Source organism: Phreatobacter sp., assembly GCF_016793595.1.
Classification (GTDB): Bacteria; Pseudomonadota; Alphaproteobacteria; order Rhizobiales; family Phreatobacteraceae; genus Phreatobacter.
In genome coordinates, this window is sequence record NZ_JAEULY010000019.1 from 56,508 (window position 1) to 111,885 (window position 55,378).

Consider the following 55,378-nt stretch of genomic DNA (forward strand, 5'->3'; position numbering starts at 1 on the left):
GACGACGAGGCAGGCGCCGAGCGCCAGCGTCAGGAACCAGGCGCGGCGCGCGCTGGCTCCCCGCCACCAGCCTATGGCGAGCGCGAAGAAATCCCGGAAGACCTTGCGGTCCAGCCCGTCCGAGGTGGGCACGCTTGCTGCGGGAGACGACATGAACGCTGGCGGACCCGCCTGACCTCACGAAACTGTGACCGTCACCATTTCAGAAGTGCCGGCCGGGCGCAATTCGCCTCCAGTGCCGCACGCGGGCGATGAACCCAGCCTGAACCGGCCGCCTCAGCCGATACCGAGCACCCTGAGCCAGATGATCGATGAGAAGACCGCCAGCAGGGTCGACAGCGCCACCGTCGTCGAGGCGATGCCGACGCCCTGCCCGTAGCGGGCGGCGAACAGATAGGCGTTGATGCCGGCCGGCATGGCCGCGAACAGAACGACGGTGCCGGTCCAGGCCGGCGGCAGCGCGAAGACGTGGTGGGCGATGGCATAGGCGATCGCGGGGTGAACGATCAGCCTGAGAAAGGTGATCATCAGCGCCACCGGCACGTCTGCCCGGACGCCATAGGTCTTCAGCGACAGGCCGAGGGCGATCAGCGATAGCGGGATCGTCGTGCCCGCCACCATGTCCAGCATGGTGCCGAGCGGTCCGGACGGCTTGATCCCGAGGAGCTGCGCGCCAATGCCGAAGGCCATGGCGATGATCAGCGGGTGGGTCGCAAGGCCGCGCACCAGCTTGCCGAACACGGCGCTGCCAGCCGCGCGCGTGCCCTCCAGCATCAGCGTCGCCGTGGTCATGGTGATCGGCAGGTTCACCGCCAGCAGCATGGCGATGGGAAAGGCGGCCTGCTCGCCATAGGCCTTGAGGATGATCGGGATGCCGATCAGCACCGTGTTGGCCTGCCCGGCCGCAAGCCCCGCGATGACGGCATCGCCGTGGCTGCGCTTGAACACCGTGGCCGTGAGAAGAGTGGCCGCGATCCAGATCGCCGCCATGCCGGCGTAATAGGCAATCCAGTAGCCCCACGGAAAAATCTCCGGGAAGACCGCCGACGTCAGCAGTTTCAGGATCAGCGCCGGGGCGCCAATGACGAACAGGTAGGAGGTCAGCCCCTCGTTCGCCTTCTCGCCGATCAGCCCGAGCAGCGCCGCCCCGTAGCCGAGCGCCACGAGGCCGAAGACCGGCACGACGAGGAGGATGAGTTCGAGCATGGAATGGCGGGAATCCGGAGCGAATTCACCGGCAGTAAACCATTTCTTCGTCATTCGGCGGTAGCCATGTCGCATGTCCGCCATGCCCGCAAAATCCCTGGGTTCCCCGCCGCTACGCGTGCTGGTCGCCGACGACCACGAATTCTCGCGCGAGGTGGTCGCCCGCATCGCCAGCGCCCTCGGCCATGACGTGACCGCGGTGGATGGCGGCCATGCCGCTCTGGAGGCGGTCGCCGGGCAGGCCTTCGACGTGGCGGTTATCGACCGGCGCATGCCCGACATGGATGGCGCGGCGGTCGCGATCGCCATGAAGGCCCATCCTGGCCACCCCCGCCTCGTGGCGCTGTCGGGCGACGATCCCGCCGACATGCTGCCCGGTCTGTTCGACGTCGTGCTGCAGAAGCCGGTCGAGGCCGCCGTGCTTGCGAGGGCCCTGGCGGGCTGAGCCTGCAAGACGTGACGGTTGTGCAACGCACACCTGCCAGTTGTTCAGGCATCTTTAACCAAGCCTGCCTCTTGATCACACTCAGGGTAGATTCACATTCTCCCGGGTGACTCGATCCATGACCGCGCGTTCTCTGGTACGCCCAGATTCAAGGATTTCCGGCACGGTCCGGCGCCGTTCCGCCGCGTGCGCCGTCCGACCCACCGACATCCTCGTCGTTCTCCATCAGGAGCATTCGACTCCCGGCCGCGTCGGCCGCCTGCTGCAGGAACGCGGCTTCCGGCTCGACATCCGCCGCCCCCGCTTCGGCGACCCGCTGCCGACCGACACGACCCACTTCGCCGGCGCGGTGATCTTCGGCGGCCCGATGAGCGCCAACGATCCCGACGATTTCGTCAAGGCGGAGACCGACTGGATCGGCCTAGCGCTGAAGGACGAGCTGCCCTTTCTCGGCATCTGCCTCGGCGCGCAGATGCTGGCGCGGCACCTTGGCGGGAAGGTCTATTTTCACCCGCAGGGCCATGTCGAGGTCGGCTATTACCCGCTCTACCCGACCGAAGCCGCCCTCAGTGAGCTGCCCTGGCCGGATCATGTCTATCAGTGGCACCGCGAGGGATTCGACGTGCCGGCCGGCGCCGAACTGCTGGCGACCGGTGACTGTTTCAGCAATCAGGCGATCCGTGTCGGGCGGGCGGCCTACGGCATCCAGTTCCACCCGGAAGTGACGCACTGGATGATGAACCGCTGGACCACGCGCGCGCACGAGCGCATGGCCTCGCCCAATGCCCGCTCCAGGCAGGAGCATTTCGACGGCCGGCTCATGCACGATCCGGCGGTGCGCGTCTGGCTCGACTCGTTCCTCGATCACTGGACCAGCCTGAAAGTCGCGTAAGCGCCGCTTGTTGCTGGCGTCATGGTGATGACATCGCGTTTGGCGAGCGTCACACTGGAAGGGAGGTCCTCGGCGATTCGCTTGGAACAGCGGTGCTGACGGCGAGCCCGTTCCGGCCCCGGCCCGCACGCTCAGGCGACATCTCCCGGACCCGCCCGCACGAGGCCCGTTCTGGCCTCGGCGCCGCATGGCAGGGAGGTCGGCATGCCCCGCATCTTCACCGGTCTGGAAGTTCCCGAGACCATGGCGGACGACCTCAGCAAGCTGCGCGGCGGCCTGATGAGTGCCCGCTGGATCGAGCCCGAGGACTATCACCTGACCCTGCGCTTCATCGGCGATGTCGACGAGCGCACCGCCAATGAGATTGCCGACCTGCTCTACGCCGTGAAGAAGCGCTCCATCGAGGTGACGCTGACCGGCCTCGGCGCCTTCGGCGGCGATCGGCCCCGTTCGCTCTACGTATCGGTGAAACAGACCCAGCCGCTGCTGGAATTGCAGGCCGAGCACGAGCGCATCATGCGGCGCGTCGGCTTGTCGCCGGAAACGCGCAAATTCGTGCCCCATGTGACGCTTGCGCGGCTCGGTCGCGACGCGACCGCACGCACGGTGGCAGACTGGCTGGCGCTGCGCGGCCTGTTCCTCAGCCGCACGTTCATCGTGCCGAGCTTCGTTCTGTTCTCGTCGAAGGAATCGGTCGGCGGCGGTCCCTATCTCGTCGAGGAGACCTATCCGCTGGCGGCGTGAGCGAAGCCACGCGCCCGCGCGGCCTGCCTATCGTGCTGCGACGACCGCTTACTGCTGCGCGGGAGGAGCGGCCGCCTGGCTCTGGGTCGGCTCCGACGTGCCGGTCCGGCCGATCATCCGCGTGAACCAGTTACCCTGCGCCTGCTGCGGCTGCGGCGAGACCGGCTCCACCGGCGCGAAAGCCGTGCCGGGAACGCCCGAAGGCATGACGCCGCCCACCTGACGCTGGGCGATCGTGGTGCGCAGCGGCGAGGGCTGAGGCACCGGTGCGAGAGCAAGGCTTGTCGGAACCGTCATGTTGCCTTGGGGCGCCGGCGTGGCGGCCTGAGCGGTCGCGGTCTGGCTCGCCGGGGCCGCCGCCGGCGGCGCGGACGGGGTGGCAGCGGCCGTCTGCGCCTGCGGCTGGGTCGCGGCAACCGGCGAGCGCGCCGAAACCAGCGTCACCGGCGTCGATTCCTGCGAAGCCAGCGAGAAGGTCTGCTCGCTCGAACCGACGCGGATCTGGCGATGGGCGAAACGGTCGGCGAAGCGGCGATGCGTGCCGCCGTCGATTCCGGAGCGCGCCGGCGCGGCTTCGACTTCGCGGGACAGCGATGCGACCTGCGCCATGTCGCGGGCGTTCTTGGCGGCCACCGCCTGCCGGATCGGCGCCGGCACGACATAGGTCGGGCAGCGGCCAGCGGCCTGGAAGTTCGGGCGCGGCGTTGCGTCCTCGCCGACCGCCGTGAAGCGGGCGCGAACTGAACGTGTCGGCGCGGCGCGCGTCACCGGCGCCATGGTGGTGACCGGCTGGTTGAGCGAGGTCGGAACCGGCGTCGCCGAGGTCGTGACGGCGGCACGCGCCGTTCCGGGCGAACGCTGGCCGGCCCAGGGATCGGCGGCGATCATCTCGCGGGTCTGGCCACCGCCGCCGCTGGCAAGCGGCGAATCCGGCGCGACGGCGTTGAACACATAGCGGCGCTCGCAGACATCGACCTGCGGCTCCTGGCGCGTGACCTCGAAGTGGTCGTGACCTTCCTTCAGGTTGCGCCAGAACGCCATATGCGGGCTGTTGCGGTGGCGGGCCATGTTCCGCGCGGTCATGCGGAACGGATAGGCCTGAACCTGGAAGCTCTCCTGCCCGCCCTGTAGCGCCTCGCGCGCGATCGCATAGACCTCGGCGATGGCCTCGTCAGTCATGGCGTAGCAGCCGCGCGACGAGCAGTCGCCGTGGACCATGAGATGCGAGCCGGTCCGCCCGTAGGAACGGTCGAACTGGTTCGGGAAGCCCATGTTGAAGGCGAGGTAGTAGGACGAGTTCGGGTTCATCAGGCTCATATTGATCTGATAGAAGCCCTCCGGCGACTGGCGGTCGCCCTCGCGGACCTTCGGGCCGAGATCGCCGGAATAGTTGCAGATCGGATAGGTCTTGAAGAGCGCGTAGCGGCCGGAGCCGTCGCGCTTCCACACTTCCAGCTCGGCTTCCTGCTTGAAGATGCGGATCAGCACGGGCGAGGTGCGCGTCATGCCGCGCACATTCAATTCCTCGGCGACAGCCTGGGAGATCGGCATATGGCCGCGGTTCGGATTCGAGCGGGACATGCCGCCTTCCTGGCAGCCGGCCAGCAGTAGCGCGCAGACGGTCGCCGTCGCAGCGAGCCGCCAGCCCTTCATCCGCGATGCGCGAGGGGAAACGCCCTCGGCGGCTCCTGCCGTTTGACGCAATGCTCTGCTCCCGAACCTCAGGCGCGAAGCGCCCTTTATTGCGGTCTCAGCTTGGCGCTGACGATCCTTAACGGACCCTTTCCGGCCGAGGGATAGCGTCAACCCGGGGTTACCGCAAGCAGCGGAAATTGACCTCGACGGTTAACGAAATGCCCATGCGCGTCACATCGTGGTGATCTGTGGGCAAGGAACGTGGCCACGGTGTGGCAGGCGGCCAGCCGACGATCAGATCGCGCGGCCGATGGCGAGGAACTTGTCGCGCCTCAGGCGGCGGATTTCCTCGGGCGCGAGACCGCGAAAGCCCTGCAACGACTGAGCAATGGCGTCGCCGACGCGGGAAACCGCGAGATCGGGGTCGCGGTGCGCGCCGCCGACCGGCTCCTGCACCATCTGGTCGATCACGCCGAAGCGCAGCAGGTCCTGCGCGGTGATCTTCATGTTGGTGGCGGCTTCCTGGGCCTTGGTCGTGTCGCGCCAGAGGATCGAGGCCGCGCCTTCCGGCGAGATCACGCTGTAGATGGCGTGTTCCAGCATCAGCACCTTGTTGGCGGTCGCAATCGCGATGGCGCCGCCCGAACCGCCCTCGCCGATGATGACGGCAACGTTCGGCACGCCCAGCGACAGGCTCTTGTCGGTGGAGCGGGCGATGGCCTCGGCCTGGCCGCGCTCCTCGGCGCCGATGCCGGGATAGGCGCCGGCGGTGTCGACCAGCGAGATCACCGGAATGTCGAAACGTTCGGCGGTCTCCATCAGGCGCACGGCCTTGCGGTAGCCCTCCGGTCGCGCCATGCCGAAATTGTGCCGGATGCGCGTTTCGGTCGTGTCGCCGCGCTCGTGCCCCATGATGCAGACGCTTTCGCCGCGGAATCGTCCGAAACCGCCGACAATGGCCTCATCCTCGCCGAAGACGCGGTCCCCCGCGAGCGGCGTGAAGTCCTCGATCAGCTGGCCGATATAATCAAGCGTGTGCGGCCGTCCCGGATGGCGCGCGACGAGCGTCTTCTGCCAAGGCGTCAGCCCGGCATAGAGCTCCCTCAGCGCCTGATCGGCCTTCTGCTCGAGCTTGGTCACTTCCTCGCTGATCGAGACGCCGCCGTCCCGCTGCGCGACTTCGCGCAGTTCCTCGACCTTGGATTCGAGTTCGGCAATCGGCTTTTCGAAGTCGAGATAGCTTCGCATCGGAAGGGTATGGCCCCGGGATGAGGGCGGCCCGAGGGCCGGCGAAGGGCGAGGACATGCCCGCCGGGTGGGGCCAAGTCAAGGGACGGCTGGGCCGTCACTCATCCTCGGCAAGCGGATGGAGGTCTCTGACGAGCCCTGCCAGCCGCTCGTCAAGCACATGGGTATAGATCTGTGTCGTGGCAATGTCGGCATGACCGAGCAACTGTTGCACGGAGCGCAAATCCGCTCCGTTCTGCAGGAGATGGCTGGCGAAGGCGTGGCGCAGGACGTGCGGCGAGACCTTCGCCGCCGGCAGCCCGGCGGCCCCGGCCACCGTCTTCAGTTCGCGCCCGACATGTTGCCGCGTCAGATGACCGCTCTCGCCCGACGAGGGGAAAAGCCATTTCGATGCGGCAAGACCGGCCTGTTCGCGCAAGGCCAGATAGGCGGCCATCGCCGCCTTGGCCGCATTGTTCAGCGGCACGATGCGCTCCTTGTTGCCCTTGCCGCGCACCACGAGGAAGCGTTCGTCACGTCGCGCGGCGGTCACGGGCAGCGCGATCAGCTCGGAAACGCGCAGGCCCGTGGCGTAGAGCAGTTCGAGAAGGCAGGCCATCCGGGCTACCCTCAGCCGCTCGCCGATCGGACGCGCCGCGTCGTCCAGCCCCTCCTTCGCGACCGCCAGCAGCCGGTCGACCTCCGATAGCGCCAGCGATTTCGGCAGCGGCCGGCCGCGCTTCGGCCCCTCGAGCACGGCGGCGGGATCCTCGGTTCCGAGCCCTTCCGTATAGATGAAGCGATGAAGCTGGCGCAGGGCCGAGAGCCGCCGCGCGACCGAAGCCGTCTTCAGCCCGCGCGACTGGCAGTCGGCGAGATAGGCGCGGATCGCGTCGGTTGTGGCCGTTTTCGGCGCAAGCGCCTCGCCCGCGAGGAATTCGGCGTAGTCGTCGAGGTCGCGGCGGTAGGCGTCGAGCGTGTTCTTCGCCGCCCCGCGCTCGGCGGCCATCATGTCGAGGAACAGGTCGATCTCGCCGGCCACGGCGCCTAGCGCCTGGGCTGGAGGCGGGCGGGCGGAATGGTCACGCTCATGTCGCGCGGCTCCGGCTCGACCAGATAGGCGAAAGCCAGCATCCCCGAGAAGATCACTCCGCCGATCAGAATGAGGACCGTCAGGAAGCGGACAAGCGTCGGCAAGGAGGGCGTCCCCCAAGGGATTTGCGGCCAGGAACCTGCTCCGAGACTGACCATGAATGCGGCTGCGCCGCAACCGCTGCGCGGTGGATGGCGGCGGCGGGCGACTTTCGGAGCGGGAAAGGCGCCTCTATGGTCGCGCGGCCCGATGAGGACCCCCATGCCCCTGACCGTCGCCACCTGGAACATCAATTCCGTGCGCCTGCGCATCGACACCGTCGCGCGTTTCGTCGACGCACACCGGCCGGACGTCCTATGTCTGCAGGAAACCAAGTGCATGGACGGCCAGTTTCCACTCTCGGACGTGAAACGGATGGGCTACGACCACGTCGCGATCCACGGCCAGAAGGGCTATCACGGCGTCGCGGTCTTCTCGCGCCACGCCCTGAAGGACGTCGAGCGGAAGCCCTTCTGCGGCAAGCAGGACGCCCGGCACATCGCGGTGACGCTGGCGGAAGGGCCTGCCGCCGGCACGCGCATCCACAATTTCTACGTTCCCGCCGGCGGCGACGAGCCGGACCCCGCGATCAACGACAAATTCGCGCACAAGCTCGGTTTCCTCGACGAGATGGAGGGCTGGGACGCGCTGAAGGTCGGCGATGGCAAGTCGAAGGCGATTCTCGTCGGCGACCTCAACATCGCGCCGCTGGAGCACGACGTCTGGAGTTCCAAGCAGCTCGCCAAGGTCGTCTCGCACACGCCGCTGGAGCGCCGCCGCCTGACCGAAGTGTCCGAGCGCGGCGGCTGGATCGACATGATGCGCTCGCTGACCCCCGAGCCGGAGAAACTCTATACGTGGTGGAGCTACCGTTCACCGGACTGGGCCGCCGCCAACAAGGGCCGCCGGCTCGATCACATCTGGCTCAGCCCGGCGCTGACGCCGGCCATGAAGAGTTTCGAGATCGTGCGCGAGGCGCGCGGCTGGGACCGCCCGTCCGACCACGTGCCGGTGATCGCTACCCTCGATTTCTGAGTGGCGCTCCGGGCAGGTTTGCCAACTCTCTTGTTGCATTGCATCACCCGAACGCCCTATGGCGGCGGCCGGGCGTTTCGTTGACACCCAACAGGGCCGCTTCTACGGTGCGCGCCCGGTCAATTTGACCTTGAAAATCGATTATCCGAGCGGAATTTTCCATTTCCCTCGGGGAGGGACACGATGAAGATCCTTGTGCCCGTGAAGCGGGTGGTCGACTACAACGTGAAGATCCGCGTGAAGCCCGACGGCTCGGGCGTGGAACTCGCCAACGTCAAGATGTCGATGAACCCCTTCGACGAAATTGCCGTCGAGGAGGCGATCCGCCTGAAAGAGAAGGGCGCGGCGACCGAAATCGTCGTCGTCTCCATCGGCCCGCAGGGCGCCGCCGAGACGATCCGCACCGCGCTCGCCATGGGCGCCGACCGCGGCATCCACGTGAAGACCGACGCCACCGTCGAGCCGCTCGCCGTCGCCAAGATCCTCAAGGGCGTTGTCGGTGAGGAGGCCCCGGGCCTCGTCATCCTCGGCAAGCAGGCCATCGACGACGATTCCAACCAGACCGGCCAGATGCTGGCGGCGCTGCTCGGCTGGCCGCAAGGCACTTTCGCCTCGAAGGTCGAACTCGCCGGCGATGCCGTCTCGGTGACGCGCGAAGTCGATGGCGGCCTCCAGACCGTGCAGCTGAAGACCCCCGCCATCGTCACGACGGACCTGCGTCTGAACGAGCCGCGCTACGCTTCGCTGCCGAACATCATGAAGGCGAAGAAGAAGCCGATCGACGAGAAGGCCCCGGACGCCTACGGCGTCGACGTCGCCCCGCGTCTCAAGGTCCTCAAGACCGCCGAGCCGGGCGGCCGCAAGGCTGGCGTCAAGGTCGCCTCCGTCGCCGAGCTCGTCGGCAAGCTGAAGAACGAAGCCGGGGTGCTCTGATGGCAACGCTTCTGATCGCCGAACACGACAACGCCTCCGTCAAGGATCCGACGCTGAAGGCGCTGACCGCTGCCGCCGCCCTCGGCGCTCCGGTGACCGTTCTCGTCGTCGGCCAGGGCTGCGGCCCGGCCGCCGAGGCCGCCGCCAAGCTCCAGGGTGTCGCCAAGGTGCTGGTCGCCGACAATGCGGCCTATGCCCATCAGCTCGCCGAGCCGACGGCGGCCCTCATCGTCTCGCTCGCCAGCGGCTTCGATGCGATCGTCGCGCCGTCCACGGCCAACGGCAAGAACGTCCTGCCCCGCGTCGCCGCCCTGCTCGACGTGATGCAGATCTCCGACATCACCAAGGTCGTCTCGCCCGACACGTTCGAGCGGCCGATCTATGCCGGCAACGCCATCCAGACGGTGCAGTCGACCGACGCCAAGAAGGTCATCACCGTCCGCACCGCCTCGTTCCAGGCGGCGGGCGCCGGCGGCTCGGCCCCGGTCGAGAACGCGGCGGCGGCGGCCGATCCCGGCATCTCGACCTTCGTCGGCGAGGAAATCGCCAAGTCCGACCGCCCGGAGCTCGGCGCGGCGAAGATCATCATCTCCGGCGGCCGCGCGCTCGGCTCCAAGGAGAACTTCACCAAGGTGATCGAGCCCGTCGCCGACAAGCTCGGCGCGGCCATGGGCGCCTCGCGCGCCGCGGTCGATGCGGGCTACGCCCCGAACGACTGGCAGGTCGGCCAGACCGGCAAGGTCGTGGCTCCCGAGCTCTACATCGCCGTTGGCATTTCGGGCGCTATCCAGCACCTCGCCGGCATGAAGGACTCCAAGGTGATCGTCGCCATCAACAAGGACGAGGAGGCGCCGATCTTCCAGGTGGCCGATTACGGCCTCGTGGGCGACCTCTTCACCATCCTTCCCGAGCTCGAAAAAGAGCTCGGCAAGTAAGCCTCTGGGGCGGGCGCGGCGTGACGTCGCGGCCGCCCTTGTCTTTTCAACGGTCAGGATGGCGCCGGCAGCGCCGCCGTCGTAGAGATAGCGGCGAGTTCGTTTTGATCGTGCCGCCGACCCGACGGGTCGGGCAGGCCTTCGGGTGAGACCATGGACATTCGCAAGATCGGCGTGATCGGCGCCGGCCAGATGGGCAACGGTATCGCGCATGTCGCCGCGCTGGCGGGCATCGACGTGGCGCTGCACGACCTCTCGGAGGACCGCATCAAGTCGGGCCTTGCGACCATCAACGGCAATCTCAGCCGCCAGCTCTCCAAGAACCTGATCTCGGAGGAAGAGCGGCAGAAGGCGCTGCTGCGGATCGAGCCCGCGCCTCAGGTCGACGGCCTTCGCGACTGCGACCTGATCATCGAGGCGGCGACCGAGAACGAGCAGGTCAAGGTCAAGATCTTCCAGTCGGTCTGCCCCATCGCCAAGCCGGAGGCGATTCTCGCCACCAACACCTCGTCGATCTCGATCACGCGCCTCGCCTCCACCACGGACCGGCCGGAGCGCTTCATCGGCATCCACTTCATGAACCCCGTGCCGGTGATGCAGCTCGTCGAGCTGATCCGCGGCATCGCCACCGAGGACGAGACCTTCGAGGCCTCGCGCGCCCTGTGCGCCAAGCTCGGCAAGACCGTCGCGGTCGCCGAGGATTTCCCGGCCTTCATCGTCAACCGCATCCTGCTGCCGATGATCAACGAGGCGATCTACACGCTCTACGAGGGCGTCGGCTCGGTCGAGGCGATCGACACCGCCATGCGACTCGGCGCCAACCATCCGATGGGTCCCCTGCAGCTCGCCGACTTCATCGGCCTCGACACCTGCCTGTCGGTCATGCAGGTGCTCTATGAAGGCCTCGCGGATTCCAAGTACCGCCCGTGCCCGCTGCTGGTGAAATATGTCGAGGCCGGCTGGCTCGGCCGGAAGTCCCAGCGCGGCTTCTACGACTATCGCGGCGAACGCCCGATCCCGACCCGCTGACACCCCTCGTCAGACATCGTTAAGGCTGATCGGCTACTTCTCGCGCCAGCGGGAAGGAATGGTTCGATGTCGACAGCCGCCATAGCCGGGGCCCTCGTGGGCATGTCCCAGGCCAAGACTCAGATGGGCATCCAGGCCGTGCTGGTGAAACAGCAGCTCGAGGCCGACCAGGGCGTCGTCGATCTCCTCGCCTCCGCCGTGCAGGCCGCGCCCGCTCCGGGCACGGGTCAGGTCGTCGACAAGACCGCGTGAGGCCGCGCGGCTTCAGCCCCGCACCAGATCCCCGAGCAGGCTCGCCGCCACCGTCGCCTTGGACACGGTCAAGCCGGAATTGGCGATCTCCGCGACCGCCGTGCGGATGCGCTCGGCGCGCGCTCCGTTCACAGCCATCCAGGCCGCGACCGCCGGCTCGCCCGCCGCCGTTCCGTTCATCATGTCGGCCGCGATCCGTCGCTCCGCCACGGCGATTGAGTCGAGCGCGCGGTCGAGTGCGAGCCGGTCGAAATAGTCGGTAACGACGATGCCGCGCGCGGCGTTCTTCACCTGATCCAGCCGGAACACGGCCGAGGCGGCGAAGGCCGTCGCCGCGACGTCGGAGACGGGGCGGCCGGTCTCGTCCGCCACCGCGACGATGTCGGGCGCCGCGGCCAGATGATTGAGGCTCGCCAGCACGCCCGCGAGCGGATCGGGAACGCCGGCCGCATGCAGCTCCGCCGTGCGTGCCACGCGCGCGGCAGCCGCATCCGGCGGCAGGGCGGTGTCGAGGCTCGCGGCAACGGCCTCGATCCCGGCGCGGTGATGGGCGATGACCTCGGCAAGCCCCCTGGTCAGGTCGACATTGCGGATGAACCAGACGACGCGATCGATCAGCAGGTCCTGGATCGCCGCATAGAGGTCGAGCTGAAGCGGCCCCGCCACGCGGTTGTCGAGACTGTCCAGTTCGGTGTTCAGCGCGGTCATGCCATAGGCGTCGCGCACGGCCGCGAAGGCCGAGGCGATGGTCGCGACATCGGCGCCGGTCTGGTCGACCAAGCGGGCGACGAAGGCCGGCCCGCCGCGATTGATCATCGAATTGGCCAGGCCCGTCGCGATGATCTCGCGGCGCAGGCGATGGTTCTCGATCGCATCGGGGAACCGCTCCTGCACCGGCCGCGGGAAATAGCGGACGAGCTCGCGTGCCAGATAGGGATCGTCCGGCACCGGCGAGGCGAGCAGATCGTCGTAGAGGTCGATCTTCGCATAGGCCAGCAGCACGGCGATCTCCGGCCGGGTCAGCGGATCGCCGCGCCGCCGGCGTTCGGCGATCTCGGCATCGTCGGGAAGGAACTCGACCGGGCGGTCGAGCTTGCCCTCGGCCTCCAGCCCATGCATCAGCCGCTGCTGGAAGCCGAGATCCTCCAGACCGCGCCGCTGGGACAGCGAGAGCGCCAGCGTCTGCAGGTAGTTGTTGCGCAGCACGAGCCGGCCAACCTCGTCGGTCATCTCGGCCAGCAGCGCGTTGCGCGCCTCTTCGCTGAGGCGGCCGTCCTTCTCGGGGATGGCGAGCGCCACCTTGATGTTGACCTCGACGTCCGAGGTGTTGACGCCGGCCGAATTGTCGATGGCATCGGTGTTGAGGCGCACGCCGCGCCGCCCGGCCTCGATACGACCCTTCTGCGTCATGCCGAGATTGGCGCCCTCGCCGATCACCTTCGCCCGGACATCCATCCCGGTGATGCGGATCGCATCGTTGGCCCGGTCGCCGACCTGATCGTCGGTCTCGGTCGTCGCGCGGATATAGGTTCCGATGCCCCCGAACCAGAGCAGGTCGACCTCGGCCCTGAGGATGGCGCTCATCACCTCCTGCGGCGTCGCCTCGGCCTTGTCGAGGTCGAGGATGGCCCGCACCGCCGGGGTCAGCGGCACCGACTTCGCGGAGCGCGAGAACACGCCGCCGCCCGCGGATATCAGGCTCTTGTCATAGTCCGCCCAGGACGAGCGCGGCAGCTCGAACAGCCGCTTGCGCTCGGCCCATGCCGCGCCGGGGTCCGGATCGGGGTCGAGGAAGATGTCCCGATGGTCGAAGGCCGCCACCAGCCTGATCGTCTTCTCCAGCAGCATGCCGTTGCCGAAGACGTCGCCGGACATGTCGCCGACGCCGGCCACCGTGAACTGCGTCACGCCGATATCGGCGCCGGTCTCGCGGAAATGGCGCTTCACGGCCTCCCAGGCGCCGCGCGCGGTAATGCCCATCTTCTTGTGGTCGTAGCCCTGGCTGCCGCCGGAGGCGAAGGCATCGCCCAGCCAGTGTCCCTGCTCGATGGAGAGCTGGTTGGCCGTGTCCGAGAAGGTGGCCGTTCCCTTGTCCGCCGCCACCACCAGATAGGGGTCGTCGCCGTCATGGCGCACGGTGTCGGCGGGCGGCACGATGTCCTGCCCGACGATATTGTCGGTGATCTGCAACAGCGAGCGCACGAAGATGCGATAGGATTCCGTGCCCTCTGCCATCCAGGCGTCGCGCTGCGAGGCCGGCGGCAGCCGCTTCGGCACGAAACCGCCCTTCGCGCCCACCGGCACGATGACCGCGTTCTTCACCTGCTGCGCCTTGACGAGGCCAAGCACCTCCGTCCGGAAGTCCTGCGGCCGGTCGGACCAGCGCAGCCCCCCGCGCGCCACCTTGCCGAAGCGCAGGTGCACGCCCTCGACCCTCGGCGAATAGACGAAGATCTCGTAGAGCGGCTTCGGCGCCGGCAGGCGGTCGATCTTCTTCGACTCGAACTTGATGGCAATGGTCGGCCGCAGCTTCCCGTCCTTGCCGAGCTGGTAGAAATTGGTGCGGACCGCCGACTGGATCAGATTGATGAACGACCGGAGCATGCGGTCTTCATCGAGCGAGGAGACCTGCGCCAGGCCTTCCTCCAGCCGGGCCACCAGCTCCGTCTGCTTCTGGTTGCGCTCCGCGACCGAAAGGCCAAGCCTCGGGTCGAAGCGCAGATGGAACATCAGCACCACGCCCTTGGTGATCGGCGCGTGTTTGCGCAGCGTCCCCCAGAGGTAGTCCTGGCTGAACGGCACGCGGATCTGCCGAAGCATGCGCGCCAGCGTGCGGATCACCGCGACGTCGCGCCAGGCGAGGCCCGCCTCCAGCGTCAGCGCGTTGAAGCCGTCGCTCTCGGCATCGCCGCGCATCACCGCCATCAGCGCGGCTTCCAGCTTCTCGTCGAGCGCCTCGAGGTCGATCACCTCACCGCCGGGACGGGCCAGCGACATGTCGTGCAGCCAGACGGTGGTCATGCCCGCGCCGGACGGCGTCACCTCGTAGGTGCGCTCGTCGACGACCGCGAAGCCCATGGCTTCGAGGATCGGCACCCGCTCCGACAGCGGGATCGGACGGCCGCGCGCGAAGACCTTGAGGCCGGCTTCCTTCCGGTCGGCCTGGCTTGGCCGGTAGAAGTCGATGGCGATGCGCCGCTCCTCGCTCAGTCCCTCGAGGATGCGGATATCGACGATGGCGTCTTCCGGCGTCACCGCCTCGCGATAGGCCGCCGAGAAGGCGTCGCGATAGCGGCTCGCCAGGAGGCCCGCTCGTGCTGGGTCGTGGATCAGCCCGATCGCCTCGCCGAGGCCGTCGCTCCAGGTTCTGACGATGCGCGAGACCGCCGTTTCCAGCTCGCTCTGGTCGATGCGCGGCGTTTCGCCGTCGCTGCGCCCGATGATGAAATGCACGCGGGTCAGCGGGCCGTCCGGGAAGAACGGATAGAAGGCCGAGACGCGGCCGCCATAGACCGAGGCGAGATAGCTGCCGACGGCCAGCCTGACCGTGGTGTCGAACCGGTCGCGCGGCACGTAAACCATTACGGACACGAAACGGTGGAAGCGGTCTATGCGCGCGAGCACGCGCACGCGCGGACGGTCGTCCAGCTGCATCACCGCCATGGCGTGATTGAACAGCGTGTCGTCGTCTATCTGGAACAGCTCGTCGCGCGGATAGCTCTCCAGCACATTGACCAGAGCCTTGCCGGAATGTCCGTCCGGATCGAAACCGGCGCGGCCGAGCACCCGATCCACCTTGCGGCGGAGATAGGGAATGGTCCGGGTCGAGCGCGTATAGGCGGTGGAGGTGAACAGGCCGACGATGCGCACCTCGCCGACCAGCTGCCCGGCCCGGTCGAAGCGCTTCACGCCGACATAGTCCATGTAGATGCGCCGGTGAACGCGCGAGCGCACATTCGCCTTGGTGATGATGAGCGGCACCGGCTGCATCAGGAATTCGCGCATTTCCGGCGTCATCGTCACCAGCTCGGTGCCGCGCCGGAGGATGCGCACGCCTTCATTGCGCAGGATGCCGAGGCCGGAAGTGAACTCCGGCTCCATCTGCCCCTCGGCAACGCCGCCGACATAGGAATAGTCGCGCACGCCGAGGAAGGTGAAATTGTTGCCGGCCAGCCATTCGAGAAACTGGATGCCTTCCGCCATCTCGGTGACAGGCAGGACCGGGTTCGACTTCAGGTCCTCGATGATCGTCTGCACGCGGGTGATCATCGGCTTCCAGTCGGCGACGCACTGGCGCACGTCGGCCAGCGTCGCTTCGAGTTCGGCGACGATGGCGGCGCGCCGGTCGGCATCGGCGATACGGTCGATGTGGATGTGGATCAGGCTTTCCCGCGCGATCACACCATCGCCGCCGTCGAGCCCGCGATAGGCGGCGAGCGTGCCATCGGGCTCACGCTCGACGCTCAGGATCGGGTGGGCGACGAGCCGCAGCGGCACCCCGAGTTCGGTGAGAACGCCAAGCACCGAATCGACCAGGAACGGCATGTTGTCGTTGACGACCTGGATCACCGTGATGCCGGCCAGTGGCGAGGCGGCCGATGTCGGCTCGGGATCGGTCAGGACGATTGCGGAGGTGCCGGGAACATGGCGCGAGAAATTCGCGAAAGCCGTCGCGGCGAGGCCTGCAAGATCCCGGGCTTCGTAGCTCACCACATCCTCGGCCGAGGCGCGCCCGAACAGATCGGCGGCGAAATCCGCCGGTACTCCGCCTTCCGTGCCTCTCAGGATGATGCCGGCCTGTTCGATGATGGCGGCCGCGCCGCGCGCGTCCTCAGCCCGGTTCGACATGCAGAGCTCCTTGGCGGCGCCTTGTCGTTCTTGTTCGCACCACGAATCCAGCATGGCCTCGGGGCCCCTCGGTCGTAAAGTCAATTTCGACCCTGCCGGCCCCGTGCTACGAGGCTGCGACGCGTTCGTGACGAAGCGATGAGGCCCGTTCGGCGCGATCCAATCGATTGACAGGCGAGAGGAAGCCCATGAGCCGCGCTGCCGCAAAAGCTGTGAAGACCGCCCCGGCCAAGCCGGCAAAGGCCGCGCCTGCCAAGGTCGCGTCTGCAAAGACTGCCTCGCCGAAGCCGGCGTCACCGCGCAAACCGGCCAAGGCCGAGCCGATCATCGCTCTCGACCTGCCGGCGGCCCCGCTCGATGCCGAGATCGAGGCCTATTTCCAGAAATGCCGCGACAAGATCGGCTATGTGCCGAACGTGCTGCTCGCCTACACCCATGATCTCGCCAAGCTCAAGGCCTTCGCGGCCATGTACAACGACCTGATGCTGGCGCCGTCGGGCCTGTCGAAGCTGGAGCGCGAGATGATCGCGGTCGCCGTCTCCTCGGTGAACCGCTGCTACTACTGTCTCACCGCTCACGGCGCCACGATCCGCCAGCTCTCCGGCGATCCCGAGCTTGGCGAGATGATCGTCATGAATTACCGGGCCGCGCAGCTCGACGCCCGTCAGCGCGCCATGCTGGATTTCGCGGTGAAGCTGACCGAGACACCGTGGTCCGTCGAGGACGGTGACCGCGACGCGCTCCGCAAGGTCGGCTTCTCCGAGCGCGACATCTGGGACATTTCGGCGACGGCCGCCTTCTACAACATGTCCAACCGCATGGCGACGGCGACGGACATGCGGCCGAACCACGAATATCACGCCTCCGCGCGCTGAACGCGCCGGCTGGCACTGGACTGCGCCGATGGCGCGCCTAAATGAGAACTTTCGGACAGGCGCGTCATCGCGGAGGCTGAATCCATGGCCACCAATTCTGTCTACCGGACAGCCTCCGATCTTCCGGGGGTGATACCGGTCTTCCCGCTGCCCGGAGCCTTGCTGCTGCCGCGCGGCCAATTGCCGCTCAACATCTTCGAGCCGCGCTATCTGGCGATGATCGACGATGCCTTCCTCTCGGGGCAGCGGATCATCGGCATGATCCAGCCGCTCCCCGGTCAGGAGGATGCGAAACGCCCGGCCCTGTCGGAAATCGGCTGCGCCGGCCGCATCACCCAGCTCGCCGAGACCGGCGACGGGCGCTACATGCTGAGCCTGACCGGCATTGCGCGGTTCCGCGTTGTCGAGGAAGTCACCGCGGCCACCGCCTATCGCCAGTGCAAGGTCGATTTCGCGCCCTACGAGACCGATTTCGAAGCGCGCGCGGGGGAGGAGGCGGTCGATCGCGACGGGCTGCTCAAGACGCTGCGCGAGTTCCTCGACACCAATGACATGGAGGCCGACTGGGACGGCATCCGGCGCGCCCCGACCGAGGTTCTGGTCAATGCGCTCTGCATGATGTCGCCCTGGGGCGTCAAGGAGAAGCAGGCCCTGCTGGAAGCCCCCGACCTGCGCACGCGCGCGGCCCTGCTCGTGGCAGTGGCCGAAGTCGCGCTCGCCAGGGACAAGCCCTCCGAGGTCAAGCCGCCGCTCAACTGACGAGGTGGCACGGCCGCCGGGCCTGCGCTAAGGATGAGCCGACCGGCAACAGCGATTGCGAGATCATGGCCGAACCGACCGAGACCGGCACCAGTGCCTCAGACCCGAAGACCACGGTACCCGTCACCCGGCCCGGGACGGTAGATCCGCGGCTACTGGACATTCTCGTCTGTCCGGTGACCAAGGCGCCGCTCGAATACGACGCGGCGGCCGGAGAGTTGATCTCGCGCGCGGCGAAGCTGGTCTATCCGATCCGCGAGGGCATCCCGATCATGCTGCCGGAAGAAGCGCGCCCGCTCGGCGGTTGAAGTGCTCAGATCAGCGCGGCGACATCGATCGCCTGTCGTTCGGTCAGTTCCTTGCGCAGCTTCTCCAGTGCCCGGCTCTCGATCTGCCGGACGCGCTCCTTCGATATGCCAAGCTCGGCACCGAGGCATTCAAGCGTAGCGGCCTCGTCGCTCATGCGCCGCGCCGCCAGGATGCTGCGCTCGCGCGGGGAAAGCACCTGCATGGCCTCGTTGAGCCAGCGCGCCCGCCGGTCGCCGTCGATCGCGTCCTGAACGACGTCGTCCGGACGTGGCGCGGCATCGATCAGCTGGCTCATGCGCTCGGCTGCGCCGCCCTCCTCTCCCTCGAAGGCCGGCGCGTTCAGCGACACGTCCGCGCCCGAGATCCGCGCGTCCATGACCGCAACGTCGGCCACGGCCACGCCCACGGTCTGGGCGATGTGCTGGTGGATGGCCGCCGCGCCGACGCCGGACCCCAGCGTCTGGGACAGCTGGGCGCGCAACCGCCGGAGATTGAAGAACAGCGCCTTCTGCGCCGACGACGTACCGCCGCGCACGATCGACCAGTTGCGCAGGATGTAGTCTTGGATCGACGCCCGGATCCACCAGGTCGCATAGGTCGAGAAGCGAACCTCGCGTTCCGGCTCGAAGCGCGATGCGGCCTCCAGAAGGCCGACATGGCCCTCCTGGATCAGATCGGCCATTGGCAGGCCGTAATGGCGGAATCGTGCGGCGATGGCGATGACGAGGCGCATATGCGCCTGGGCGAGACGGTGGAGCGCAACCTCGTCGTCACGGCTCTTCCACCGCACGGCGAGTTCCATCTCTTCCTCGCGGCCGAGAAAAGGAGCATTCATCGCAGCCTTCATCAGACCGCGCCGCGAACCGGAATCCTCAGACATGACGCTCTCCCTCGCGCCGTCCGCGGCAGGTTGCCCCTGCTCTGATGGATTTGAACCGGATTCGTAGGGGTGCGGACGCCAATGCGCCAGCGTCCGGGCGGATCGCAGCGAAAATTGCGACCTTCTGCCGCACAAATGCGGCTCGGCCCGTCAACTTTGACTGGTGAGCGGTCCTGTCACAGCAAGCCTTCCCAATCGAGGCTCCCAAAAGCAGAGAGCCCGGCGCTGCCGCCGGGCTCCCGCAATCTCGGTATCGTTGCGCCGATCAGGCTGCTTCGACTTCCGTTTCGTCGCTCTCGTCGATTTCCTCGGCCTTGGCGGGACCACGGCGCGGCCCCTTGGCCAGCTGCGCCTCGATCAGCTTCACGGCCTCGGCCTCGATGACGCGCTCGACAGCGGCAAGCTCGCGCGCCATGCGGTCGAGAGCCTGTTCGTAGAGCTGGCGCTCCGAATAGGACTGCTCAGGCTGTGCCTCGGAGCGGAACAGGTCGCGCACGACCTCGGAAATGGCGATCAGGTCGCCGGAATTGATCTTCGCTTCGTATTCCTGCGCCCGGCGCGACCACATGGTCCGCTTGATCCGCGCACGGCCCTTCAGCACTTCCATGGCCTTGGCCATCACATCGGGCTCGGCGAGCTTGCGCATGCCGACCTGGGCGATCTTCGCGGTCGGCACCCGAAGCGTCATCTTGTCCTTTTCGAAGGTGATGACGAACAGCTCGAGCTTGAACCCTGCAATGTCCTGCTCCTCGATCGAGACGATCTGCCCGACCCCGTGGGACGGATAGACGATGTACTCGTTCGTCTTGAAGCCCTGACGGGTCTGCGCGTTCTTCTTAGCGGTCATACTGCGCCTTACTCCTCGCCGGCCGGATCGCGGCCGCTGGTGACGCCGGGCGTGAGGCGGAACGCCAAGGCCCGGTCCATGACGCCTGGCAAGCCGGGCTCATGGTGGTTCGCGCGAAAGGGACCATGCGGTGTCCGGCAGGCCGGACCCCATCCCTGACGTCAGCCCATGAAAAAACGACCTCGGCCGGCGCAACAGGCACCGTCTCGGGCCCCATCACGACGTTTCATCGGAATTTTTCCGAAAAAAGACGCTCCGCAATGGGGAGCGTACCGATGGGACCGCTGTTTTGATCGACTGTGGCGCGACCATACCACAAATTTCGCCGAAATCAAAGGCTTAAGCGCCGAAGCCCGGCCGCACGGCGGGAACTGGCCGTTTTCGCGGGGGTGCCGCGGACGCTTTCGTGCCTCAGTCGCCCGCACCCGGATTGGGCGAGAGAAGCGGCTCCTTGTCCGGCTTTCCGTCCCACTCCTTGGCGTCGGGAGGTGAATCCTTCTTCTGCGTGATGTTCGGCCATTTGGCGGCGAAATCCGCATTGATCCCGAGCCACTTCTCGAGGCCGGACTCGGTATCCGGCTTGATCGCCTCGGCCGGGCATTCCGGTTCGCAGACGCCGCAGTCGATGCATTCGTCCGGATGGATCACCAGAAAATTCTCGCCCTCGTAGAAGCAGTCGACCGGACAGACTTCCACGCAGTCCATGTACTTGCACTTGATGCAATTCTCGGTGACCACATAGGTCATGGACGTCTCCGGCCGGGGCTGGGCGATCTTGCGGATTACCAGATGAGGTCGTTCGTACGCAAGCGATCTGGCAGTGCAACATGGATAGCACCGTTGAGCCGACGGGCCACGAGCCTGTAGGAGGAGGCCGTGTCCGGCCGGAACGTGGCGGGCCGAAGGAGGCGTTGGCCATCATGAGCGTGCTGATCCTTCACGCCCTCTACATCATCGCGATCACAGCCGAGGCCATGACCGCCGCGCTCGCCGCGGGCCGTCGCAGCATGGACTGGGTGGGCGTCTGCCTGCTCGGCGCCGTCACCGCGCTTGGCGGCGGCTCGATGCGTGACGTGCTGCTCGGCCATTACCCTCTGGTCTGGGTCGCGCACCCGGAATACCTGCTGCTCACCGCAGCCGCCGCCCTCGCGACCATCGCCATCGCGCGCTTCATGCAGCGGCTGAAGCGGCTGTTCCTGTTCCTCGACGCGATCGGACTGGTCGCCTTCACGGTCATCGGCTGCAATGTCGCGATGGAGATGGGCCTGCCGGTGCTGGTCGTGATCGTCGCGGGCATGATCACCGGATGCCTCGGCGGCGTCCTGCGCGACATCCTCTGCAACGAGATCCCCCTGCTGTTCCGCAGCGAGCTCTATGCCAGTGTCGCGGTGGTGACGGGTGCCCTGTTCGTCGCGGGCCACAAGCTCGGCCTGCCGCACGACGCAGTGCTCTTCGCCTCCATGGCCATCGGCCTCGCCATGCGCCTTCTCGCCCTGCGCTACAGCTGGAACATGCCGAAATTCGTCTACAATGAGGAATGGCACTGAGCCGCACGGAGCGGGGGTGCGACAGGCGCGCATCTTGCCCGGCCTCGGCGCCAACACGATCTAGTGGGCCAAATCCGGGGCTCTCGTCCCGCCCAATCCCTCGGGGGTTTCGTCATGAACTACATGAAGACCGCCATCCTGCTGGCCGGCATGACCGCCCTGTTCATGGGCATCGGCTTCCTGCTCGGCGGCCGCACCGGCATGCTGATCGCGCTGGCGGTCGCGGCCGCGATGAATTTCTGGAGTTATTGGGGTTCCGACAAGGCCGTGCTCAACATGTACGGCGCGCAGGAGATCGACCAGAATTCCGCGCCCGATCTCTACAACATGACCTGGGAGATGACCCAGCGCGCCGGCATGCCCATGCCGCGCCTGTTCATCATCCACGAGGACCAGCCGAACGCCTTTGCGACCGGCCGCAACCCCGAGAACGCCGCGGTCGCGGTGAATACGGGCCTGCTCAACGCGCTGACACCGGAGGAAGTTGCGGGCGTCGTCGCTCATGAGCTGGCCCATATCAGGAACCGTGACACGCTCACCATGACCATCACGGCGACGCTGGCCGGCGCCGTGTCCATGCTGGCGAACTTCGCCGCCTTCTCTGGTGGCAACGGCGAGAATCGCAACGGTTTCGGCATCATCGGCACCATCGCCATGATGATCCTCGCGCCACTAGCGGCTTCCATCGTGCAGATGGCGATCTCGCGCTCACGCGAATACGAGGCCGACAAGCTCGGTGCCGAGATCTGCGGCAATCCCATGTGGCTGGCCTCGGCCCTCGCCAAGATCGCCGGCGCCCACAACTACACCCAGAACAACACGGCCGAGCACAATCCGCAGACCGCGCATATGTTCATCATCAACCCGCTGTCGGGCGAGCGCATGGACAACCTGTTCTCGACCCATCCCGATACCGGCAATCGCATCGCTGCCCTGCAACAACTCGCCCAGGCATGGGGCACGGGCGGCTATGTCCAGCAGCAGCCGGCCGCCTGGGGCAGCAACGCTCCGCGTCGCGGTCCCTGGGGCTGATCTCCCGCGCGAACCGGCCGCTTGCTGGCGGACGGTGCGCGCCCTAAACGGGCTCGATGACCAAGCGACCCCACCGCGCTGCGGCGCCCGTCCGACCGGCCGCGCATCCAGGCCTTCCCGCGCGCCGGCGCGCGTGCGACCTCGTCGACGCCGTCCTCGTCCGCCGACGGCCGCTCGACGAGGCGCTGGAGGAACGCACCGAACTCGACGCGCCCGACCGCGCGCTGGCGCGCAAGATCGCCGCGACCACGCTCCGCCGCCTCGGCAGCATCGACAAGGCGCTCGGCGAACGACTGGCCAAGGGCCTGCCTGAAGGCCTGCCACGCCTCGGGACGATCCTGCGCACGGCCGCCTGCCAGATCCTGTTCCTCGACGTACCGGACTATGCCGCCGTCGACAGCGCCGTGCGCATGGTCGAGGCGAACGGCAAGACCAAGGGCTTTGCCGGCCTGGCCAATGCCGTGCTGCGCGGCATCGGCCGCGACAAGGCGGACCTGCTTGGCGCCCTCGATCCGCTCGACGACCTGCCCGCCTGGTTGCGCGAACGCTGGATCGCCGCCTATGGCGAGGCCGAGACACGCGCGATCGCCAGCATCATCGTCGTCGAGCCGCCGCTCGACCTGACCGTGAAATCCGATCCGCGAGGCTGGGCCGGACGCCTCGGCGGCACGCTGACGCCAACCGGCTCGGTGCGACTGAAACCGGAGGGCGCGATTCCCGCGCTCCCGGGCTTTGCCGAAGGCGAATGGTGGGTCCAGGACGCCGCTGCTGCAATTCCCGCCCGCCTGCTCGGCGACGTGCGGGGCCTCGCCGTCGCCGATCTCTGCGCGGCACCGGGCGGCAAGACGGCCCAACTCGCCCTCGCCGGCGCAAAGGTCACGGCTATCGACCGGTCGCCAAGGCGGCTCGAGCGCCTTGCCGAGAACATGACGCGTCTGAAACTGGACGTGACGATGCTCGCCGCCGACGCCGCCGAGATCGAGGGCCGGTACGACGCGATCCTCCTCGACGCCCCGTGCACGGCCACCGGCACGATGCGCGGCAATCCCGATGTCATGCACCTGAAATCGATGACCGATGTCGAAGGCCTCGGCCGCCTGCAGGCGCGCCTGCTCGACCGCCTCGGCGATCTGCTGAAGCCCGGCGCCCGGGCGGTCTACTGCACCTGTTCGCTGGAACCGGAGGAGGGAGAGAACCAGATCGCCGCCCTGCTGGCCCGCGACGACAGGCTCACGCTCGACCCGATCCGCCCCGACGAAATCGACGGCATCGCCGCTTTCGTCACCCCTACCGGATACATGCGGACCCTGCCGAGCCACTGGCCCGCCACGGACGCGGCGCTCGCGGGCCTCGACGGCTTCTTCGCCGCCCGGCTGCTGCGGCGCGCCTAGAGTCCCCCCGGCTCCACCGTTTACCCTTCGCAGAGAGCGAAGCCATAGGCTCCATCGTCCATGTCCGGCACCGCCCTCCTCCTCACGCAGGCCCTCCTCTATTTCGGCGTCATGGCGGCGCTGTTCCGCCTGCGCCGTCTCCTCGGGCTCGGCGTCTTCCTGTGCGCCCTCGGCGTCATGCACTTTCTGGAGACCTATCTCGCGGCGGTCTTCTTCATCGAACTGCCTTTCGGCCTGCTGTCGCCGGGCTCGACGGTGCTGTTTTCGGGCAAGCTGGCGATCATCCTGCTGTTCTACATCCGCGAGGACGCCGAAACCGTCCGCCAGCCGATCTATGGCCTGCTGATCGGCAATTTCCTGATGGTCGCGCTGGTGGCGACGCTGCAGCTCTACGGTCCGCCGGTCTCGCTGCCCGGCTACAATTCAGACCTCACCCTGATCAACCAGATGGGCGTGCTGATGATCTGGGGCACGACGCTGCTCTTCGTCGATGCCATCGCGCTGATCCTGATCTATGAGAAGCTCCGCAGTCTGTTGCCGACCTCCGTCGTCCTGCGCTCCTGCATCAGTCTCGGGCTGATCCTGAGCTTCGATCAGGTGGCCTTCTTCACCGGGCTGCACGTGGTGACGGGCACGCCGCTGAGCGCGCTGACCGGCGGCTGGGTGGCCAAGATGGGCGCCGCCGTCGTCTATGCCGCGCTGATCGGCCTCTATCTCGCCCTGCTGGAACGGGACGCGGCCGAACCCTCCGCGCAGCCTCTCTCGGACACGTTTTACAAGCTCACCTATCGCCACAAATACGAGGAACTGCTCGACCGCAGCGGCCAGGACGTGCTGACCGGCGCCCTCACGCGCGAGCGGTTCGAGGCGCTTGGCCAGCCGACCCTGGCGCGCTCGCTGGCGGCCGGCCACAAGACAAGCCTCGCAATCTTCGACATCGACCATTTCAAGAGCATCAACGACCGCTACGGCCATGTCGCCGGCGATGAGGTGCTGCGGCGCGTCGTCGACTGCGCGCGTGCGGAAATCCGCGGCGACGATCGCGTCTTCCGCTATGGCGGCGAGGAATTCGTCGTGCTGTGCGAGAACATGACGCACGACGCGGCCCTCGCTGCTGCCGAGCGGATGCGCATCGCCGTCAGCCAGACTCTGGCGCGGGAGTTCGAGGCCGAGCCGACGATCAGCATCGGCGTCGCGACCTTTCCCGACGACGCGGCCAGCATTCGCGGCCTCGTCGCGCATGCGGATGCCCATCTCTACGAGGCCAAGCGGCAGGGCCGCAATCGCGTCGTCGGCAACCGCCCGGCGCGAATGGCCGAGACTGGGCAAGACAGGGCCAGATGAGGACCTGGCCCTGCTCCGGACAGGGCGGGCCGCGACGTTCGGTGAACCCACCGGGCCCGACGCCGACCCCCTCGCGGTCGCGCGCGTCATCCGTTATGGTTCGCGCGCTTCGCCATTCCCGATGTGCCGACCATCACAGGGCTTCCGCATTGACCGCTCCGCTGTCCCGCCGCTCCGCCGTGCTGCTCATCGTCGCGGGTTCGCTGGCGCTCGGCGCCTGTGGCCGGCGCGGCGGTCTCGAATTGCCCGGGCCGACGCCCCATCCGGTCGGCGGCCCGACCCCGCCCACGCCGCCGCGCGCCGCCGCGCCGGCGACGCAGGTCGCCGCTGATCCCGCGAACCCGCCGCAGCGGCAGCCCGCACCGCGGCCGAACTACGATCCCAACCGCCCGGTGGGTCGCGGCCAGATCCTGCCCTCCGGCACCTTTGTCCTCGACCCCCTGCTCTGACGCCCTCCCATGCATCACTTCGCCTATCGTGACGGCGTCATGCACGCCGAGGACGTGTCGCTCGACCGCATCGCGGCCGAGGTCGGCACCCCCTTCTATTGCTATTCGACGGCGACGCTGGAGCGGCACTACCGCGTCTTCTCGGAGGCCTTCGCCGGGATCGACACGCTCGTCTGCTATGCGATGAAGGCCAATTCCAACCAGGCCGTCATCAAGACACTGGCGCGGCTCGGCGCCGGCATGGACGTCGTTTCGGGCGGCGAACTGAAGCGGGCGCTGGCCGCCGGCGTTCCGGGCGAGCGGATCATGTTCTCCGGCGTCGGCAAGACCGAGGCCGAGCATCGCGCGGCGCTGGAAGCCGGCGTCTTCTGCGTCAATGTAGAGAGCGAGCCGGAGGTCGAGCAGCTCTCGCGCGTCGCATCCGCCATGGGATGCACCGCGCATATCTCGTTCCGGGTGAACCCCGACGTCGACGCGAAGACCCACGCCAAGATCTCCACCGGCAAGAAGGGCGACAAGTTCGGCATCCCGATCTCGACGGCGCGCGAGGCCTATGCCCGCGCCGCGAAACTGCCCGGCATCCACGTCGCCGGCATCGACATGCATATCGGCTCGCAGATCACCGATCTCGCCCCCTTCGACAATGCCTTCGCGCTGATGGCCGAGTTCGTCGGCACGCTGCGCGCCGACGGCCATGTCATCGACCATGTCGATGTCGGCGGCGGCCTCGGCATTCCCTACAAGGACGACAACGAGCCGCCGCCCGACCCCATGCGCTATGCCGAGGTGGTGAAGCGCCATACCGCCGGCCTCGGCGCCAGGGTCGTCATGGAGCCGGGCCGCATGATGGTCGGCAATGCCGGCATCCTCGTCACCCGCGTCATCTACGTGAAGCGGACGGAAGGCCACGCCTTCGTCATCGTCGATGGCGCGATGAACGACCTGATCCGCCCGACGCTCTACGAGGCCCATCACGAAATCCGGCCGGTGAAGGAGCCGGAACCCGGTGCGCCGAAGCCCAAGGTCGACGTGGTCGGCCCCATCTGCGAAAGCGGCGACTATCTGGCCCTCGGCCGCAAGCTGCCGGAGGTGAAGCCCGGCGACCTGATCGCGGTGATGACCGCCGGCGCCTATGGGGCGGTGCAGGCCGGCACCTACAATACCCGCCCGCTATCGCCCGAAGTGCTGGTGCGCGGCGCGGATTTCGCGGTCGTCCGGCCCCGCCTCGACGTCGATGCGATCATCGCCATGGATCGGCTGCCGGAATGGATGTGACGGGGGCAGCCACGGTGGAGCATCCGCCGAGCCCGGCGCCTGCCCCTGTTCCCCGCGTCTCGGTCGTTGCGCCCTGCTTCAATGAAGCCGACGGGCTGCGCGCCTTCTACCAGCGCTGCACCAGTGCCTGCCGCGTTGCGGTGGGCGAATCCTACGAGATCGTGCTGGTCGATGACGGCTCGTCGGATGGCACCTGGCCTGCCATCGAGGCGCTGGCCTTGGCCGACGACCACATTGTCGGCCTGCGTCTTCTGCGTAACCACGGACACCAGCTTGCCTCCACCGCCGGTCTGGCGGCGGCGACAGGCCAGCGCATCCTGCTGATCGATTCCGACCTGCAGGCCCCCCCGGAACTGCTCGCCGAGATGATGCGGCTGATGGACGCCGGCGCCGACGTTGTCTACGGCCTGCGCACCGACCGGGCCGGCGAGAGCTGGTTCAAGCGGGCCTCGGCCAGCGGGTTCTACCGCATGCTGTCCTGGCTGGCGGATGCCCCTATCCCGCGCGATGCCGGCGACTTCCGGCTGATGACGCGGACCGTGGTCGATGCCTTCCTGCTCATGCCGGAACATCACAGGTTCATCCGCGGCATGGTCAGCTGGATCGGCGGCAGACAGGTCCCCCAGCCCTATTCCCGCTCGGAGCGTCATGCCGGCGTGACCAAGTATCCGCTGGGCAAGATGGTTCGCCTCGCCATCGACGCGGTGACCAGCTTCTCGATCCGGCCCCTGCGCGTCGCGCCATGGACCGGGATCGCCTTCGCGCTGCTGGCGATGGTGATCTTCGCCTATACGCTGGTGCAATGGGCGCGCGACCACGTCATCGACGGCTGGACCAGCCTCATGGTGGCGACCACGCTGTTTTCCGGGGTGCAACTCATCGTGCTCGGCATATTCGGCGAGTATCTGGGGCGGCTGGTCCAGGAGGCCAAGAACCGGCCGCTCTATCTGGTGGCCGATGTCAGGCATGGTCGCCGGCTCCACGCGGTGCCCGCCGCGTTTTCCAGTTTGCCGCCATCCGAGCAGCAAGCGCTGAGCCTCGCCTGGCGCGACCACGGGCAGAGCGGCTCCGCCTCGTCAGTCATCGGTCGCTAGCCGATGCGCCGCGTTGCGCTCTTCGGCGCGGTCGGTCTCGCCAACACCGCCATCGACTTCCTCGCCTTCCTGTTTCTGGCCCAGACGGCGGGCGTTCCGCCCCTGTTCGCCAATGCGGCGAGCTTCACCCTTGGCGCGGCCAACAGCTACATCCTCAATCGCCTGGTCACCTTTGCCGATGCCGCGGCCCCCGTCATATCAGCACGGGCCATGGCGCGCTTCGCCGCCGTGACGATCGTCAGTCTGACCCTCTCCTCGCTCGCGCTCGCGGCCGGGCTCGCCCTCTCGCTCGGGGTGGTTCCGGCCAAGATCGTGTCGGTCGTCATCACCTTCGTGGTGAGCTTCCTGCTCAATCGCTACCTCGTCTTCTCGCCGGCAGTCCGCCCGAAGCGCTGACGGCAGACGGGGCCGAACGTCGCATTGACCGGTGCCGTGGAAGGCGCTTCAAGCACGCCTAATCGGCCCCGAAGGAGGTTTCCATGCTGCCAGACCGGCTTGTCAACGGCTACGCCGCGTTTCTCGAAGGCCGCTTCCCGCAGGAATCGGAGCGCTACCTGCGCCTCGCCGAGACCGGGCAGAGCCCGCGAACCATGATCGTCTCCTGCTGCGACAGCCGCGTCTCGCCCGAGGTCATCTTCGACGTCGGACCGGGCGAATTGTTCATCGTCCGGAACGTCGCCAATCTCGTGCCCCCCTACGCACCGGACGGCAACCAGCACGGCACCTCGGCCGCGCTCGAATTCGCCGTTCAGGCCCTGCGCGTCTCCGACATCGTCGTGCTCGGCCACGCCCAGTGCGGCGGCATCCGCGCATCCGTCGACGAGGATCAGGAACCGCTCTCGCCCGGCGACTTCATCGGCAAGTGGATGTCGATGATCTCGCCGGCCATCGAGCGGCTCGGGCCCCGCGGCGGCCGCTCGATGACCGACTATCTCCGCGAACTGGAGCTCGCCGCCGTCGTCAACTCGCTCGCCAACCTGCGCACCTTCCCCTGCGTGCAGATCCTGGAGGAGCGCGGCAAGCTGAAGCTGCACGGCGCCTTTTTCGGCGTCGCCACCGGCGTTCTGAGCGCGCTGGACGAGGCGACCGGCGTCTTCTCGCCCGTTCTCGACAAGCCGGGGCGCGTGTTCTCCTGCAGCGCTGCCGGCTGATCCGCGTCAGCGCCGCTTTCTCTCCGCCGCCGCGCTGCTAGGCTGCGCGGCAGGCCCCGCCGTTCGAAGCGGGGCGCGGAGGAAGCCGCATGAAGGCGCTGGTGATCCACGGCCCCCACGACCTCAGGCTGGAGGAGCGGCCGGTCGCGCCGCTCCAGGCCCATGAGGTCGCCGTCAGGATCGGCGCGGGCGGCATCTGCGGTTCGGACCTGCACTATTTCCACAATGGCGGTTTCGGAGCTGTCAGGCTCAAGGAGCCGATGATCCTCGGTCACGAGATCGCCGGAACGGTGGAGCGCGTCGGCGATGCCGTCTCGTCCGTCAGGCCCGGGGACCGGGTGGCGGTGAACCCGTCCCGCCCCTGCGGTGCCTGCCGCTACTGCCTCGAAGGCCGTCAGAACCACTGCCTGAACATGCGGTTCTATGGCTCGGCCATGCCCTTTCCGCATATTCAGGGGGCTTTCCGCGAGATTCTCGTTTGCGACGCGGTGCAGGCGCACACCGTCGGCGACCAGATTTCGCTGGGCGAGGCCGCCTTCTGCGAACCGCTGGCGGTCTGCCTCCACGCGGCCCGGCGCGCCGGGCCGCTGCTTGGCAGGCGTGTGCTCGTCACCGGTTGCGGACCGATCGGCGCGCTCTGCGTGCTGGCGGCGCACGCCGCGGGCGCGGCGGAGATCGTCGCCACCGATATCGCGGACGCGACGCTGGCGGTGGTGACGAAACTCGGGGTTGCGAAGACCCTCAACACGGCTGCCGACCCGGAGGCCCTGAAACCCTACGAGGCCGACAAGGGGGCGTTCGACGTGATGTTCGAGGCCTCCGGCAACATGAAGGCGCTGACCGGCGCCTTCGCCGCGCTCAGGCCGCAAGGCGTCATCGTGCAGGTCGGCACGGGCGGCGACTTCACCCTGCCGATCTCGGTGCTTGTGGCCAAGGAATTCGAGTTGCGCGGCACGTTCCGCTTCCACGAGGAATTCTCAACCGCCGTCGCGATGATCTCGTCGCGCCGCATCGACGTGCGGCCGCTCCTGACCGCAACGCTGCCGATGGACCGGGCCGTGGACGCGTTCCACCTCGCCTCCGACCGCTCCAGGGCGATGAAGGTGCAGATCGGGTTCTAGGTGTTATCAGAAGCGATAGGTTTCGCGTAGAATCTCAAAAAGCTGACGCGCAGAATCCTCGGTCAGTTGGATTGTCTGGCTCAGTTTTCCCGGTATTTCGCGCTCGCTGGAACCCATTGTATCGATTTGGACAATGGGCGACTTGCTCGCATCGCCAAATGTTTTCACCTTGGCGACGACTTGGGTCGGGTGAAGGCGACCATCACCCGGTGCTTTCTCAAACCGAGTGATGATCGCCATTTCTGCCTCACGCGGTCGCCTTGATCACCTTGGCGACCTTCTCGGTCAGTTCGCCGATCTGCGCCTCGGTGACGATCAGCGGTGGGGTGACGGCGATGGTGTCGCCGGCCGTGCGGATCATCAGGCCCTCGTCGTGGAAGGCGCGGTCGATGCACTCGAAGCCGCGCTTGCCGACGCCGCCCTTGTTCGGCTCGAAATCGACCGCCGCCGTGAGGCCGACCTGCCGGATGTCGAGCACGCCGGGAATGTCGCGCCATGCGGAGAACACCGCATCGGCCCAGACCGGCTCCAGCGCCTTCGAGCGCTCGAACAGGCCCTCGTCGCGATAGAGGTCGAGGGTCGCGAGGCCCGCCGCGCAGGCGAGCGGATGGGCGGAATAGGTGTAGCCGTGGAACAGCTCCACGACATGCTCCGGCCCGGTCATGAACGTGTCGTAGATGTTCTTGCGGGCGATGACGCCGCCCATCGGAGCGACCGCATTGGTGACACCCTTGGCGAAGGTGATGATGTCGGGCGTCACGCCGTAGCGCTCGGAGGCGAACGGCGCGCCGAGGCGGCCGAAACCGGTAATGACCTCGTCGAAGATCAGGAGGATGTCGTGCTTGTCGCAGAGTTCGCGCAGGCGCTTGAGATAGCCCTTCGGCGCCGGCAGAACGCCGGTGGAGCCGGCCATCGGCTCGACGATGACCGCCGCGATGGTGGAGGCGTCGTGCAGCGCGACGATGCGCTCGAGGTCGTCGGCGAGATGGGCGCCCCATTCCGGCTCGCCCTTGGAGAAGGCCTGCTCGGCGCGATTATAGGTGTGCGGCAGATGGTCAGCGCCGGAGAGCAGCGTGCCGAAGAACTTGCGGTTCGGCACGATGCCGCCGACCGTGATGCCGCCGAAACCGACACCGTGATAGCCGCGCTCGCGGCCGATCAGGCGGGTCTTGGAGCCCTTGCCGCGGACGTTCCAGTAGGCCAGTGCGATCTTCAGCGCCGTGTCGGCCGCTTCCGAACCCGAGTTGCAGAAGAACACATGGTCGAGATCGTTCGGAGCCAGCGCCGCGATGCGGCTCGCCAGCTCGAAGGCCTTGGGGTGGCCGTACTGGAAAGTCGGCGAGAAATCGAGCTCGGCCGCCTGCTTCTGGATCGCCTGGACGATGGGATCGCGGCCGTGGCCGGCATTCGAGCACCAAAGGCCCGCCGTGCCGTCCATGATCTGCCGGCCCTCGGGCGTGTAGTAGTACATGTCCTTGGCGCGCGAGATCATGCGCGGGCGCGCCTTGAACGCGCGATTGGCCGTGAACGGCATCCAGAAGGCCTGGAGATCGTTCGGAATGGCCGTGGCGGCGCTATCGTCGGCGCCAACCACGCGCAGGGCGCTCGTCTTGGACATCAGTCAATTCTCCGGAAGAGGCGGGATGGAGAATGACCATACCAAGGGCAGAACCGCGGGCAAGATGAGATGCGGAAGGGGAGGGATGCGGGCCCGCCGAGCCCGCCGGGCGGTTCCAGCGCGCGCTTCTCCGAAGAAGGAATTCCACGATCCCGGCCCCGTCACCCCTTCAGGAAGGCCAGCCGCTCATCCGCCCGCGCCGGGGCGATGTCGAGGATTTCGGCGGTCACCACGCCCTCGGCAACGAACGGGTCTTCCAGAACGCGGGCTTCGAGATCGGCCTTCGACAGGTTGTGGGCGAGAATGACGCCGCCAAGGCCGGGCTGGAGGCTGCCGGCCAACAGGAAGACGCCGTCGTCGAAGCCGCGCCGCAGCCAGCTATTGTGCCCTTCCATGAGCTGCGAGGCGCGGGATCGGTCGGCAAATTTCAGCGTGGCGATGAACATGTCGCGGGCTCCGTCAGGCGTTCGGAAGCGAAGGGTCGCGTCTCGCAAGGCCGGGTAGTTCACCCGCCAGCCAGGTCTCCATGGCGGCGACCTCGCGGCGGATGAAGGCTTCGTCGCGAAAGGCCGTGGCCAATGCGGCAATGCCCTGACTGCGGACGAGGAGATGCAGGGCGAGCCTCTCGGCGTCATCGTCGCGGCCAAGCGCGCTGAACTGCTGTGCGAGCCAGTCGCGAAACAGGCCGAAGAGCTCTGTCGCCCGGTCCTTGGCAACGTGGTCGAGCTTGGCGAGTTCGCTGCACAGCGTGCCCACCGGGCAGCCGTGCGCCATGATCCCGGCGCGGTTGGCGATGAGCATGTGGATGAAGCCGGCGATGCGTCCCACGGGCTCATCGGCGCCTGCCGCCCACCCCGCCAGCATGGCCCGGGTTTTCGCCATGCGGAGATCGATGACCGCCTCGAGAATCTCGTCCTTGGTCTTGAAGTGGTAATAGAAATTGCCGCGCGACAGACCGACGGCGGCGGCGATATCGGCAAAGGAGGTCGCCTCGAAGCCGCGCTCGTAGAAGAGCGTGTCCGCTGCCTCGGTGATCTGCCGACGGGTCTCTGTCGCGGCCACGTACATCCTCGTTGTGAGCCTGCCCCGTTCGGGCGACCAGCGCCCACTTTAGGTCATGCGTCCTACGCAGGGGTAGGACACATGACCTACATGTGTCAATCCCGCGGCCTCCTGCATTCCTGCGGCGTCCCAGGCGGAACCGGCTCACGACAGCCCCCCGTTTGACCGAGCCGTCTAGGTCAGCCGTCTTCCGGTCTCGCGACCGCATATCTCCGTGCGGCCCGGACGCAGAGCAGCCGCCCTTGAGCCGGGCACCACCAGCCATCCGCATCTGCTATTGACCCGGCCCTTCGAGATAGCAGGTCCGCAACATGTCGCCGTCGTCCGCCGAACCCGTAGCCGCCACGCGTGACATCGACGGTCCAGCCGCGTGGTTCCGCCTGCTGGTCGCCGTCGCGCTCGGCACGATCGGCGGCGTCGGCAGTTGGTCGGTCGTGGTGGTTCTGCCGGCCGTGCAGGCCGATTTCGGCGTCGCGCGCGGCGACGCTTCACTGCCTTACACGATGGCGATGATCGGCCTTGCCGTCGGCGGCGTGTTCCTCGGCAAGGTGACCGACCGGATCGGCATCATGCTGCCTGTGGCGGCCGCCGGAATCATGATCGGCCTCGGCTATGTCATCGCAGGACTTGCACCCAATATCTGGGTCTTCGCTCTCGCCCATGGCCTGTTCATCGGCATGGTCGGCGCGGCCGTCGTGCTCGGGCCGCTGATGGCCGACGTGTCGCTGTGGTTCAACCGGCGACGCGGCATCGCCGTGGCGCTCTGCGCATGCGACAATTACCTCGCCGGCGGAATCTGGCCGCAGGCCGTGCGCTTCATGCTCGATGCCTATGGCTGGCGCGTCACCCACTTCATCATCGCAGGCGTCGTGGTGGCGACGATGACGCCGCTGGCCCTGCTGCTGCGCCGCAGGGCGCCGGCTGCCGCGTCCCCCGCCGGCCCGGCAAGCCCGGTCGCGAAACCGGGCACGGGGGCAATGCCGCTGGGCCTGCCGCCCAATGTCCTGATGGCGGCCCTGTTCGTCGCCGGCGTCGCCTGCTGCGTCGCGATGGCCATGCCGCAGGTCCATATCGTCGCCTATTGCGCTGACCTCGGCTACGGCGTCGCCCGCGGCGCGGAAATGCTGTCGCTGATGCTCGGCCTCGGCATCATCAGCCGCATCGGCACCGGCTTCATCGCCGACCGGATCGGCGGTCTGGCGGCGCTATTGCTGGCGTCATGCCTGCAGGGCGTGGCGCTGCTCCTGTTCCTGACCTCGAGCGAACTGACCTCGCTCTACATCTTCTCGGCGCTGTTCGGCCTGTTTCAGGGCGGCATCATCCCCTGCTACGCCATCATCGTCCGCGAGTACTTCCCGCCCGGCGAGGCGGCGTACCGGGTCGGCGTGGTGCTGATGGCGACGCTGATCGGCATGGCGCTGGGCGGCTGGCTGTCCGGCGTCATCTACGACCTGACGCGGTCCTATCAGGCCGCCTTCGTCAACGGCATCCTGTGGAACGCGGTCAATCTGGCGACTGTCGGTTGGCTGCTGTGGCGGCGCGAAAGGCTGGCCCGCGACACCGCATTGCAGGCCTCCTGAGGCAGGCAAACGGGAAAGGCCGCCCCACCTGGCGGCGGGGCGGCCTCCCTCCTGTCCACTCTTTCGAGCGCCGCGCCGGTTTGGGGCTTCACCGCCCCGTCCGTCGCAAGGACAGGCAGCGGCCTCGGGGAGGCCGCCGCGAAAACTCACATCACCACGACCCGCGTTCCGACACGGACCCGGCCGTACAATTCCATCACGTCCTCGTTGCGCATGCGGAAACAGCCCGACGACACCGCCTGTCCGATGGTCCAGGGCTCGTTGGAGCCGTGAATGCGATAGAGCGAGGATCCGAGATAGAGCGCGCGCGCGCCGAGCGGATTGGCGGGGCCTCCGGCCATGAAGCGCGGCAGGTCGGGGCGGCGGCGCAGCATGTCGGCGGGCGGACGCCAGTCCGGCCACTCGGCCTTGCGCGTCACCGTCTTGGTGCCGGTCCAGCCGAAGCCCGGCCGGCCGATGCCGACACCGTAGCGGCGAGCCATGCCGCCGGCCTCGACGAGGTAGAGATAGCGCTCGCGGGTATCGATGACGACCGTGCCGGGGCGATGGCTCGTGCGATACTCGACCGTCTGCGGTAGGTAGCGCGGATCGATGGACGGGCGGATGCTGGTGCGGCTGCGCAGCGCCTGCTCAACCTCCGGGGCGTACGCCGCATGCTGGTGCGGGGCGTGGATCGGTCGCACCGGCTCCAGGCCCGGCGCGACCGCCACGGACCTCTGCTCGAAAGGGCCGCGAACCTGCGCGACAGGGGGCGTGGCGCGGACGACGCCCGGGCCGGGATCGTGGGCGCGGGAATCGGGAACCCGGCGCGCGGTGGCGATGGGGCCGGCCGGCGGCTGGCCGCCATTATAGAGGAATTCGATGAAGCCGCCGCCCATGTCGCCGGCGCGGCGGGCGCCGGCGATCTGGCCGTGGGCGGGCTGAAGGGTGGCGGCGGACACCGCGCAGAAGGCCGCGAGCGCGGCCGGCAGGCTGAGCTTGGACATCGACGGACTCAAGTGAACACACACGTCGACGGGCGGGAGGCGCCGTCTCTCATCCGCGATGGAAAGCCCAAGGTCCCCACCGAATGGTAAACGGCGCGGGCCGACGGGCGGCCTTTCCGTCAACCATCTCGCCAAAGTCTTCCTCAAGGTTAACCGGCGGTTCAAATGAGCCGGAACGGTCGGCATCGAGTGCGTTAACGTTCTGTCATCCTTAACATTTTTTCCAATTGTGCCTTAGCGATCTGTGGCATTTCGCCAACCCCACCTTAACCCTCCGCGCCCAAGGCTTGGCCAGTCCGGACCAGAAGGCCCGGGCCGCCTTCTCATGCCTCCGGGTCCTTCATGCGCGCGTCGAAGAGAGCCTTCCGTATCGAATCCTATTCCCACCCGCCGGATGCGATGGCCTTCCCGGCCTTCACAGGCGAGGGCCATCAGGAGATCATGGCCGAGCTGAAGGCGCTGCGCGCCCTGATCAAGCCCGAGGAAGTCTCCAAGCAGGTCATCGAGGCCTACCGGACCGAGATGCAGGAGGCGCTCAAGCTCAAGACCGAGCTCGACCAGATCTGGGAGGCGATCAACCAGACCAAGCACGAGATCGCCACGCTCCACGTCACCGGCTTCCAGGGCAAGCAGATGACGCGCGTCACGCACGAGCTGGACGCCATCGTCTCGGGAACCGAGGACGCGACGGAAGGCATCCTGTCGGCGGCGGAAGGCATCGACCAGATCGCCGGCCAGCTCGCCGCCAAGCTGAAGAGCGTGCAGGATCGCGCGGCCATCGACGATATCCAGCAGCGGATCATCACGATCTTCGAGCACTGCAACTTCCAGGACCTGACCGGCCAGCGCATCACCAAGGTCGTGAACACGCTGAAGTTCATCGAGGAACGCATCGTCAAGATGATGGACATCTGGGGCGGGCTCGACAGCTTCAGGGATGTCGAGATCGACGGCATCGCGGACGCCACCGGCGATGCGGCGCTGCTCAACGGCCCGAAGATCGCCGGCGAGAGCGGCCATGCCAGTCAGGACGACATCGACGCGCTGTTCAACTGACGTTGCGTCCGCCTGAGCTGCGCGCCTGTCATTGCCGAAGTTTAACCCGATAGCCGCGGGTTCGGCTCATCGTTGCCCAGATTCCGCCCGCACCTGCGGCCATGTAGCATCGGACCGTTCCTGTCCGCCCCCCTTGATTCGGGCCCGATGCGCTTTTCCCTCGCCCTTCTCGCGTTCTGCTCGCTCGCCGCGCCCGCCATGGCGCAGGCGCCGGGCGCCGCCGACCAGGCGACAACCGAGCACCGCGCGCGCCAGGAGGAACTCGCCCGCATCCGCGCCGGCCTCGAGCGCGCCGAGGCCGCGCGCTTTCGCATTTCGACCGAGATCGAGACCATGCGCGCCGACCGCGCCGCGCTGGTCAAGGCGGGCATCGAGACGGCGGCGCGCCTGCGCGAGGCCGAGGCGCAGGTCGCCGAGAGCGAGACGCGGCTAATGAGCCTCGACCAGCGCCAGGGCGAGCTGCGGACGTCGCTGCACGACCGGCGCGAGCTGATCGGGCAGGTTCTGGCCTCCCTCCAGCGCATGGGCCGCCGCCCGCCGCCGGCCATGCTGGTCGGGCCCGACGATGTCCTGAAGAACGTCCGCACGGCCATGCTGCTCGGCACGCTGGTGCCGGAAATGCGCGAGGCGGTGGGCATTCTCGCGCGCGATCTGGAAGAACTGTCGGTCCTGCGCCGGTCCATCGCGGAGAACCGCGAGCGCCTGCGCACCGAGTTGGCCTCGCTCGGCACCGAGCGGATCCGACTGGATGCCCTGTCCGAGGCGCGCCAGCGCCAGCTGGTCGATGGCGAGAAATCGCTGGAGGCCGAGAAGGCGCGGGCGTCCGATCTCGCCCGACAGGCCGGAAATCTCGAACTTTTGATCGGCCGCATGGAGACCGAGATCTCGGCGGCCCAGCGCGCGGCGGACGCTGCCCGCACCACCGTCATCGCCCGCGGGGCCACGGCGACCGACCGGCGCCAGCAGATGGCCGCCCTGCAGAACGCCGCCCGCATGACCCCCGCAATGCCCTTCGAGCAGGCGCGGGGCCGGCTCGGCATACCGGTTCTGGGCGTCCGGCTACGCGATTTCGGCGCTCCCGACGGCCATGGCGGCACCGAACGCGGCCAGTCCTTCGCCACACGCCCCGGAGCTTCGGTGACGGCCCCCTCGGACGGCTGGGTCGTCTATTCGGGGCCGTTCCGCACCTATGGACAACTCTTGATCCTGAATGCCGGCGGCGGGTATCATGTGGTTCTTGCAGGTATGGACAGGATCACCGTGGATCTCGGCCAGTTCGTGCTGGCGGGCGAGGCGGTCGGCGTGATGGGCAACGCTCCGCCTCCCACCTCGGCAGTCACGACCGGTTCCTCGCAGCCGGTGCTCTACGTCGAATTTCGCAAGGATGGGTCGAATGTCGACCCCGCGCCTTGGTGGTCCCCGCGGACACCCGGCGTCCAGGCCAATGAAAGGGTTCGCGGATGATGCGCAAAGCTTCGATCCTTCTCGCAGGGGCCGCCATGGGGGCGCTCGCGACCGTGGCGGTCACGCAGCCCCGGGCCATCCTCGGGATGGACGCCAATGCCGCGGCTTCCGACACCTACCGCCACATCAACCTGTTCGGCGACATCTTCGAGCGCGTGCGCACCGACTATGTCGAGAAGCCGGATGACGCCAAGCTGATCGAGGCGGCGATCAACGGCATGCTGACCTCGCTCGACCCGCATTCGAGCTTCATGGACGCGCGCAACTTCCGCGACATGCAGGTGCAGACGCGCGGCGAGTTCGGCGGCCTCGGCATCGAGGTCACCCAGGAAGAGGGCCTGATCAAGGTCGTCTCGCCGATCGACGACACGCCGGCCTCCAAGGCGGGCATTCTCGCCAATGACATCATCACCCACATCGACAACGAGCCGATTCAGGGCCTCACCCTGCAGCAGGCGGTCGAAAAGATGCGTGGCCCGGTGGGCTCCAAGATCACCATCCGCGTCAACCGCGCCGGCACCCCGCCGCGCGACATCGAGATCACCCGCGACCGCATCGTGATCCGCGCCGTCCGCCACCAGATCCTGGGCGACGATGTCGGCTATGTCCGCGTCACGCAGTTCAACGAGCAGACGACCGAGAGCCTCCGGCGCGCGATCGAGGACATCAAGGCCAAGGTGCCGGCCGACAAGCTGCGCGGCTATGTGCTCGACCTGCGCCTCAATCCGGGTGGCCTGCTCGACCAGTCGATCTCGGTCTCCGACGCCTTCCTCGAGCGCGGCGAGATCGTCTCGACCCGCGGCCGCAATGCCGAGGAAACGCAGCGCTGGAACGCCCGCTCGGGCGACCTGACCGGCGGCAAGCCGGTCATCGTGCTGATCAACGGCGGTTCGGCCTCGGCCTCCGAGATCGTTGCCGGCGCGCTGCAGGACCACCGTCGCGCGACGGTGCTCGGCACGCGCTCCTTCGGCAAGGGCTCGGTGCAGACCATCATCCCGCTCGGCAGCCAGGGCGCGCTGCGCCTGACCACGGCGCGCTACTACACGCCGTCCGGCCGCTCGATCCAGGCCCGCGGCATCGACCCGGACATCGTGCTCGAACAGCCGGTGCCGGAGGAGCTGCGCGCCCAGGCCCAGGCCACCGAGCGCCGCAGCGAAGCGGGCCTGCGCGGCCATCTGCGCAATCAGGGCGGCGAGAGCAACGAGGTGCGTTCGCCGACCGAGGTCTATGTGCCGCGCGAGCAGAAGGACGACATGCAGATCAAGCGCGCGCTCGAACTGCTGCGCGGCGAGGCGACCGATCCGGCCTTCCCGCCGAGCCAGCGCGCCGCAGCCGCGCCGGCAGCGGGCGCGACGCCGGCCGCTCCGACGACGCCCGCGGCCCCTGCTGCTCCGGCTCCCGCGCCGTCCCGCTAACGGCTTCGGCCCGGACCGGCAGACATTCCAGACCCCCGGTCAGCAATGGCCGGGGGTTTTCTCAACCCCGACCCCTTGCTGCCTCGCCATGTCCCTCTCTTCGTCGCAGACCGCCCTGTTCGCCGACACGGTGCTGTCGGCCTACCGCTCGGGCCGCCAGATCGCGCCCCTGAGCACCACGGAGCCGACTTTCACCGTCCGCGACGGCGAGAGGGTCGCCCATGAGGTCGCACGCCGTCGCGTCGCCGCCGGCGAGCGGATCATCGGCCGGAAGATCGGCTTCACCAACCGCACCATCTGGGACGAGTACAAGGTCTATTCGCCGATCTGGGGACCGGTCTATGACACGACGTTCCGGGATGTGTCCGGCCCGGCGGAGGCGGCCATCGGCCACCTCGTCGAGCCGCGCATCGAACCGGAGATCATCCTCGGCTTCACGGGCCCGGTGACGGCGGCCATGGACGACCGCGCCATCCTCGGCGCGGTCGGCTGGGTCGCGCACGGCTTCGAGATCGTGCAGTCGCTGTTTCCCGGCTGGATCTTCCAGGGCTCCGACTGCCAGGCGGCCTTCGGGCTGCACGGCGCGCTGTTCTGCGGGCCGCGGACGCCGGTGGGCGGCGATCCCGGCCGCTGGCTGGAGGCGCTCAGCACCTTCGCCATCACCATTGCCCGCAACGGCGAGACACTCGACCGGGGCGTCGCGGCCAATGTGCTGGATGGGCCGCTCTCGGCGACCCGCCATCTCGCGGGCGTGCTCGAAGCCGACCCGCAGGCGACGCCGATCGGCGCGGGCGAGATCATCACCACCGGCACGGTGACGCGCGCGTTTCCCATCGCGCCCGGCGAGGAATGGTCGACCACGGTGGAGGGCATCGACGTCCAGCCGATGCGCCTCGCGCTGGTCTGAACGGATCAGGTCTCGACCATCGCGCGCGGCGGCTTGCGGTCGCCCTCGCTGCCGGCCATGAACTGCGCCTTGGCGAGGTTGGCGAAGACGCCGCCCTGCGCCACCAGTTCCTCGAACGTGCCGCTCTCGATGACGCGGCCCTGATCGAAAACGAGGATGCGCGTTGCGTGCCGGATGGTGGCGAGACGGTGGGCGATGACGAAGGTCGTGCGTCCCTTCATCACCTCTTCCAGCGCCGCCTGCAGCTTCTGCTCGGTGGTGGCGTCGAGCGCCGAGGTCGCCTCGTCGAGGATCAGCACGGGCGGGTCCTTGAGGAGCGCGCGCGCGATGGACAGGCGCTGGCGCTCGCCGCCCGACAGCGAACGGCCGCGTTCGGCGACCTCGGTGTCGAGCCCGTCCGGCTGACGCTTGAGGAAGTCCATCGCCTGCGCCCGCTCGCAGGCCTGCCAGATCTCGTCGTCGGTCGCCTCGGGGCGGCCCACCTGCAGGTTCTCCTTGATCGTCCGCGCGAACAGCATCGGCTCCTGGAACACGACGCCGATATTGCGACGGAGCGAGACCAGCGTGATGTCGCGGATATCGTGACCGTCCATGGTGACGCGGCCGGATTGCGGATCGAAGACGCGGTGGAGCAGCGACAAGGTCGTGGACTTGCCCGAACCGGTCGAGCCGACCAGCGCGATGGTGTCGCCGGGCTGCGCGACGAAGGAGAGGTCCGCCACCGCCGCGCGCTTGCCGTCATAGGAGAAGGAGACGTTCTCGAAGGCCACCGTGCCGGCGACACGGCCGATATCGACGGCGTTCGGCCGATCGTGGACCTGCGGGGTGGTATCGATGACCTCGAAGAAGTCCTTGATCTTCGGGCCTTCGAGGAAGACGGCGTTGATGAAACCGACCAGCGCCTCCAGCTTGCCGATCAGCATGGTGGCGAAGCCCATGAAGGTGACGATCTCGCCGATGGTGGCGAGGCCGTTGATGTGCAGCCAGGTGCCGATCAGGAAGATCGACAGCACCGTCAGCGTCGCCGAGGCGCGCGAGGCGACCGCCGCGATGGCCCACCACGACAGAACCGGAATCTGCGCGGCGAGCAGCGCGTCGATGGTCGCGCGCATGGCGCGGACCTCGGCTTCGACGCGCGTGAAGGACTGGATCACCGGCACGTTGCCGAGAGCGTCGGTCGCCCGCTCCGCGAGGGCGTTGTGATATTCCTGAACCTTGCCCTGAAGGCTCTCCGTCCGCCGCAGCACCCAGCTGGTCAGGATGAAGAAGAAGAACACCATCACCACCAGGACCGAGCCGAGCCGCCAGTTCACCCAGAGCGAGACGGGGACCAGGATCACCAGCGCGATCATCGAGGCGCAATGCTCGCGCAGGAACGACAGCAGCAGCCAGGCCATGGCGTTCGAGCCTTCGAGCATCTGCTTGAGCAGGCGGCCCGAATGCGCGCCGGAATGGTAGCTGAGCGGCAGGTTCAGCACGTGCTCGAAGAAATGCTGCATGAAGGCGAGGCGCCGGCGATGCGACATGCGGTCGGCATGGAGCGCGACCAGGACGCCGGCGGCGATGGTGAACAGGCCGAACACAACCCAGGCCGTCACCAGCGGCAGGATCTCGGACCAGGTCACCGTGCGCCCCCGCGCCTGCGCGCCCGTGAGCGCATCGATGATCCGCCCGAACAGGATCGGCTCGGCGAACATGATGCAGGCAAGCGCGATGTTGCAGAGGAGCAGGACCATGCCGAGGCGCTGCTCGGGCCCGAGTTGCCGCAGCACGCGCCAGTAGACTTTCAGGAGTGACATCAGGCGCCTCGGTCGTTCGCGGGCCCTGCCCGCTTCATGCCCTGTGAAACATGCCGTTCAACGCGCCGCAAGGGCTGCGGTTTCCCGCTCAGAACGGGCGCCCCGCGCCGGGCCCCGGCAGGCCGAGATGGGCCGAGACTGTTGCCGCGATGTCGGCAAAGGACTCCCGGTCGCCGATAGACCCCGCCGGCTGGCCGGGACCGAAGGCGAGGATGGGCACGTGCTCGCGCGTGTGATCGGAGCCCGGATAAGTCGGATCGCAGCCGTGATCGGCCGTGACGAATACGAGGTCGCCCGGCTTCAGGCGTTGCCGCAACTCCGGCAGCCAGCCGTCGAACGCCATCAGCGCCCGCCCATAGCCTTCGGGATCGCGGCGATGGCCATAGAGCGAGTCGAAATCGATGAAATTCGCCATCAGCAACCCGCCGTCGCGCAACCGGTCGAGGGCCGCAAGCGTCGCCGCGCCGATGGCCGCGTTGCCGTTAGCCTTCACCTCCTCGCCCGTGCCGATATGGGCAAAGATGTCGCCGATCTTGCCGACGGTGACGACATGCCGCCCGGCGTCGGCGGCGATCTGGAGAAGCGTCGGTGCCGGCGGCGCAACGGCATAGTCGCGGCGGTTGCCGGTGCGGACGAAATCCGTGGCGCCGGATCCGACGAAGGGCCGCGCGATCACCCGCCCGATACCGAGCGGATCGACCAGACGCCGCGCGATCAGGCAGAGCTGGTAAAGCCGCTGAAGCCCGAACGCCTCCTCGTGCGCCGCGATCTGCAAGACGGAATCGGCGGACGTGTAGAGGATCGGCCTGCCGGTCCGCACATGCTCCTCGCCGAGTTCGGCGATAATCTCCGTACCCGAGGCGTGCTTGTCGCCAAGAATGCCAGGAAGCCGCCCTTCACGGATGATCGCCTCGGTCAGATCAGTCGGAAAGCTGGGCTCGGTGCTCGGGAAATAGCCCCAGTCGAAAGTGACCGGCACGCCCGCGATCTCCCAGTGTCCGGACGGCGTGTCCTTGCCGCGCGACGTCTCGACGCCGAACCCGAAGCGGCCCCTTGGCGGGCCGGCGATCTCGAGCCCCGGTGGAACCCGTCCCGTCGACTGTCGCGCCGCCTCGCCTAGGCCCAGTGCCGCGAGGTTCGGCAGCGCGAAGGGCATCCCGGTCGCGGCGAACCACTCCGCGACATGGCCGAGCGTGTCCGCGCCAGCGTCGCCGTAGGCGGCCGCGTCGGCACTGGCGCCGATGCCGGCCGAATCGAGGACGATGACGATGGCGCGGGCCATGGCTCAGCCCGTGATCCGGGCCTGGACCAGCGCGCCAATGACCGCGCCGCCCGCGCCGAGGGTCACGGCCTTCGCGATCATCGCCGCAGCCGCATCGAAACCCGCCTCGTCACGGGCATGGATCATCGCCAATGGCTGGCCGGGTTCGACCGCATCTCCGAGCGCGACGATGTCGGTGAGCCCCACGGCGTGATCGACGGGGTCGGCGGCGCGCGTGCGCCCGCCGCCGAGCGCCACCACGCTCATGCCCACGGCGCGGGTATCGACCTTCGTCACCACGCCGGCCTTGTCGGCCAGAACCGGCCGCACCAGCGGCGCGCGCGGCAGATGCTTGTCGGGGTGTTCCATCAGATCGGCGGGGCCGCCAAGCGCCGTCACCATCTGCTGGAAGATCTCGGCGGCGCGGCCATTGGCGAGCACGCGCTCCAGCTTGCCCAGCGCGGTATCGAGATCGGGCGCGAGCTTGCCGAGCACCAGCAGTTCGGAGGCGAGCGCCATGGTCACGCCATGCAGGCGGCTCTCGCGATAACGGCCTTCGAGATAGTCGACGGTCCAGCGCACCTCCACCGCATTGCCGGCGGCGTTGGCCAGCGGCTGGTCCATCGGCGTCACCAGCGCGACCGTGGGCAGGCCCGCGCCGCCCGCGACCGCCGCGATGCTCTCGGCAAGTTCCTTCGAGCGCGGAAACTCCGGCATGAAGGCGCCGGAGCCGGTCTTCACGTCCATCACCAGCCCGTCGAGCCCGGCGGCAAGCTTCTTCGACAGGATCGAGGACGTCAGAAGCGGAATGGTCTCGACCGTCGCGGTCACATCGCGCACGCCGTAGATGACCTTGTCGGCGGGGGCGAGATCGGCGGTCTGCCCGATGATCGCGCAGCCGATATCGCGCACGGTGCGCCGGAACAGATCGCGGTCGGGCGTCGCATTGTAGCCGGGGATCGATTCCAGCTTGTCGAGCGTGCCCCCGGTATGGCCGAGGCCACGGCCGGAGATCATCGGGACGAAACCGCCCGCCGCCGCGACCATCGGCGCGAGCATGAGCGAGACCACGTCGCCGACGCCGCCGGTCGAATGCTTGTCGAGGACGGGACCCGGCAGGTTCAGGTCGCGCCAGTCCAGCGTCACGCCGGAGCGGACCATGGCCTGCGTCAGCGCCACGCGCTCGGGCATGGCCATGCCGCGAAAGAACACCGCCATGCAGAAGGCGGCGACCTGCGCGTCGGTCACCGTGCCCTCGCCGATTCCGGCGACGAAACCGGCGATGGCTTCGTCCGACAGCCTGCCGCCGTCGCGCTTCTCGCGGATGATCTCCTGCGGGATGAAGGTCATGCCGCACCTCCCGCCGCCGTGAGCAGAACGTCGAGCAGGCCGGACGCACCGAAGCGGAACGTGTCGGGCGTCGCCCAGTCCGGACCCATCCTCCGGTCGGCAAGGTCGAGATAGGCGCGCGCATCGGCGAGCGTGCGGATGCCGCCCGAGGGCTTGATGCCGACCCGCCGGCCAGAGGCGGCGATCTCGTCCAGCATGATCGCCACGGCCTCGGGGGTCGCGGAGGTCTGGGTCTTGCCGGTCGAGGTCTTGATGAAGTCGGCGCCGGTGCCAATGGCGATGCGCGCGGCTTCCCGGATCAGGTCGGGGGTTTTCAGCTCGCCGGTTTCGAGGATCGTCTTCAGCGTGCGGGTCGGCGGCACCGAGGCGCGAACCGCGCCGAGCAGAGCGCCGACCACCTCGCGCCGGCCAGCGGCGAGCGCCCGCCACGGCAGCACCAGATCGATCTCGTCGGCGCCGTCGAGCAGGGCGTAGCGCGCCTCGTCGGCCGCGCCCATCACGTCATCGTCGCCGGCGGGGAAGTTGACGACCGTGGCGACCTTGACCGGCACGCCCTTCAGGAGACGCCGCGCCTGCGGCACGAATCCGGCCCACAGGCAGACGGCCGCGACCGGGCCCGCAGGCGTTGCGGCGCGCGCGCAGAGCTTTTCCACGCCCGCCTCGTCGAGCCCGTTGGAGAGGTCGGTCAGGTCGAGCAGCGCAATGGCGCGGCGGGCAAGGTCTGAATCGCTCATCGAACTGGCATCGGTCATGCGGCAAGCCTTGCAAGGAAGCCTCGGATCACCGCCTCCATGGCGGCGGCCCCCTGATGGGCCACAGCCTTGGTCTCGGCGTGCGAGGGCGCATGCGCCGCCATGCCGGCGGCATAGTTGGTGATCATCGACAAGGCCGCGACGGGGAGACCCGCATGGCGCGCCAGGATCACCTCCGGAACTGTCGACATGCCCACCGCATCCGCGCCGAGGCCACGCAGCGCGCGGATCTCGGCCGGCGTCTCGAAGCTCGGCCCGGTCACCCAGACATAGACGCCCTCGTGCAGTGCGATGCGCGCGGCGGCCGCGCCATGGGCGAGGGCGGTGCGCAGGCCGGGGTCGTAGGCGTCGTTCATCGGCACGAAACTGGCGTCGCCGGAGAGGCCAACCAGCGGATTCGGTCCGAACAGGCTGATATGATCCTCGATCGCCATGATGCTGCCCGGCGGCATGTCGGCCCTCAGCGAACCCGCGGAATTGGTCAGCAGCAGGGCGCCGACGCCAAGGTCGGCAAAAGCGTCGATGGCGGGCTTCATCGCGCGGGGATCGCCGCGCTCGTAGGTGTGAACGCGTCCCTGCATCATCGCCACGCGCCGGCCCTCCAGCGTCCCGATCACCAGCCGCCCGGCATGGCCGGTGACGCCGGAAAGTGGAAAGCCGGGCAGGTCGGCATAGGCGATGGCGACCGGCGTCTCGACCGCCTCGGCCAGCGGCCCGAGCCCGGTGCCGAGCACGACCGCGCAGTCGATCGGCGTATCGCCGGCAATGGCGCGGATGGTGGCGGCGGCGCTCATGCGAGATTGTCCGGGCCGAACGAGTGCGGCAGCAGCTCGCCGAGCGTGAAGCTGCGCCGGATGCCCTGCGGCCCCGCGATATGAATCGCGGCCATGTCGGGCGCGAATTCGCGCAGGCGCTGCCGGCAGGCGCCGCAGGGTGTGCAGAGCGGCTCGCCGTCGCCGACCACCAGCACCTCGGTTATCGCCCGGTCGCCGCCGAGCACCATGGCGGCGATGGCGCCGGCCTCCGCGCAGGTGCCGACGGGATAGGCGGCGTTCTCGACATTGGCGCCCGCATAGAGCCGGCCCGAGACCGCGCGCACCACCGCGCCGACCCGGAAGCGCGAATGCGGCGCATAGGCCGCCGCCTGCGCCTGTCTCGCCATCGCAAACATCTCGTCGAGATCGGCGCTCACGAACGGTCCTTCACGTAGGGCGCGCCGGAGGCTTTCGGCGGCACGGCGCGGCCGATGAAGCCGGCCAGCAGAATCACGGTGAGGATATAGGGCAAAGCCTGGATCGCCTGAACCGGGATCGCGCCGACGCCTGGCAGGCTGGCGCCCTGAAGCCTGAGCGCCATGGCGTCGAGGAAGCCGAACAGCAGGCAGGCGCCGAGCGCGGCCCAGGGCCGCCACTTCGCGAAGACCAGCGCGGCGAGGGCGATATAGCCCTTGCCGGCGGTCATGTCGGGCACGAATCCGGCCGATTGCGCGATGGAGAGATAGGCGCCGCCAAAGCCGCAGAAGATGCCCGCGACCAGCACGGCTGAATAGCGCAGCCGCGCCACCGACAGGCCGGCGGTCTCGACGGCGGCGGGGTTCTCGCCGCTCGCGCGCAGGCGGAGGCCCCAGCGCGTGCGGAACATCAGGAACGCCGTCAGCGGTACCAGCAGGAAGGCCGCATAGACCAGCAGCGAATGACCGGAAACGACCTCGGCATAGAAACTGCCGGCAAAGGGCACCGCATCGGCGACGCCCGCCAGCGGCAGCGCGACCTCGCCGAAGCGCGCCTCGCCGGCAAGCTGCGGCGTGCGGCCGCCCTGTCCGAACCAGGCATTGCCGAGGACGGCGGTGAGGCCGGCAGCGAGGAAGTTCAGCGCCATGCCCGAGACGATCTGGTTGCCGTTCCAGGTGATCGTGGCAAAGCCGTGGACGAGCGCGAAGGCCACGGAGGCGACGATGCCCGCGAGCAGGCCCAGCCACGGATTGGGAACGACCGCAACGATAGCGGCGGCGGCAAAGGCGGCGGCCAGCATCTTGCCTTCGAGGCCGATATCGACAACGCCCGCCCGCTCCGACCAGAGCCCCGCGAGGCAGGCGAAGATCAGCGGCGTTGCGAGCCGCACCGCGCTGTCGAGCGCCGCGAGAGGGGCGAGCCAGCCGCTCATGCCGGCACCGCCTTGCGGCCGAGCCGCTGCGCGAGCGCGAGGCCGCCATGGCGGACCATGCCCTCGAGCGCGCCGGAGAACAGGATGACGAGGCCCTGGATCACCACGATCATGTCGCGGGTGATGGCGGGCTTCTCGAACGAGAGTTCCGCGCCGCCCTGCGCCAGCACGCCGAACAGCAGCGCCGCGGCGAGGATGCCGGCGGGATGGCCGCGCCCCATCAGCGCCACGGCGATGCCGACGAACCCCGCGCCGGCAGCGAATTCGTTGATCAGCCGGCCCTGCACGCCGAGGATCTCGTTGGTCGCCATCAGGCCGGCAAGCGCACCGGACAGCGCGAGCGCGATGACCGTGACGCGCGCAGGAGAGATGCCGGCATAGGCCGCGGCCTCCGCATTCGCGCCAACCGTGCGGATGGCGTAGCCGAGTCGGGTGCGCCAGATCAGCACCCATACGGCAAGGCAGGCGACAAGCGCCATCGCAAAGGAGAGGTTGAGCGGGGTGCGCGGCAGATCGATCCCGAACCGCGCGGCGAGGTCGGCGAGCGAGGGCAGCCGCGCCGCCGGCGGGAGCGCTGCCGTTTCCAGCGCCATCGAGCCGGCCATGCGCAGCGGTCCCGCGAGCAGATAGACCAGCAACGCCCCGGCGATGAAGTTGAACATGATGGTTGTGATGACGATGTGGCTGCCGCGATAGGCCTGCAGCCAGCCGGGAATGGCGGCCCATGCCGCTCCGCCGAGCGCGGCGCCGAGGATCGCCAAGGGCAGCAGGAGCGGCCAGGGCAGGCCCGGCAGCGCCAGCGCCACCAGCGCCGCGCCGAGGCCGCCCATCAGCGCCTGCCCCTCCCCGCCGATATTGAAATGGCCGGCATGAAAGGCGACGGCGACCGCCAGCCCGGTGAACACGAAGCTGGTCGCGTAGTGCAGCGTGTAACCGATGCCGTTGCCAGAGCCGAGCGCCCCGCGGAAGGCAATGCCTGCCGCCTCGACGGGGCTCTCCCCGATGGCGAGCACGAGCAGGCCGGCGGCAGCCAGCGCGATGGCGACATTCACGAGCGGCAGGACAAGGCCAAGCCAGCGGGGCGGGAGCGTCACGCGGCCCTCCCGTGGAGGCCCGCCATCATCAGCCCGAGTTCGGTCTCGTCGGTTTCGCCTGCGTGGCGCTCGCCGACGACGCGCCCGCCGCACATGACGAGGATGCGGTCGGACAGGGCGAGGATCTCGTCGAGCTCGCTCGACACCAGCAGGATCGCCGCGCCGGCATCGCGCAGCGCCATCAAGCGGGCATGAATGAACGCGATGGCCCCGACATCGACGCCACGGGTCGGCTGGCCGACGAGAAGGAGCCTGGGCGCGCGTTCCATCTCGCGCGCGAGAACCAGCTTCTGCTGGTTGCCGCCGGAGAACAGGGCCGTGGCAAGGATCGGCGCGCGCGGCCGGATGTCGAAGCTCTTCATCCGGGCCTCGCAATCGGCGATCTCGGCGGCGCGATCGAGGAACGGGCCGGGCCCGAAGGCCGGCTCTGGCGTGCAGCCGAGCACGGCGCTGTCAGCCGCGTCGAAGGCGGCAACGAGGCCACGCCTGAGGCGGTCTTCCGGCACGTGTCTGAGGCCCCGTTCGCGCAGCGCCAAGGGATCCTCGTCCGGCCGGATCGGAACCTCGTCGAGCAGGATGCGGCCGCTGGTCGGCTGGCGCAGCCCGGCGAGAATGTCGAGCAGCTCGGACTGGCCATTGCCGGAGACGCCAGCCACCCCGACGATCTCGCCGGCCCGCACCTGGAAACTGGCATCGTCGAGCCGCCTCTGCCCGCGTGCGTCGATCAGCGACAGGCCCTCGACGGTCAGCACCGTGACGCCGGGCGGCCGCGCCTTGCGATCGGGGTCGAAGAGGACGGAGCGGCCGACCATCAGCTCGGCAAGTTCGCGCGGGCTGGTGGCGGCGGTCGTCAGGGTCGCCACCATTTCGCCGCGTCGCATGACCGAGACATGATCGGTCACGGCCATGATCTCCTTCAGCTTGTGGGTGACGAGGACGATGGAACGGCCCTCGCCCGCCAGCCGGCGCAGCAGCACGAACAGCCGCTCCGCTTCCTGTGGTGTCAGCACGGCGGTCGGCTCGTCGAGGATCAGGATTTCCGCACCCTTGACCAGCGCCTTGACGATCTCGACGCGCTGGAGCTCGCCAACCGACAGGTCGGCGATGCGCGCGTCGGGGTCGATCGCAAGGCCATAGGCTTCTGCGAGTTCGGCGAGGCGCGCCCTTACGCCGCGTTCGGCCTTCGCCGTCAGGAAGCCCGTCGCCATGCCGAGCATGACGTTCTCGACCACGGTGAAGGCCTCCACCAGCATGAAGTGCTGATGGACCATGCCGATGCCGAGCCGGATGGCATCGGCCGGCGAACCGATCGCCACCTCGCGCCCGTTGACGGCGATGGTGCCGGCATCCGCGGCGTGGAAGCCATAGAGGATCGACATCAGCGTCGACTTGCCCGCGCCGTTCTCGCCGACGAGACCATGGATCGAACCGCGCGCCACCGTGAAGTCGACCGCCCTGTTCGCCGCCGCCGCGCCGAAGCGCTTGTCGATGCCGCCCATGGCGACGGCGGGCGCGGGCCCGGTCATCGCACAGCCGCCGTCATGGCAAAATCCCTGTCATGACAAGACCGCGATCATGGATCGATCACCATGCCGTCCTCGGCGCATTCGAGCGTCGCCTTCTCGCGGTTGGCCAGCATCTGCGGGCCCATATGGGTGAGCACGATGCGCCTCGCGGCAAGGTCCGGCAGGCGGCTTTCCAGTGTCTTCCAGTCGAGGTGGTTCTTCAGCGGGATGTCGTAGGTGTAGCACTCGACGAGCAGCGCATCGGCGCCGGCCGCGAGCGGCACGAGCGCATCGGTCCAGGCGCTGTCGCCGCCATAGGCGAACACCTTGCCGTCCGCAGCCAGCCGGTAGCCGAGGCACGGGCCGGCACGCGGGTCGTGCACCATCGGAAAGGCAATGACGCCGATCCCGGCGACCTCGGCCGGCATGTCCGGCGCGACTTCCTGATAGGTCACCTCGAAGGGATAGGCATTGCCGGACGAACCGGGAAACGCTGCCTCCATGGCTGCCTTCGCCCATTCGGCGACGCGCTTGGGGCCGGCGATCAGCAACGGCGCGCGGCGGCGGACATTGAACAGGGCATCGAGCATGAAGGCGGGCAGGCCGCCGAAATGGTCGCCGTGGAAATGCGTGAACAGGATCGCCTGGATCGCATTGCGGTCGATGCCCGCGCGATTGATCGCGGTCATGGAACCGGCGCCGCAATCGACAAGAATGTTCGCGCCGGCGACGGTCGTCACATGGAGGCAAGTGGAGAAGCGGCCACCCGAGCCGAAGGCATCGCCCGAACCGACAATTGTAACCTGCATGCTTCAGCGCACCGGACAGTCGCCGGCGGCCATCACGTCATGGACGCGCAGCCGGCCGGCGCGGATGTCATCGGCCGCCTTCACGACGGCCTCGCGCATGGCCGGCGTGATCAGCGGGCGATTGTGTTCGTCGTCGGCCCAGTCGACGCCGTTCTCGGCAAGACCGAGAACCGTGGTTCCGGACGACCAGCGCCCCTCGCGGCCGGCCACCAGCGCCGCATGGATGGCGACGTCGACGCGCTTCAGCATGGAGGTCAAGACGCGGCCGGGATGCAGGGCGTTCTGGTTCGAATCGACACCGATGCCGAGCTTGCCGGAATCAGCCGTTGCCTGCAGCACGCCGATGCCGGTGGCGCCGGCGGCGTGGTAGACGACGTCCGCCCCTTGGGCGATCTGGCTGCGCGCCAGTTCACCGCCGCGAACGGGATCCGAAAAGGCCGCTCCCGTCGTGCCCGTCATGTTCTGGATGACGCGGATGTCGGCGCGGCCGGCGCGCGCGCCCTGCACATAGCCGCAGGCGAACTTGCGGATCAGCGGGATGTCCATGCCGCCGACGAAGCCGATGGCGCCGGTCTGCGACTTCATCGCCGCGAGGAGCCCGACGAGATAGGAGCCCTCGTGCTCGCGGAACAGGATGTTCTGGACGTTGGGGCGGTCCACCGTCGCGTCGATGATGACGAAGCGCGTATTGGGAAACTCGCCCGCGACCTTTTCCATGGCGGCGCGGAAGGCGAAGCCGACCGCGATGATCGGATTCTGGCCGCGCTGGGCGAAGGTGCGCAGCGCCTGTTCGCGCTGGGTATCGTTGCGGATCTCGAACTCGCGATAGGCGATGCCGGTCTCGGCCTTGAAGCGCTCGGCGCCGGTGAAGGCGGCCTCGTTGAAACTCTTGTCGAAGCGCCCGCCGAGATCGTAGACGAGCGCGGGGGCGAAGGACTGGGCCAGCGCACCCACGGTTGCACCGATCACGAGGAGAACCGTCGCGGCAAGCCGCTGGAGCCAGAGAGCCATCGCCGTCGTCCCTTCGCGCACTCGCGCCGCCAGGCAGCCTGAAACAGGCAGTCTGGCACGCGGCCCCGTCCTGTCCAGCCCAAAAGCCGCCGGTATCCGCAAACCTGGCGCAGCGCATCGCTTGCCGATATGACCGTAGCAAATGCACGCCTCGTCCCCGCGCTGCCCGGATGACAGCACGGCATCGCCTGTGCAGAGTCCATGTCCCCCGATGAGGCCGGAACATCCATGACCAAGACCGAAACGCTCAGCATGCCCGGCCTGTCCGCGCCCGGCACCATCGGGATCGATGCCAACGGCATTCCGCACATCCGGGCCGGGAACGAGCCGGACCTGTTCTTCCTTCAGGGCTTCCACGCCGCCCGCGAGCGGCTGTTCCAGATCGACCTGTTCCGCAAGCGCGGGCTCGGCCTGCTCGCCGCCGATTTCGGCCCCGGCTATCTCGAACAGGACCGCGCGTCGCGGCTGTTCCTCTATCGCGGCGACGCGGAAGCCGAGTTCGCCGCCTACGGACCAGAAGCCAAGGCGAACTTCACCGCCTTCGCCAACGGCATCAACGCCTTCGTCGCGATGACCGAAAAGGACCCCTCGCTGCTGCCGTTCGAGTTCGGCCTGCTCGGCACGAAGCCGGCGAAATGGGCGCCCGAGGATGTTTCGCGCGTGCGCACGCATTCGCTCTCGCGCAACGCCCTGTCCGAGATCCTCCGTTGCCAGGTTCTCGCCAAGGCCGACCACCGCACCGACCTGCTGCGCCGCTATCTGGAGCCCAGGGTGACGCCGGTCGTGCCGGAAGGGCTCGATCCCGCCTCGGTGCCCATGGCCGTGCTCGACATCGTCAAGCTCGCCACCGCCAACGCCACCTTCTCGAAGGAGCGTCTCGCGGCGAAGCTGGAGGACGCGCCGAAATGGCGGGTCACCACCGACCTGCTCGAAGTGGTGCTCGACGCGCAATATACCGGCTCGAACAACTGGGCCATCCACGGCTCGAAGACCGATACCGGTTTGCCGATCCTCGGCTCGGACCCGCACCGCCTTCACGGCATGCCATCGCTGCGCTCGATCGTGCACCTGACCTGTCCGGGCCTCGACGTGGTCGGCGCGGGCGAGCCTTCGGTGCCCGGCGTGATGATCGGCCATAACGGCACCATGGCCTGGGGCCTGACCATCTTCTACATCGACCAGGAAGATCTTTACGTCTACGAGACCAATCCCGACGATCCCGAACTCTACCGCTACCAGGGCGGCTGGGAGCGGTTCCGGACCGTCGAGGAGCGCGTCGCGGTCAAGGGCCATCCGGACCAGGTCCTGGCGCTGAAGTTCACCCGCCACGGACCGGTCGTGCATACCGACACCAAGGCGAACCGCGCCTATGCGGTCCGCTCGGCCGGCTTCGAGCCGGGCACCGCGCCCTATCTGATCGCCCACAAGCTGATGCGCGCGAAATCGCTGGACCAGTTCCGCGCGGCGGCGGTGACCTGGGGCACGCCGTCCTGCAACCTCGTCTATGCCGACAAGGCCGGCGACATCGCCTGGATGCCTGCCGGCATCAACCCGATCCGCCCGAACTGGGACGGTCTGCTGCCGGTTCCCGGCGACGGCCGCTACGAATGGGCCGGCTGGCGCGACCGCGCGGCAGCTCCGCTGGTGCGCAACCCCCCTCACGGCTTCGTCTTCTCCGCCAACGAGATGAACGTGCCGGACGGCTGGGACCATCAGGCCTATCCGTTCGGCTTCGAATGGGTGGACCGCGCCCGCGCGACCCGCATCGAGGAAGTGCTGTCATCGGTCTCGCCACATACGCTCGCAACCTCGCGCGCCTTGCAGACCGACGTCGTGTCGATCCCGGCACGCCGCCTCGGCAAGCTCCTGTCGGGCCTTGCCAGCACCGACGCCGATACGGCCGCCGCGCTCGCCCTGCTCGCCGGCTGGGATCATGCGCTGACGAAGGAGACCGGCGCCGGCGCGCTGTTCGAACTCTGGTGGTCGCGCCACCTCAAGAGGGGGCTGTGGAACGCGCTCGTCGCGCCCGATCTCCACGCCCTGATGGTGCCCGGCGACGTCGATGGCACATTGGAGGCGCTCGAGCAGCCCGACGACCGGTTCGGCGCGAACCCCGCGCAGGGCCGCGACGCGCTCCTGCTCCGCTCGCTGGGGGCCGCCTATGCCGAGATGAAGACGCTGCTCGGCCCCGATCCGGCCGGTTGGGCCTGGGGCAAGCTGCACCACGGCTATTTCGAGCATCCGCTGACCTTCCTGCTGCCGCCGGACACGGCCAAGGCCTGGTCCATCGGGCCGCTGCCGCATCAGGGATCGGGCGTGACGCCGATGCATACCGGCTATCGTCCCAACGACTTCCGGACGATGATGGGCTCGTCGTTCCGCTTCGTTGCCGACCTCGCCGATCTCGATCGCTCGGTGGTGGTCAACACGCCCGGCCAGTCCGGCGACCCGAATTCGCCGCACTACCGCGACCTGTTCGAAACCTGGATCAAGGGCGACTACGTGCCGCTGCCCTATTCGGCTTCGGCGGTCGATGCCGCGCTGGAGAGTCGCACGCTGTTCACGCCCGGCTGATGCCGGGAGCCATATTTCGGCGGCGGCAACATTGCCGCCGGTGAAAGGGGTGTGGCTGAAACGGGCCTTTCCTAGCCTGCCTGGGTTCAGTCGCAGACAGGTGCCCCCATGCCGAACAATGACGCCCTCGCCGCGCTCAATCGTGCCCTGGCCGCGATCGATGTCATGATCCGCAGCGGCAAAGGCAGCGGCGGGCGCCTGCCGGAACTCGCGCGCGAGGCGCGCGAGAACGCCGATCGCCTTGCCGGCCCGGCGCGCTTCTCATCGCGCGGCGACGAGATCGGCTGCGACTGGTCCGCGCCGGAACAGACCTGAAGTCTCCTTGCGCGAGGATGCAACAAGCCCGCGTCGCGGGTTTACACCGAACCAGGCTCAGACCGGCAGGCTGGCGGTCGCCTTCACTTCCTCCATCACGGCATAGGTCCGCGTCTCGCGCACACCCGGCAGCGACAGCAGGACATCGCCGAGGAAGATGCGGTAGGCCGCCATGTCGGCGACGCGCGTCTTGACGAGATAATCGAAGCCGCCAGCCACCAGATGGCATTCCAGCACGTCGGGCGCGCGCGCCACCGCAGCCGAGAAGCG

Annotated in this window: 55 protein-coding genes (2 of these 55 only partly in view); 28 read left to right on the forward strand and 27 right to left on the reverse strand. The window is 68.1% G+C overall.

The features are described 5' to 3' along the window. Positions 1-132 carry the 5' portion of an ABC transporter ATP-binding protein/permease gene (locus JNK84_RS19005; protein WP_293426716.1) on the reverse strand. Its footprint begins 1,638 nt before the window's first position, so the window shows 132 of its 1,770 coding nt (coding positions 1-132); it begins with the start codon at positions 130-132; its stop codon lies beyond the left edge, outside the window. Positions 133-276: 144 nt separating this feature from the next. After that, positions 277-1,206 (reverse strand): AEC family transporter, encoded by a 930-nt coding sequence (locus JNK84_RS19010; protein ID WP_293426719.1) that lies wholly within the window; start codon positions 1,204-1,206, stop codon positions 277-279. 82 nt (positions 1,207-1,288) lie between these two features. On the opposite strand from JNK84_RS19010, the gene JNK84_RS19015 reads away from it, so the two are divergent. From JNK84_RS19015 to thpR, 3 genes are all read left to right on the forward strand, one after another. After that, positions 1,289-1,651: a response regulator gene (locus JNK84_RS19015; RefSeq protein ID WP_293426722.1), complete on the forward strand. Its 363-nt coding sequence runs from the start codon at positions 1,289-1,291 to the stop codon at positions 1,649-1,651. 118 nt (positions 1,652-1,769) lie between these two features. After that, on the forward strand, positions 1,770-2,543 hold the full coding sequence (locus JNK84_RS19020; protein WP_293426725.1) for a glutamine amidotransferase: 774 nt from the start codon (positions 1,770-1,772) through the stop codon (positions 2,541-2,543). 204 nt (positions 2,544-2,747) lie between these two features. Beyond that, the gene (thpR, locus tag JNK84_RS19025; protein WP_293426728.1) at positions 2,748-3,287 is read left to right on the forward strand and encodes an RNA 2',3'-cyclic phosphodiesterase; all 540 of its coding nucleotides are present in this window, start codon (positions 2,748-2,750) and stop codon (positions 3,285-3,287) included. A gap of 48 nt (positions 3,288-3,335) precedes the next feature. Here the strand turns inward: thpR and JNK84_RS19030 are convergent, their stop codons facing one another. The 4 genes from JNK84_RS19030 to JNK84_RS19045 all read right to left on the reverse strand — a co-directional run bounded on the left by JNK84_RS19030 (position 3,336) and on the right by JNK84_RS19045 (position 7,346). Then, positions 3,336-4,868: a L,D-transpeptidase family protein gene (locus JNK84_RS19030; protein ID WP_293426731.1), complete on the reverse strand. Its 1,533-nt coding sequence runs from the start codon at positions 4,866-4,868 to the stop codon at positions 3,336-3,338. A 348-nt stretch (positions 4,869-5,216) separates the two neighbouring features. Beyond that, positions 5,217-6,170, reverse strand: a complete 954-nt coding sequence (locus JNK84_RS19035) for an acetyl-CoA carboxylase carboxyltransferase subunit alpha (RefSeq protein WP_293426734.1) — start codon at positions 6,168-6,170, stop codon at positions 5,217-5,219. 97 nt (positions 6,171-6,267) lie between these two features. After that, on the reverse strand, positions 6,268-7,191 hold the full coding sequence (locus JNK84_RS19040; RefSeq protein ID WP_293426737.1) for a site-specific tyrosine recombinase XerD: 924 nt from the start codon (positions 7,189-7,191) through the stop codon (positions 6,268-6,270). Positions 7,192-7,196: 5 nt separating this feature from the next. Further along, positions 7,197-7,346 (reverse strand): histidine kinase, encoded by a 150-nt coding sequence (locus JNK84_RS19045; RefSeq protein ID WP_293426740.1) that lies wholly within the window; start codon positions 7,344-7,346, stop codon positions 7,197-7,199. A 157-nt stretch (positions 7,347-7,503) separates the two neighbouring features. Here JNK84_RS19045 and xth point away from each other — a divergent pair, with 157 nt between their 5' ends. The 5 genes from xth (at position 7,504) to JNK84_RS19070 (ending at position 11,465) form a co-directional block, all read left to right on the forward strand. After that, positions 7,504-8,316, forward strand: a complete 813-nt coding sequence (xth, locus tag JNK84_RS19050; protein ID WP_293426743.1) for an exodeoxyribonuclease III — start codon at positions 7,504-7,506, stop codon at positions 8,314-8,316. A 183-nt stretch (positions 8,317-8,499) separates the two neighbouring features. Continuing rightward, on the forward strand, positions 8,500-9,249 hold the full coding sequence (locus tag JNK84_RS19055) for an electron transfer flavoprotein subunit beta/FixA family protein (RefSeq protein ID WP_293426746.1): 750 nt from the start codon (positions 8,500-8,502) through the stop codon (positions 9,247-9,249). Then, positions 9,249-10,184, forward strand: coding sequence for an electron transfer flavoprotein subunit alpha/FixB family protein (locus JNK84_RS19060; RefSeq protein WP_293426749.1), 936 nt, complete (start codon positions 9,249-9,251; stop codon positions 10,182-10,184). The genes JNK84_RS19055 and JNK84_RS19060 overlap by 1 nt, the downstream gene beginning before the upstream one ends. Before the next feature lie 153 nt (positions 10,185-10,337). Next, entirely contained in the window at positions 10,338-11,213 is an 876-nt protein-coding gene (locus JNK84_RS19065) for a 3-hydroxybutyryl-CoA dehydrogenase (RefSeq protein ID WP_293426752.1), read from the forward strand. 66 nt (positions 11,214-11,279) lie between these two features. Beyond that, a complete protein-coding gene (locus tag JNK84_RS19070; RefSeq protein ID WP_293426755.1) occupies positions 11,280-11,465 on the forward strand; it encodes a hypothetical protein in 186 nt (61 codons plus the stop codon). Positions 11,466-11,477: 12 nt separating this feature from the next. On the opposite strand, the gene JNK84_RS19075 is transcribed toward JNK84_RS19070, so the two are convergent. Continuing rightward, the gene (locus JNK84_RS19075; protein ID WP_293426758.1) at positions 11,478-16,313 is read right to left on the reverse strand and encodes an NAD-glutamate dehydrogenase; all 4,836 of its coding nucleotides are present in this window, start codon (positions 16,311-16,313) and stop codon (positions 11,478-11,480) included. Positions 16,314-16,501: 188 nt separating this feature from the next. On the opposite strand from JNK84_RS19075, the gene JNK84_RS19080 reads away from it, so the two are divergent. The 3 genes from JNK84_RS19080 (at position 16,502) to JNK84_RS19090 (ending at position 18,255) form a co-directional block, all read left to right on the forward strand. After that, positions 16,502-17,188, forward strand: a complete 687-nt coding sequence (locus tag JNK84_RS19080) for a peroxidase-related enzyme (RefSeq protein ID WP_293426761.1) — start codon at positions 16,502-16,504, stop codon at positions 17,186-17,188. Positions 17,189-17,272: 84 nt separating this feature from the next. Then, a complete protein-coding gene (locus JNK84_RS19085) occupies positions 17,273-17,947 on the forward strand; it encodes an LON peptidase substrate-binding domain-containing protein (RefSeq protein WP_293426764.1) in 675 nt (224 codons plus the stop codon). A 65-nt stretch (positions 17,948-18,012) separates the two neighbouring features. After that, positions 18,013-18,255, forward strand: coding sequence for a Trm112 family protein (locus JNK84_RS19090; RefSeq protein WP_293426767.1), 243 nt, complete (start codon positions 18,013-18,015; stop codon positions 18,253-18,255). Positions 18,256-18,260: 5 nt separating this feature from the next. Here the strand turns inward: JNK84_RS19090 and JNK84_RS19095 are convergent, their stop codons facing one another. From JNK84_RS19095 to fdxA, 3 genes are all read right to left on the reverse strand, one after another. Next, positions 18,261-19,136: an RNA polymerase factor sigma-32 gene (locus JNK84_RS19095; RefSeq protein ID WP_293426769.1), complete on the reverse strand. Its 876-nt coding sequence runs from the start codon at positions 19,134-19,136 to the stop codon at positions 18,261-18,263. Positions 19,137-19,401: 265 nt separating this feature from the next. Next, positions 19,402-19,983: a CarD family transcriptional regulator gene (locus JNK84_RS19100; RefSeq protein ID WP_293426772.1), complete on the reverse strand. Its 582-nt coding sequence runs from the start codon at positions 19,981-19,983 to the stop codon at positions 19,402-19,404. A 411-nt stretch (positions 19,984-20,394) separates the two neighbouring features. Then, positions 20,395-20,730, reverse strand: a complete 336-nt coding sequence (fdxA, locus tag JNK84_RS19105; RefSeq protein WP_293426775.1) for a ferredoxin FdxA — start codon at positions 20,728-20,730, stop codon at positions 20,395-20,397. A gap of 173 nt (positions 20,731-20,903) precedes the next feature. Between fdxA and JNK84_RS19110 the strand changes: the two genes are divergently transcribed. The 10 genes from JNK84_RS19110 (at position 20,904) to JNK84_RS19155 (ending at position 30,387) form a co-directional block, all read left to right on the forward strand. Continuing rightward, positions 20,904-21,530, forward strand: a complete 627-nt coding sequence (locus tag JNK84_RS19110) for a trimeric intracellular cation channel family protein (RefSeq protein ID WP_293426778.1) — start codon at positions 20,904-20,906, stop codon at positions 21,528-21,530. Positions 21,531-21,644: 114 nt separating this feature from the next. Continuing rightward, the gene (htpX, locus tag JNK84_RS19115) at positions 21,645-22,562 is read left to right on the forward strand and encodes a zinc metalloprotease HtpX (protein ID WP_293426781.1); all 918 of its coding nucleotides are present in this window, start codon (positions 21,645-21,647) and stop codon (positions 22,560-22,562) included. Positions 22,563-22,618: 56 nt separating this feature from the next. Next, positions 22,619-23,953, forward strand: a complete 1,335-nt coding sequence (locus JNK84_RS19120; protein WP_293426784.1) for an RsmB/NOP family class I SAM-dependent RNA methyltransferase — start codon at positions 22,619-22,621, stop codon at positions 23,951-23,953. Between the two features lie 60 nt (positions 23,954-24,013). Then, a complete protein-coding gene (locus JNK84_RS19125; RefSeq protein WP_293426787.1) occupies positions 24,014-25,297 on the forward strand; it encodes a GGDEF domain-containing protein in 1,284 nt (427 codons plus the stop codon). 149 nt (positions 25,298-25,446) lie between these two features. Beyond that, the gene (gene lptM / locus JNK84_RS19130; RefSeq protein ID WP_293426790.1) at positions 25,447-25,746 is read left to right on the forward strand and encodes an LPS translocon maturation chaperone LptM; all 300 of its coding nucleotides are present in this window, start codon (positions 25,447-25,449) and stop codon (positions 25,744-25,746) included. Between the two features lie 9 nt (positions 25,747-25,755). Beyond that, positions 25,756-27,021, forward strand: a complete 1,266-nt coding sequence (gene lysA / locus JNK84_RS19135) for a diaminopimelate decarboxylase (protein ID WP_293426793.1) — start codon at positions 25,756-25,758, stop codon at positions 27,019-27,021. Continuing rightward, positions 27,018-28,115 carry a glycosyltransferase family 2 protein gene (locus tag JNK84_RS19140; RefSeq protein ID WP_293426796.1) on the forward strand — a complete coding sequence of 366 codons (1,098 nt, stop codon included), beginning with the start codon at positions 27,018-27,020 and terminating at the stop codon, positions 28,113-28,115. The genes lysA and JNK84_RS19140 overlap by 4 nt, the downstream gene beginning before the upstream one ends. Before the next feature lie 3 nt (positions 28,116-28,118). Next, entirely contained in the window at positions 28,119-28,511 is a 393-nt protein-coding gene (locus JNK84_RS19145; protein ID WP_293426799.1) for a GtrA family protein, read from the forward strand. Between the two features lie 83 nt (positions 28,512-28,594). Continuing rightward, positions 28,595-29,266 (forward strand): carbonic anhydrase, encoded by a 672-nt coding sequence (locus tag JNK84_RS19150; RefSeq protein ID WP_293426802.1) that lies wholly within the window; start codon positions 28,595-28,597, stop codon positions 29,264-29,266. Positions 29,267-29,355: 89 nt separating this feature from the next. Then, a complete protein-coding gene (locus tag JNK84_RS19155; protein ID WP_293426805.1) occupies positions 29,356-30,387 on the forward strand; it encodes an L-idonate 5-dehydrogenase in 1,032 nt (343 codons plus the stop codon). Positions 30,388-30,393: 6 nt separating this feature from the next. Here JNK84_RS19155 and JNK84_RS19160 read toward each other — a convergent pair whose 3' ends face one another. The 4 genes from JNK84_RS19160 to JNK84_RS19175 all read right to left on the reverse strand — a co-directional run bounded on the left by JNK84_RS19160 (position 30,394) and on the right by JNK84_RS19175 (position 33,067). Further along, positions 30,394-30,627, reverse strand: a complete 234-nt coding sequence (locus JNK84_RS19160) for a hypothetical protein (protein ID WP_293426808.1) — start codon at positions 30,625-30,627, stop codon at positions 30,394-30,396. Positions 30,628-30,634: 7 nt separating this feature from the next. Continuing rightward, a complete protein-coding gene (locus tag JNK84_RS19165; protein WP_293426811.1) occupies positions 30,635-32,005 on the reverse strand; it encodes an aspartate aminotransferase family protein in 1,371 nt (456 codons plus the stop codon). Between the two features lie 161 nt (positions 32,006-32,166). Continuing rightward, complete coding sequence (locus JNK84_RS19170; protein ID WP_293426814.1) at positions 32,167-32,451, reverse strand: YciI family protein; 285 nt, start codon at positions 32,449-32,451, stop codon at positions 32,167-32,169. Positions 32,452-32,464: 13 nt separating this feature from the next. Then, a complete protein-coding gene (locus JNK84_RS19175; protein WP_293426817.1) occupies positions 32,465-33,067 on the reverse strand; it encodes a TetR/AcrR family transcriptional regulator in 603 nt (200 codons plus the stop codon). A gap of 311 nt (positions 33,068-33,378) precedes the next feature. Here JNK84_RS19175 and JNK84_RS19180 point away from each other — a divergent pair, with 311 nt between their 5' ends. Then, positions 33,379-34,647 carry an MFS transporter gene (locus tag JNK84_RS19180; RefSeq protein WP_293426820.1) on the forward strand — a complete coding sequence of 423 codons (1,269 nt, stop codon included), beginning with the start codon at positions 33,379-33,381 and terminating at the stop codon, positions 34,645-34,647. A gap of 146 nt (positions 34,648-34,793) precedes the next feature. Here JNK84_RS19180 and JNK84_RS19185 read toward each other — a convergent pair whose 3' ends face one another. Next, the gene (locus JNK84_RS19185; RefSeq protein ID WP_293426823.1) at positions 34,794-35,633 is read right to left on the reverse strand and encodes a L,D-transpeptidase; all 840 of its coding nucleotides are present in this window, start codon (positions 35,631-35,633) and stop codon (positions 34,794-34,796) included. A gap of 342 nt (positions 35,634-35,975) precedes the next feature. Between JNK84_RS19185 and JNK84_RS19190 the strand changes: the two genes are divergently transcribed. The 4 genes from JNK84_RS19190 (at position 35,976) to JNK84_RS19205 (ending at position 40,475) form a co-directional block, all read left to right on the forward strand. Then, a complete protein-coding gene (locus JNK84_RS19190; RefSeq protein WP_293426826.1) occupies positions 35,976-36,689 on the forward strand; it encodes a protein phosphatase CheZ in 714 nt (237 codons plus the stop codon). A gap of 147 nt (positions 36,690-36,836) precedes the next feature. Then, positions 36,837-38,153, forward strand: a complete 1,317-nt coding sequence (locus JNK84_RS19195; protein WP_293426829.1) for a murein hydrolase activator EnvC family protein — start codon at positions 36,837-36,839, stop codon at positions 38,151-38,153. Continuing rightward, the gene (locus tag JNK84_RS19200; RefSeq protein ID WP_293426832.1) at positions 38,150-39,568 is read left to right on the forward strand and encodes a S41 family peptidase; all 1,419 of its coding nucleotides are present in this window, start codon (positions 38,150-38,152) and stop codon (positions 39,566-39,568) included. Before JNK84_RS19195 ends, JNK84_RS19200 begins: the two co-directional genes overlap by 4 nt. An 88-nt stretch (positions 39,569-39,656) precedes the next feature. Next, entirely contained in the window at positions 39,657-40,475 is an 819-nt protein-coding gene (locus JNK84_RS19205) for a 2-keto-4-pentenoate hydratase (RefSeq protein ID WP_293426834.1), read from the forward strand. Positions 40,476-40,480: 5 nt separating this feature from the next. Here the strand turns inward: JNK84_RS19205 and JNK84_RS19210 are convergent, their stop codons facing one another. From JNK84_RS19210 to JNK84_RS19260, 11 genes are all read right to left on the reverse strand, one after another. Beyond that, entirely contained in the window at positions 40,481-42,274 is a 1,794-nt protein-coding gene (locus JNK84_RS19210) for a glucan ABC transporter ATP-binding protein/ permease (RefSeq protein ID WP_293426836.1), read from the reverse strand. Positions 42,275-42,362: 88 nt separating this feature from the next. After that, the gene (locus JNK84_RS19215; RefSeq protein WP_293426838.1) at positions 42,363-43,556 is read right to left on the reverse strand and encodes a phosphopentomutase; all 1,194 of its coding nucleotides are present in this window, start codon (positions 43,554-43,556) and stop codon (positions 42,363-42,365) included. A 3-nt stretch (positions 43,557-43,559) separates the two neighbouring features. Beyond that, on the reverse strand, positions 43,560-44,885 hold the full coding sequence (gene deoA, locus JNK84_RS19220; protein ID WP_293426840.1) for a thymidine phosphorylase: 1,326 nt from the start codon (positions 44,883-44,885) through the stop codon (positions 43,560-43,562). Beyond that, positions 44,882-45,637, reverse strand: coding sequence for a deoxyribose-phosphate aldolase (deoC, locus tag JNK84_RS19225; RefSeq protein ID WP_293426843.1), 756 nt, complete (start codon positions 45,635-45,637; stop codon positions 44,882-44,884). Before deoC ends, deoA begins: the two co-directional genes overlap by 4 nt. Further along, positions 45,634-46,431 (reverse strand): purine-nucleoside phosphorylase, encoded by a 798-nt coding sequence (locus tag JNK84_RS19230; protein WP_293426846.1) that lies wholly within the window; start codon positions 46,429-46,431, stop codon positions 45,634-45,636. The genes deoC and JNK84_RS19230 overlap by 4 nt, the downstream gene beginning before the upstream one ends. Next, complete coding sequence (gene cdd, locus JNK84_RS19235; protein ID WP_293426988.1) at positions 46,428-46,808, reverse strand: cytidine deaminase; 381 nt, start codon at positions 46,806-46,808, stop codon at positions 46,428-46,430. Before cdd ends, JNK84_RS19230 begins: the two co-directional genes overlap by 4 nt. Before the next feature lie 17 nt (positions 46,809-46,825). Further along, on the reverse strand, positions 46,826-47,800 hold the full coding sequence (locus JNK84_RS19240; RefSeq protein ID WP_293426849.1) for an ABC transporter permease: 975 nt from the start codon (positions 47,798-47,800) through the stop codon (positions 46,826-46,828). Next, positions 47,797-48,894 (reverse strand): ABC transporter permease, encoded by a 1,098-nt coding sequence (locus JNK84_RS19245; RefSeq protein WP_293426852.1) that lies wholly within the window; start codon positions 48,892-48,894, stop codon positions 47,797-47,799. Before JNK84_RS19245 ends, JNK84_RS19240 begins: the two co-directional genes overlap by 4 nt. Then, on the reverse strand, positions 48,891-50,420 hold the full coding sequence (locus JNK84_RS19250; protein ID WP_293426855.1) for an ABC transporter ATP-binding protein: 1,530 nt from the start codon (positions 50,418-50,420) through the stop codon (positions 48,891-48,893). The genes JNK84_RS19245 and JNK84_RS19250 overlap by 4 nt, the downstream gene beginning before the upstream one ends. Positions 50,421-50,467: 47 nt before the next feature. Beyond that, positions 50,468-51,208 (reverse strand): MBL fold metallo-hydrolase, encoded by a 741-nt coding sequence (locus tag JNK84_RS19255; protein ID WP_293426858.1) that lies wholly within the window; start codon positions 51,206-51,208, stop codon positions 50,468-50,470. A 3-nt stretch (positions 51,209-51,211) separates the two neighbouring features. Next, positions 51,212-52,219 (reverse strand): BMP family lipoprotein, encoded by a 1,008-nt coding sequence (locus JNK84_RS19260; RefSeq protein WP_293426861.1) that lies wholly within the window; start codon positions 52,217-52,219, stop codon positions 51,212-51,214. Positions 52,220-52,447: 228 nt separating this feature from the next. On the opposite strand from JNK84_RS19260, the gene JNK84_RS19265 reads away from it, so the two are divergent. Together JNK84_RS19265 and JNK84_RS19270 are read left to right on the forward strand one after the other, a co-directional pair. Next, positions 52,448-54,793 carry a penicillin acylase family protein gene (locus JNK84_RS19265; protein WP_293426864.1) on the forward strand — a complete coding sequence of 782 codons (2,346 nt, stop codon included), beginning with the start codon at positions 52,448-52,450 and terminating at the stop codon, positions 54,791-54,793. A 108-nt stretch (positions 54,794-54,901) separates the two neighbouring features. Then, complete coding sequence (locus tag JNK84_RS19270) at positions 54,902-55,108, forward strand: hypothetical protein (protein WP_293426867.1); 207 nt, start codon at positions 54,902-54,904, stop codon at positions 55,106-55,108. Positions 55,109-55,165: 57 nt separating this feature from the next. Here JNK84_RS19270 and JNK84_RS19275 read toward each other — a convergent pair whose 3' ends face one another. Next, a protein-coding gene (locus tag JNK84_RS19275) for an Lrp/AsnC ligand binding domain-containing protein (protein ID WP_293426870.1) crosses the window boundary here: on the reverse strand, positions 55,166-55,378 show its end. 252 nt of this gene lie beyond the right edge of the window; 213 of the gene's 465 nt are visible here — the last part of the coding sequence; the start codon falls outside the window, past its right edge — the gene reads right to left on this strand; the stop codon is at positions 55,166-55,168.

What these genes read in the sequence shown, in the direction of transcription:
- JNK84_RS19035 (WP_293426734.1), bottom strand. Translation starts at nt 6,170, where the DNA reads ATGCGAAGCTATCTCGACTTCGAAAAGCCGATTGCCGAACTCGAATCC.
- lysA (WP_293426793.1), top strand. Translation starts at nt 25,756, where the DNA reads ATGCATCACTTCGCCTATCGTGACGGCGTCATGCACGCCGAGGACGTG.
- JNK84_RS19030 (WP_293426731.1), bottom strand. Translation starts at nt 4,868, where the DNA reads ATGTCCCGCTCGAATCCGAACCGCGGCCATATGCCGATCTCCCAGGCT.
- JNK84_RS19270 (WP_293426867.1), top strand. Translation starts at nt 54,902, where the DNA reads ATGCCGAACAATGACGCCCTCGCCGCGCTCAATCGTGCCCTGGCCGCG.
- JNK84_RS19190 (WP_293426826.1), top strand. Translation starts at nt 35,976, where the DNA reads ATGCGCGCGTCGAAGAGAGCCTTCCGTATCGAATCCTATTCCCACCCG.
- JNK84_RS19060 (WP_293426749.1), top strand. Translation starts at nt 9,249, where the DNA reads ATGGCAACGCTTCTGATCGCCGAACACGACAACGCCTCCGTCAAGGAT.
- deoC (WP_293426843.1), bottom strand. Translation starts at nt 45,637, where the DNA reads ATGACCGATGCCAGTTCGATGAGCGATTCAGACCTTGCCCGCCGCGCC.
- JNK84_RS19150 (WP_293426802.1), top strand. Translation starts at nt 28,595, where the DNA reads ATGCTGCCAGACCGGCTTGTCAACGGCTACGCCGCGTTTCTCGAAGGC.
- JNK84_RS19180 (WP_293426820.1), top strand. Translation starts at nt 33,379, where the DNA reads ATGTCGCCGTCGTCCGCCGAACCCGTAGCCGCCACGCGTGACATCGAC.
- JNK84_RS19165 (WP_293426811.1), bottom strand. Translation starts at nt 32,005, where the DNA reads ATGTCCAAGACGAGCGCCCTGCGCGTGGTTGGCGCCGACGATAGCGCC.
- JNK84_RS19095 (WP_293426769.1), bottom strand. Translation starts at nt 19,136, where the DNA reads ATGTCTGAGGATTCCGGTTCGCGGCGCGGTCTGATGAAGGCTGCGATG.
- deoA (WP_293426840.1), bottom strand. Translation starts at nt 44,885, where the DNA reads ATGACCTTCATCCCGCAGGAGATCATCCGCGAGAAGCGCGACGGCGGC.
- fdxA (WP_293426775.1), bottom strand. Translation starts at nt 20,730, where the DNA reads ATGACCTATGTGGTCACCGAGAATTGCATCAAGTGCAAGTACATGGAC.
- JNK84_RS19160 (WP_293426808.1), bottom strand. Translation starts at nt 30,627, where the DNA reads ATGGCGATCATCACTCGGTTTGAGAAAGCACCGGGTGATGGTCGCCTT.
- JNK84_RS19200 (WP_293426832.1), top strand. Translation starts at nt 38,150, where the DNA reads ATGATGCGCAAAGCTTCGATCCTTCTCGCAGGGGCCGCCATGGGGGCG.
- JNK84_RS19210 (WP_293426836.1), bottom strand. Translation starts at nt 42,274, where the DNA reads ATGTCACTCCTGAAAGTCTACTGGCGCGTGCTGCGGCAACTCGGGCCC.
- JNK84_RS19230 (WP_293426846.1), bottom strand. Translation starts at nt 46,431, where the DNA reads ATGAGCGCCGCCGCCACCATCCGCGCCATTGCCGGCGATACGCCGATC.
- JNK84_RS19195 (WP_293426829.1), top strand. Translation starts at nt 36,837, where the DNA reads ATGCGCTTTTCCCTCGCCCTTCTCGCGTTCTGCTCGCTCGCCGCGCCC.
- JNK84_RS19170 (WP_293426814.1), bottom strand. Translation starts at nt 32,451, where the DNA reads ATGTTCATCGCCACGCTGAAATTTGCCGACCGATCCCGCGCCTCGCAG.
- JNK84_RS19120 (WP_293426784.1), top strand. Translation starts at nt 22,619, where the DNA reads ATGACCAAGCGACCCCACCGCGCTGCGGCGCCCGTCCGACCGGCCGCG.
- JNK84_RS19080 (WP_293426761.1), top strand. Translation starts at nt 16,502, where the DNA reads ATGAGCCGCGCTGCCGCAAAAGCTGTGAAGACCGCCCCGGCCAAGCCG.
- cdd (WP_293426988.1), bottom strand. Translation starts at nt 46,808, where the DNA reads ATGTTTGCGATGGCGAGACAGGCGCAGGCGGCGGCCTATGCGCCGCAT.
- JNK84_RS19265 (WP_293426864.1), top strand. Translation starts at nt 52,448, where the DNA reads ATGACCAAGACCGAAACGCTCAGCATGCCCGGCCTGTCCGCGCCCGGC.
- xth (WP_293426743.1), top strand. Translation starts at nt 7,504, where the DNA reads ATGCCCCTGACCGTCGCCACCTGGAACATCAATTCCGTGCGCCTGCGC.
- JNK84_RS19015 (WP_293426722.1), top strand. Translation starts at nt 1,289, where the DNA reads ATGCCCGCAAAATCCCTGGGTTCCCCGCCGCTACGCGTGCTGGTCGCC.
- JNK84_RS19185 (WP_293426823.1), bottom strand. Translation starts at nt 35,633, where the DNA reads ATGTCCAAGCTCAGCCTGCCGGCCGCGCTCGCGGCCTTCTGCGCGGTG.
- JNK84_RS19240 (WP_293426849.1), bottom strand. Translation starts at nt 47,800, where the DNA reads ATGAGCGGCTGGCTCGCCCCTCTCGCGGCGCTCGACAGCGCGGTGCGG.
- JNK84_RS19205 (WP_293426834.1), top strand. Translation starts at nt 39,657, where the DNA reads ATGTCCCTCTCTTCGTCGCAGACCGCCCTGTTCGCCGACACGGTGCTG.
- JNK84_RS19260 (WP_293426861.1), bottom strand. Translation starts at nt 52,219, where the DNA reads ATGGCTCTCTGGCTCCAGCGGCTTGCCGCGACGGTTCTCCTCGTGATC.
- JNK84_RS19215 (WP_293426838.1), bottom strand. Translation starts at nt 43,556, where the DNA reads ATGGCCCGCGCCATCGTCATCGTCCTCGATTCGGCCGGCATCGGCGCC.
- JNK84_RS19100 (WP_293426772.1), bottom strand. Translation starts at nt 19,983, where the DNA reads ATGACCGCTAAGAAGAACGCGCAGACCCGTCAGGGCTTCAAGACGAAC.
- JNK84_RS19090 (WP_293426767.1), top strand. Translation starts at nt 18,013, where the DNA reads ATGGCCGAACCGACCGAGACCGGCACCAGTGCCTCAGACCCGAAGACC.
- JNK84_RS19250 (WP_293426855.1), bottom strand. Translation starts at nt 50,420, where the DNA reads ATGACCGGGCCCGCGCCCGCCGTCGCCATGGGCGGCATCGACAAGCGC.
- JNK84_RS19020 (WP_293426725.1), top strand. Translation starts at nt 1,770, where the DNA reads ATGACCGCGCGTTCTCTGGTACGCCCAGATTCAAGGATTTCCGGCACG.
- JNK84_RS19085 (WP_293426764.1), top strand. Translation starts at nt 17,273, where the DNA reads ATGGCCACCAATTCTGTCTACCGGACAGCCTCCGATCTTCCGGGGGTG.
- JNK84_RS19070 (WP_293426755.1), top strand. Translation starts at nt 11,280, where the DNA reads ATGTCGACAGCCGCCATAGCCGGGGCCCTCGTGGGCATGTCCCAGGCC.
- thpR (WP_293426728.1), top strand. Translation starts at nt 2,748, where the DNA reads ATGCCCCGCATCTTCACCGGTCTGGAAGTTCCCGAGACCATGGCGGAC.
- JNK84_RS19055 (WP_293426746.1), top strand. Translation starts at nt 8,500, where the DNA reads ATGAAGATCCTTGTGCCCGTGAAGCGGGTGGTCGACTACAACGTGAAG.
- JNK84_RS19110 (WP_293426778.1), top strand. Translation starts at nt 20,904, where the DNA reads ATGAGCGTGCTGATCCTTCACGCCCTCTACATCATCGCGATCACAGCC.
- JNK84_RS19125 (WP_293426787.1), top strand. Translation starts at nt 24,014, where the DNA reads ATGTCCGGCACCGCCCTCCTCCTCACGCAGGCCCTCCTCTATTTCGGC.
- JNK84_RS19255 (WP_293426858.1), bottom strand. Translation starts at nt 51,208, where the DNA reads ATGCAGGTTACAATTGTCGGTTCGGGCGATGCCTTCGGCTCGGGTGGC.
- JNK84_RS19065 (WP_293426752.1), top strand. Translation starts at nt 10,338, where the DNA reads ATGGACATTCGCAAGATCGGCGTGATCGGCGCCGGCCAGATGGGCAAC.
- JNK84_RS19155 (WP_293426805.1), top strand. Translation starts at nt 29,356, where the DNA reads ATGAAGGCGCTGGTGATCCACGGCCCCCACGACCTCAGGCTGGAGGAG.
- JNK84_RS19075 (WP_293426758.1), bottom strand. Translation starts at nt 16,313, where the DNA reads ATGTCGAACCGGGCTGAGGACGCGCGCGGCGCGGCCGCCATCATCGAA.
- JNK84_RS19145 (WP_293426799.1), top strand. Translation starts at nt 28,119, where the DNA reads ATGCGCCGCGTTGCGCTCTTCGGCGCGGTCGGTCTCGCCAACACCGCC.
- htpX (WP_293426781.1), top strand. Translation starts at nt 21,645, where the DNA reads ATGAACTACATGAAGACCGCCATCCTGCTGGCCGGCATGACCGCCCTG.
- JNK84_RS19010 (WP_293426719.1), bottom strand. Translation starts at nt 1,206, where the DNA reads ATGCTCGAACTCATCCTCCTCGTCGTGCCGGTCTTCGGCCTCGTGGCG.